The sequence below is a fragment of the Photobacterium sp. SKA34 genome, from assembly GCF_000153325.1.
In the GTDB taxonomy this organism is placed as follows: Bacteria; Pseudomonadota; Gammaproteobacteria; order Enterobacterales; family Vibrionaceae; genus Photobacterium.
In genome coordinates, this window is the sequence record NZ_CH724141.1 from 851,850 (window position 1) to 909,520 (window position 57,671).

At 37.9% G+C, this 57,671-nt stretch carries 58 protein-coding genes and 1 pseudogene (1 of these 59 only partly in view); 32 read left to right on the forward strand and 27 right to left on the reverse strand.

Going from position 1 to position 57,671, the window contains the following annotated elements:
* The 3 genes from SKA34_RS05320 to SKA34_RS05330 all read right to left on the reverse strand — a co-directional run.
* The coding region (locus SKA34_RS05320; RefSeq protein WP_006644485.1) for a hypothetical protein at window positions 1–282 on the reverse strand (282 nt) is incomplete at its 3' end.
* Window positions 283–1,098, reverse strand: coding sequence for a sugar phosphate isomerase/epimerase (locus SKA34_RS05325; RefSeq protein WP_006644486.1), 816 nt, complete (start codon window positions 1,096–1,098; stop codon window positions 283–285).
* Complete coding sequence (locus SKA34_RS05330; RefSeq protein WP_006644487.1) at window positions 1,098–1,880, reverse strand: hypothetical protein; 783 nt, start codon at window positions 1,878–1,880, stop codon at window positions 1,098–1,100. The genes SKA34_RS05325 and SKA34_RS05330 overlap by 1 nt, the downstream gene beginning before the upstream one ends.
* 418 nt (window positions 1,881–2,298) lie before the next feature.
* Here SKA34_RS05330 and SKA34_RS05335 point away from each other — a divergent pair, with 418 nt between their 5' ends.
* The 5 genes from SKA34_RS05335 to efeB all read left to right on the forward strand — a co-directional run bounded on the left by SKA34_RS05335 (window position 2,299) and on the right by efeB (window position 6,263).
* Window positions 2,299–2,853 carry an iron transporter gene (locus tag SKA34_RS05335; RefSeq protein ID WP_006644488.1) on the forward strand — a complete coding sequence of 185 codons (555 nt, stop codon included), beginning with the start codon at window positions 2,299–2,301 and terminating at the stop codon, window positions 2,851–2,853.
* Window positions 2,854–2,919: 66 nt separating this feature from the next.
* A complete protein-coding gene (locus SKA34_RS05340; RefSeq protein WP_006644489.1) occupies window positions 2,920–3,267 on the forward strand; it encodes a cupredoxin domain-containing protein in 348 nt (115 codons plus the stop codon).
* Window positions 3,267–4,109: an FTR1 family protein gene (locus SKA34_RS05345; RefSeq protein WP_006644490.1), complete on the forward strand. Its 843-nt coding sequence runs from the start codon at window positions 3,267–3,269 to the stop codon at window positions 4,107–4,109. Before SKA34_RS05340 ends, SKA34_RS05345 begins: the two co-directional genes overlap by 1 nt.
* Window positions 4,093–5,004, forward strand: a complete 912-nt coding sequence (locus SKA34_RS05350) for an EfeM/EfeO family lipoprotein (protein WP_006644491.1) — start codon at window positions 4,093–4,095, stop codon at window positions 5,002–5,004. The genes SKA34_RS05345 and SKA34_RS05350 overlap by 17 nt, the downstream gene beginning before the upstream one ends.
* Window positions 5,001–6,263 carry an iron uptake transporter deferrochelatase/peroxidase subunit gene (efeB, locus tag SKA34_RS05355; RefSeq protein ID WP_006644492.1) on the forward strand — a complete coding sequence of 421 codons (1,263 nt, stop codon included), beginning with the start codon at window positions 5,001–5,003 and terminating at the stop codon, window positions 6,261–6,263. The genes SKA34_RS05350 and efeB overlap by 4 nt, the downstream gene beginning before the upstream one ends.
* A 626-nt stretch (window positions 6,264–6,889) precedes the next feature.
* On the opposite strand, the gene SKA34_RS05360 is transcribed toward efeB, so the two are convergent.
* On the reverse strand, window positions 6,890–7,606 hold the full coding sequence (locus SKA34_RS05360; RefSeq protein ID WP_232284217.1) for an SDR family NAD(P)-dependent oxidoreductase: 717 nt from the start codon (window positions 7,604–7,606) through the stop codon (window positions 6,890–6,892).
* A 718-nt stretch (window positions 7,607–8,324) separates the two neighbouring features.
* Here SKA34_RS05360 and SKA34_RS23280 point away from each other — a divergent pair.
* From SKA34_RS23280 to SKA34_RS05370, 3 genes are all read left to right on the forward strand, one after another.
* Window positions 8,325–8,501, forward strand: a complete 177-nt coding sequence (locus tag SKA34_RS23280) for a hypothetical protein (protein WP_006644494.1) — start codon at window positions 8,325–8,327, stop codon at window positions 8,499–8,501.
* Between the two features lie 329 nt (window positions 8,502–8,830).
* On the forward strand, window positions 8,831–10,150 hold the full coding sequence (locus tag SKA34_RS05365) for an ISNCY family transposase (protein ID WP_083784328.1): 1,320 nt from the start codon (window positions 8,831–8,833) through the stop codon (window positions 10,148–10,150).
* A 66-nt stretch (window positions 10,151–10,216) separates the two neighbouring features.
* Window positions 10,217–11,998, forward strand: coding sequence for an MOSC N-terminal beta barrel domain-containing protein (locus SKA34_RS05370; protein WP_006644495.1), 1,782 nt, complete (start codon window positions 10,217–10,219; stop codon window positions 11,996–11,998).
* A 72-nt stretch (window positions 11,999–12,070) separates the two neighbouring features.
* Here the strand turns inward: SKA34_RS05370 and SKA34_RS05375 are convergent, their stop codons facing one another.
* Together SKA34_RS05375 and SKA34_RS05380 are read right to left on the reverse strand one after the other, a co-directional pair.
* Window positions 12,071–12,844: a carbohydrate deacetylase gene (locus tag SKA34_RS05375; RefSeq protein WP_006644496.1), complete on the reverse strand. Its 774-nt coding sequence runs from the start codon at window positions 12,842–12,844 to the stop codon at window positions 12,071–12,073.
* Window positions 12,845–12,885: 41 nt separating this feature from the next.
* Complete coding sequence (locus tag SKA34_RS05380) at window positions 12,886–14,211, reverse strand: 6-phospho-beta-glucosidase (RefSeq protein ID WP_006644497.1); 1,326 nt, start codon at window positions 14,209–14,211, stop codon at window positions 12,886–12,888.
* Window positions 14,212–14,332: 121 nt separating this feature from the next.
* Here SKA34_RS05380 and SKA34_RS05385 point away from each other — a divergent pair, with 121 nt between their 5' ends.
* Both SKA34_RS05385 and soxR read left to right on the forward strand, forming a co-directional pair.
* Window positions 14,333–15,217, forward strand: a complete 885-nt coding sequence (locus SKA34_RS05385; RefSeq protein ID WP_006644498.1) for a LysR substrate-binding domain-containing protein — start codon at window positions 14,333–14,335, stop codon at window positions 15,215–15,217.
* Between the two features lie 13 nt (window positions 15,218–15,230).
* Window positions 15,231–15,671 (forward strand): redox-sensitive transcriptional activator SoxR, encoded by a 441-nt coding sequence (soxR, locus tag SKA34_RS05390; RefSeq protein WP_006644499.1) that lies wholly within the window; start codon window positions 15,231–15,233, stop codon window positions 15,669–15,671.
* 82 nt (window positions 15,672–15,753) lie between these two features.
* On the opposite strand, the gene SKA34_RS05395 is transcribed toward soxR, so the two are convergent.
* From SKA34_RS05395 to SKA34_RS05430, 8 genes and pseudogenes are all read right to left on the reverse strand, one after another.
* Window positions 15,754–16,536 carry a class I SAM-dependent methyltransferase gene (locus tag SKA34_RS05395; protein WP_006644500.1) on the reverse strand — a complete coding sequence of 261 codons (783 nt, stop codon included), beginning with the start codon at window positions 16,534–16,536 and terminating at the stop codon, window positions 15,754–15,756.
* Window positions 16,533–17,996, reverse strand: a complete 1,464-nt coding sequence (locus SKA34_RS05400) for an ATP-binding cassette domain-containing protein (protein ID WP_006644501.1) — start codon at window positions 17,994–17,996, stop codon at window positions 16,533–16,535. The genes SKA34_RS05395 and SKA34_RS05400 overlap by 4 nt, the downstream gene beginning before the upstream one ends.
* Window positions 17,997–18,506: 510 nt before the next feature.
* Window positions 18,507–18,794: pseudogene (locus tag SKA34_RS05405) on the reverse strand (major facilitator superfamily transporter); the annotation flags it as partial.
* A protein-coding gene (locus tag SKA34_RS05410) for an IS3 family transposase (protein WP_086004105.1) occupies window positions 18,791–19,968 on the reverse strand; the annotation gives its coding sequence in 2 pieces (ribosomal slippage) (window positions 18,791–19,710 and window positions 19,710–19,968; 1,179 coding nt in all). The gene SKA34_RS05410 and the pseudogene SKA34_RS05405, both read right to left, overlap by 4 nt.
* A 42-nt stretch (window positions 19,969–20,010) precedes the next feature.
* A complete protein-coding gene (locus tag SKA34_RS05420) occupies window positions 20,011–21,699 on the reverse strand; it encodes a hypothetical protein (RefSeq protein ID WP_006644503.1) in 1,689 nt (562 codons plus the stop codon).
* Between the two features lie 33 nt (window positions 21,700–21,732).
* Window positions 21,733–22,362: a hypothetical protein gene (locus tag SKA34_RS22585; protein ID WP_050764778.1), complete on the reverse strand. Its 630-nt coding sequence runs from the start codon at window positions 22,360–22,362 to the stop codon at window positions 21,733–21,735.
* Between the two features lie 642 nt (window positions 22,363–23,004).
* Window positions 23,005–23,409: a hypothetical protein gene (locus tag SKA34_RS05425; RefSeq protein ID WP_006644505.1), complete on the reverse strand. Its 405-nt coding sequence runs from the start codon at window positions 23,407–23,409 to the stop codon at window positions 23,005–23,007.
* Window positions 23,406–24,770, reverse strand: coding sequence for an MFS transporter (locus tag SKA34_RS05430; protein ID WP_006644506.1), 1,365 nt, complete (start codon window positions 24,768–24,770; stop codon window positions 23,406–23,408). The genes SKA34_RS05425 and SKA34_RS05430 overlap by 4 nt, the downstream gene beginning before the upstream one ends.
* A gap of 114 nt (window positions 24,771–24,884) precedes the next feature.
* Here SKA34_RS05430 and SKA34_RS05435 point away from each other — a divergent pair, with 114 nt between their 5' ends.
* A complete protein-coding gene (locus SKA34_RS05435) occupies window positions 24,885–25,790 on the forward strand; it encodes a LysR family transcriptional regulator (protein WP_006644507.1) in 906 nt (301 codons plus the stop codon).
* A 108-nt stretch (window positions 25,791–25,898) separates the two neighbouring features.
* Here the strand turns inward: SKA34_RS05435 and SKA34_RS05440 are convergent, their stop codons facing one another.
* Window positions 25,899–26,792: a LysR family transcriptional regulator gene (locus SKA34_RS05440; RefSeq protein WP_006644508.1), complete on the reverse strand. Its 894-nt coding sequence runs from the start codon at window positions 26,790–26,792 to the stop codon at window positions 25,899–25,901.
* A gap of 93 nt (window positions 26,793–26,885) precedes the next feature.
* On the opposite strand from SKA34_RS05440, the gene SKA34_RS05445 reads away from it, so the two are divergent.
* Window positions 26,886–27,815: a DMT family transporter gene (locus tag SKA34_RS05445; protein WP_039859727.1), complete on the forward strand. Its 930-nt coding sequence runs from the start codon at window positions 26,886–26,888 to the stop codon at window positions 27,813–27,815.
* A gap of 142 nt (window positions 27,816–27,957) precedes the next feature.
* Here the strand turns inward: SKA34_RS05445 and SKA34_RS05450 are convergent, their stop codons facing one another.
* The 6 genes from SKA34_RS05450 to SKA34_RS05475 all read right to left on the reverse strand — a co-directional run bounded on the left by SKA34_RS05450 (window position 27,958) and on the right by SKA34_RS05475 (window position 35,249).
* The gene (locus SKA34_RS05450) at window positions 27,958–29,253 is read right to left on the reverse strand and encodes a hypothetical protein (protein ID WP_006644510.1); all 1,296 of its coding nucleotides are present in this window, start codon (window positions 29,251–29,253) and stop codon (window positions 27,958–27,960) included.
* 19 nt (window positions 29,254–29,272) lie between these two features.
* Window positions 29,273–30,517, reverse strand: a complete 1,245-nt coding sequence (locus SKA34_RS05455) for a magnesium transporter (protein WP_006644511.1) — start codon at window positions 30,515–30,517, stop codon at window positions 29,273–29,275.
* A gap of 757 nt (window positions 30,518–31,274) precedes the next feature.
* On the reverse strand, window positions 31,275–31,979 hold the full coding sequence (locus SKA34_RS05460) for a hypothetical protein (RefSeq protein ID WP_006644512.1): 705 nt from the start codon (window positions 31,977–31,979) through the stop codon (window positions 31,275–31,277).
* A 248-nt stretch (window positions 31,980–32,227) separates the two neighbouring features.
* Window positions 32,228–33,505 (reverse strand): amino acid permease, encoded by a 1,278-nt coding sequence (locus SKA34_RS05465; protein WP_006644513.1) that lies wholly within the window; start codon window positions 33,503–33,505, stop codon window positions 32,228–32,230.
* A gap of 46 nt (window positions 33,506–33,551) precedes the next feature.
* A complete protein-coding gene (locus SKA34_RS05470; RefSeq protein WP_369750671.1) occupies window positions 33,552–34,109 on the reverse strand; it encodes a PLP-dependent transferase in 558 nt (185 codons plus the stop codon).
* Window positions 34,072–35,249, reverse strand: a protein-coding gene (locus SKA34_RS05475; RefSeq protein ID WP_086004105.1) for an IS3 family transposase whose coding sequence is annotated in 2 segments (ribosomal slippage) — window positions 34,072–34,991 and window positions 34,991–35,249 — 1,179 coding nt in all. Because the reading frame shifts where the segments join, the coding sequence is not laid out codon by codon here. Before SKA34_RS05475 ends, SKA34_RS05470 begins: the two co-directional genes overlap by 38 nt.
* Before the next feature lie 147 nt (window positions 35,250–35,396).
* On the opposite strand from SKA34_RS05475, the gene SKA34_RS23785 reads away from it, so the two are divergent.
* The 12 genes from SKA34_RS23785 to SKA34_RS05540 all read left to right on the forward strand — a co-directional run bounded on the left by SKA34_RS23785 (window position 35,397) and on the right by SKA34_RS05540 (window position 46,399).
* Entirely contained in the window at window positions 35,397–35,519 is a 123-nt protein-coding gene (locus tag SKA34_RS23785) for a hypothetical protein (RefSeq protein ID WP_255348819.1), read from the forward strand.
* 241 nt (window positions 35,520–35,760) lie between these two features.
* The gene (gene agaR / locus SKA34_RS05485; RefSeq protein WP_006644515.1) at window positions 35,761–36,537 is read left to right on the forward strand and encodes a transcriptional repressor AgaR; all 777 of its coding nucleotides are present in this window, start codon (window positions 35,761–35,763) and stop codon (window positions 36,535–36,537) included.
* Between the two features lie 435 nt (window positions 36,538–36,972).
* Entirely contained in the window at window positions 36,973–37,749 is a 777-nt protein-coding gene (agaR, locus tag SKA34_RS05495; protein ID WP_006644517.1) for a transcriptional repressor AgaR, read from the forward strand.
* 8 nt (window positions 37,750–37,757) lie between these two features.
* Window positions 37,758–39,080 (forward strand): D-tagatose-bisphosphate aldolase, class II, non-catalytic subunit, encoded by a 1,323-nt coding sequence (locus tag SKA34_RS05500; protein ID WP_006644518.1) that lies wholly within the window; start codon window positions 37,758–37,760, stop codon window positions 39,078–39,080.
* Window positions 39,065–40,222, forward strand: coding sequence for an SIS domain-containing protein (locus SKA34_RS05505; protein WP_006644519.1), 1,158 nt, complete (start codon window positions 39,065–39,067; stop codon window positions 40,220–40,222). Before SKA34_RS05500 ends, SKA34_RS05505 begins: the two co-directional genes overlap by 16 nt.
* A gap of 20 nt (window positions 40,223–40,242) precedes the next feature.
* Window positions 40,243–40,716, forward strand: coding sequence for a PTS N-acetylgalactosamine transporter subunit IIB (gene agaV, locus SKA34_RS05510; RefSeq protein WP_006644520.1), 474 nt, complete (start codon window positions 40,243–40,245; stop codon window positions 40,714–40,716).
* Window positions 40,717–40,733: 17 nt separating this feature from the next.
* Window positions 40,734–41,510, forward strand: coding sequence for a PTS N-acetylgalactosamine transporter subunit IIC (gene agaW / locus SKA34_RS05515; protein ID WP_006644521.1), 777 nt, complete (start codon window positions 40,734–40,736; stop codon window positions 41,508–41,510).
* Entirely contained in the window at window positions 41,500–42,384 is an 885-nt protein-coding gene (gene agaE, locus SKA34_RS05520) for a PTS N-acetylgalactosamine transporter subunit IID (RefSeq protein WP_006644522.1), read from the forward strand. Before agaW ends, agaE begins: the two co-directional genes overlap by 11 nt.
* 69 nt (window positions 42,385–42,453) lie before the next feature.
* Window positions 42,454–42,894, forward strand: a complete 441-nt coding sequence (gene agaF / locus SKA34_RS05525; protein WP_006644523.1) for a PTS galactosamine/N-acetylgalactosamine transporter subunit IIA — start codon at window positions 42,454–42,456, stop codon at window positions 42,892–42,894.
* Window positions 42,884–44,089 (forward strand): N-acetylglucosamine-6-phosphate deacetylase, encoded by a 1,206-nt coding sequence (nagA, locus tag SKA34_RS05530; RefSeq protein ID WP_006644524.1) that lies wholly within the window; start codon window positions 42,884–42,886, stop codon window positions 44,087–44,089. Before agaF ends, nagA begins: the two co-directional genes overlap by 11 nt.
* A complete protein-coding gene (locus SKA34_RS05535) occupies window positions 44,080–44,934 on the forward strand; it encodes a tagatose bisphosphate family class II aldolase (protein WP_006644525.1) in 855 nt (284 codons plus the stop codon). The genes nagA and SKA34_RS05535 overlap by 10 nt, the downstream gene beginning before the upstream one ends.
* A gap of 718 nt (window positions 44,935–45,652) precedes the next feature.
* Entirely contained in the window at window positions 45,653–46,399 is a 747-nt protein-coding gene (locus SKA34_RS05540) for a hypothetical protein (protein ID WP_006644526.1), read from the forward strand.
* Window positions 46,400–46,721: 322 nt separating this feature from the next.
* Here SKA34_RS05540 and SKA34_RS05545 read toward each other — a convergent pair whose 3' ends face one another.
* The 3 genes from SKA34_RS05545 to SKA34_RS05555 all read right to left on the reverse strand — a co-directional run bounded on the left by SKA34_RS05545 (window position 46,722) and on the right by SKA34_RS05555 (window position 49,342).
* Complete coding sequence (locus SKA34_RS05545) at window positions 46,722–47,009, reverse strand: hypothetical protein (protein WP_039859729.1); 288 nt, start codon at window positions 47,007–47,009, stop codon at window positions 46,722–46,724.
* 36 nt (window positions 47,010–47,045) lie between these two features.
* Window positions 47,046–48,251, reverse strand: a complete 1,206-nt coding sequence (locus tag SKA34_RS05550) for an acetate/propionate family kinase (protein WP_006644527.1) — start codon at window positions 48,249–48,251, stop codon at window positions 47,046–47,048.
* A gap of 428 nt (window positions 48,252–48,679) precedes the next feature.
* The gene (locus SKA34_RS05555) at window positions 48,680–49,342 is read right to left on the reverse strand and encodes a CatB-related O-acetyltransferase (RefSeq protein WP_006644528.1); all 663 of its coding nucleotides are present in this window, start codon (window positions 49,340–49,342) and stop codon (window positions 48,680–48,682) included.
* A 76-nt stretch (window positions 49,343–49,418) separates the two neighbouring features.
* Here SKA34_RS05555 and SKA34_RS05560 point away from each other — a divergent pair, with 76 nt between their 5' ends.
* The 5 genes from SKA34_RS05560 to SKA34_RS05575 all read left to right on the forward strand — a co-directional run bounded on the left by SKA34_RS05560 (window position 49,419) and on the right by SKA34_RS05575 (window position 51,690).
* Window positions 49,419–49,874 carry a hypothetical protein gene (locus SKA34_RS05560; protein ID WP_006644529.1) on the forward strand — a complete coding sequence of 152 codons (456 nt, stop codon included), beginning with the start codon at window positions 49,419–49,421 and terminating at the stop codon, window positions 49,872–49,874.
* A gap of 218 nt (window positions 49,875–50,092) precedes the next feature.
* Entirely contained in the window at window positions 50,093–50,281 is a 189-nt protein-coding gene (locus SKA34_RS22795; protein WP_232284218.1) for a hypothetical protein, read from the forward strand.
* A gap of 106 nt (window positions 50,282–50,387) precedes the next feature.
* Entirely contained in the window at window positions 50,388–50,759 is a 372-nt protein-coding gene (locus SKA34_RS05565) for a DUF333 domain-containing protein (RefSeq protein WP_232284219.1), read from the forward strand.
* A gap of 270 nt (window positions 50,760–51,029) precedes the next feature.
* A complete protein-coding gene (locus SKA34_RS05570; RefSeq protein WP_006644531.1) occupies window positions 51,030–51,293 on the forward strand; it encodes a DUF333 domain-containing protein in 264 nt (87 codons plus the stop codon).
* A gap of 31 nt (window positions 51,294–51,324) precedes the next feature.
* The gene (locus SKA34_RS05575; RefSeq protein WP_006644532.1) at window positions 51,325–51,690 is read left to right on the forward strand and encodes a DUF333 domain-containing protein; all 366 of its coding nucleotides are present in this window, start codon (window positions 51,325–51,327) and stop codon (window positions 51,688–51,690) included.
* 57 nt (window positions 51,691–51,747) lie between these two features.
* Here the strand turns inward: SKA34_RS05575 and SKA34_RS05580 are convergent, their stop codons facing one another.
* Window positions 51,748–52,986: a tetratricopeptide repeat protein gene (locus tag SKA34_RS05580; RefSeq protein WP_232284220.1), complete on the reverse strand. Its 1,239-nt coding sequence runs from the start codon at window positions 52,984–52,986 to the stop codon at window positions 51,748–51,750.
* Window positions 52,987–53,125: 139 nt separating this feature from the next.
* On the reverse strand, window positions 53,126–53,611 hold the full coding sequence (locus SKA34_RS05585) for a DUF11 domain-containing protein (protein WP_006644534.1): 486 nt from the start codon (window positions 53,609–53,611) through the stop codon (window positions 53,126–53,128).
* Window positions 53,612–54,156: 545 nt separating this feature from the next.
* Here SKA34_RS05585 and SKA34_RS05590 point away from each other — a divergent pair.
* A complete protein-coding gene (locus SKA34_RS05590; protein ID WP_006644536.1) occupies window positions 54,157–54,588 on the forward strand; it encodes a hypothetical protein in 432 nt (143 codons plus the stop codon).
* Between the two features lie 376 nt (window positions 54,589–54,964).
* Complete coding sequence (locus SKA34_RS05595; protein WP_006644537.1) at window positions 54,965–55,681, forward strand: PAS domain-containing protein; 717 nt, start codon at window positions 54,965–54,967, stop codon at window positions 55,679–55,681.
* Between the two features lie 41 nt (window positions 55,682–55,722).
* Here SKA34_RS05595 and pdxH read toward each other — a convergent pair whose 3' ends face one another.
* Window positions 55,723–56,358, reverse strand: a complete 636-nt coding sequence (gene pdxH / locus SKA34_RS05600; RefSeq protein WP_006644538.1) for a pyridoxamine 5'-phosphate oxidase — start codon at window positions 56,356–56,358, stop codon at window positions 55,723–55,725.
* Between the two features lie 273 nt (window positions 56,359–56,631).
* Here pdxH and SKA34_RS05605 point away from each other — a divergent pair, with 273 nt between their 5' ends.
* Window positions 56,632–57,671, forward strand: the 5' portion of a protein-coding gene (locus tag SKA34_RS05605; RefSeq protein WP_232284221.1) for an EAL domain-containing protein. 913 nt of this gene lie beyond the right edge of the window; only the first 1,040 of its 1,953 coding nucleotides appear in the window; its start codon is at window positions 56,632–56,634; its stop codon lies beyond the right edge, outside the window.

Below are 57,671 nucleotides of genomic sequence, written 5' to 3' on the forward strand. Positions count from 1 at the left end.
AGTTTCACCAAAAAAAGCAACTGAGGCGATTGCGACTAGCGCAATGGAGCCACTAGTTAATGTTGGGTGAGCGATATTTAAAGGTAGGTAGGTTAGAGAAACAGCATAGAGCATGAAAGCTAATCCATACAGACTAAGCCCAGATACTAACGGAATGTTTCCAATGATAGACAACGGCTTACTAAGCTGTATTGGTGCGGATGTATTCGTCACCGCAACCTTAATCAAAACACTTGCTGATGCATTTGATAAAATGCCCAAAACTAAAATTAACCACTTCATCTATAAGCCTCGATAAACTTGTTGCGTTAGCTCTATTGCATTTCGTATTTGTTTAATTGATGAGTAAGAGTGGCTTGTTAGCATTTCAATTGTCATCGGCATTTCTGGCAAATAAGTTTGTATCGCTTCCGCTGCTTTTTTGTGATAAGGGTTATTTTTGTTCAATGGAGCAAGTTGTGGCTCACTAATATGAATGTGGTGAATGATAGGGGCTACTGATTTTATAATTTTAGCGGGATCTTCATTGTTGATATTCATTGCGCCGATATCAAGTTGCATTCGAATATGAGCGTGATTAACTTCTCTTACAATATCCGCAGTATCAATGCTGTTCGTCATAAAGTTAGCTTGATAACATTCAGGATTAGGCTCTAGACATATAACAACACCATAACTCTCAGCTATAGCACCCAAGCGTCTAAAGAAATCGACCGACATTTTTAGTGTTTGACTATCGTCTAAGTGAGAACGGTCTCTGTTTTTAGGTGAGCCAAAAACAAGTTTTTTCGCACCAAGAGTGCTTCCTATTCTACAAATATGAGTTAAATGCTGTAAAAGTAAGTTTTGTGTTTCACTCGTGCCAAAAACATTAAGGCCTGTAGTACCAAACAAGAGGGCTTGCATCCCAATAGGTTCGACTCCCTTACTATTCCAGTAATGCTTTACCTCTAAGATTTTTTTTTCTTCTGTTTGGCTAGGTATGTCAAAGTATTTTGGTGGTGCTATGTCGATGTAAGAAACACCATAGTCGTTTAAAACTTTAGCAACATCATTATCTTTGGCTACATCCCAAGCAATATTAGAGATTGATATCATTATTCAACCTCTTTTTTAGCTTCTGATTGAGCATAAGCTCGAATAGCTAATAGCGTTTCTTTTTTAGAGTATTGATAAGGTTGATTATTATGAAATAAATGAGAGACCTCAGTTTGAAAGTCATAACTAGCAGGCGTATCACTTAATTTATTGTCAAAGTCTAAGCCAAAACACTCTTTTGCAATATCACTAACAGATAATGGTTCAGCTGTTAAATGTAAAAGATTACAGTGATTCCTAATAGCCACTTGGATATCTGACCACAAGTTAACCATCGGGTAAAACTGGAAAACACCACCGCTATCTATAGCGTCTAAATTATTATTATTGAGGAAGTCATAAATGACATTCTTTTTAAGCCCTGGGCCAACTAGTCCAGGCAGGCGAATGATGAGATGGTTAGAAAAATTCGCCTTTACAAACTCTTCAAGCTCATACCTGTGTAGGCCGTAAGGATAAAGCCCCGATGTATCAATAGAAGTTGATTCAGTTGCTTGATTAGGGTTCTGAAATACATCAACTGTACTAATTAAGATGAACTGCTCACATTTTATGGTCGATAAATGTGAGATTAAGTCTTGTATACTTTTTTTGTCTTGCTCTGGGTGCTTGTTCGCTAACCATTTTACAGCAGGAGCTCCAGCACAAACGACAGTATCAAATGACTTGCTTCTAATCTCGGCTATATTTGTAGATCTATATAAATCATTGAAATTTTTCTGTTTTAAAAGTGTGCTACCGACAAACCCACTGTAGCCTATTAAGGCATCTTTTTTAGTCATTATATTTTTCTAGTTAACTATTTCATATAAAAGTAATTGTATCAATATAATAAGCGACAAGCGATAAGCGATAAGCGATAAGCGATAAGCGACAAGCGACAAGCGACAAGCGATAAAATCACTAACTAGGAATGGGGCATAAATGGTTTACCAATACCACTTCAACTAAACCTCAACATATAAGTTAGATACGAACCCTACAAGAATTAAGTTTTGGTTTCGTTTAACTACACAACCGTAGATATCAATCACTATAACTAACGTTACACTTATAGGGATTCATAACATAGATCATACCCCTCAAAATCATAAAACTTAGTTTGCAATTTAATTGAAAAATCACCCCCTCAAAACTATTGTAATGATAACGGTTATCATTAATATTATCGCTTGATTATCAATAATGGAAATTCTAACAATGAAAGCAGCTCACCTTTTAGTAGCAACTAGTTTTATTCTGTCTTCAACTTCTGTATTAGCCCAAGAATATCCACTTGGTCAGCCTGTACTTAAAAATGGAATGGAGATTCAAGGTGTTTACCTTCAACCTATTACCATGGACACAGAAGGCATGGAGAACATGCACAGCTTATCTGCGAAAGATTCTGATGTGCATTTAGAAGCAGATATCCATGCGGCAGAGGAAAATCCAAACGGCTTCGCTGAAGGTGACTGGATGCCTTACCTTACGATCAAATACTCTGTAGACAAACTAGGTGATGATAAACCCGCCCAAACAGGTGAATTTATGCCTATGGTTGCAAGTGACGGACCTCACTACGGTAAAAACATCAAGCTAGACGGTAATGGTAAATACAAAGTTACTTTCACAATCTACCCACCGTCATACAACAAAAAAGCCATGTTCGGACGACATATTGATAAAGAAACAGGGGTAGCTCCATGGTTTAAACCTTTTGACGTTTCATGGGAATTTAACTACGCAGGTGTTGGTAGAAAAGGTAGTTACTAAGATTAATTAATCTTATAGGGGGGCTTAAAGCTCCCTTTTTTCACATTTAACAGACTGATATTCATTATGAAAAGAAATCCCACATTTATTATTTTATTGCTTTTTTTAACTCTGCCCTTATCTGCTTTCGCAGCAGAGAAATTCACCGTTGAATTGACAATAAACAATGGGGTATTCACTCCTGAAGTGCTCAACGTACCAACAAAGAAAATCATACGTATTAAGGTGTCAAATATAGGTGATCAACCCGCCGAGTTTGAAAGCACCCAACTACGAAAAGAAAAAGTATTAGCACCAGGAGCAAGCTCTGTCGTTGTTATTGCACCATTAAGGGAAGGTACCTATACCTTTTTTGATGACTTTCATCTCGATCTTCCAAAAGGCAAAATAGTTGCTAGTGAGCAGGTAGAATAATGGGACAAGTTACCTTTGTTATCTGGCGTGAAAGTATAGAAGCGCTTCTTCTTATCAGCATTATTTATGCTTGGCTCAAACAACATACAGATAGCCGACATGGACTGAAATATTTATGGGGCGGTGTTGTCATAGGTTGCGTAACTTCCGTTATGCTCGCTTTGTTGATTTATGGCGTATTTAACGTTCTAGACGATACAGGCCAATCTTTATTTATGATCATTATGGAAATTGCAGCCTGTCTGTTAATAGTCCAAATGGTTTATTGGATGAATAGCCACGGTAAATCATTAAAATCAGACATAGAGTCAGGCTTAGCAGCACAAACCCAAAAGAAAAGTTGGTGGGGAGTGACTTTCATTGTCGCGATTGCAATCGCACGAGAAGGAAGTGAAGTAGTTGTCTTTTTATCTAGTTTTATCATGACATTAAACAAAAACAATGCTGTTGATTTCTTCATTTCAGTATTCGGTGGCATTGTCGTTGCTGCATTCACTATGTATGTATTTTCACTATTCAAACGTTATATTCCGTGGCGCATCTTTTTCAATATAACAGGAATTATATTGCTTTTTTTAGCCGTGTCATTACTGCTAAAAGGTATGGAAGAAGGGTTGAATCTATTAATTGAATTCGATTATTCCGTTCCAGATTTCCTGTATTTACCTGCATGGGATACCACAAATATTATTGATGATTCAGGCTTGTTTGGAAGTTTACTGTCCTCCTTCTTCGCCTATCGTTCTCAGCCAATTTGGCTAAGTATTATTACCTTCATCATTTTTTGGCTCTCAATGGCATGGCTTTTCTTACGTGGAGGAAAGCATGCACAACAGAACTAGAACACTGATCAATACCCTTTGTCTATCTCTTCTTTTGGCCTCAAGTTTCCCCCTTGAGGCCAAAGCATTACGCTCACCAGTCCAAACTGGTGATGAGATAATCATTGCAAAAGGAGATATACCAACACCGGCTAAATATAAACCAGCCACGGAAGCCTTTATTGTTTACGCCACTGACAATATTGAACAAGTCATTGAACTACTTAATCATTTAAAAAAGTCTTTAGTGGAAAATAATATAAAAGAAGCCCAAGGTTATTACGTAAAAGCACATCAACATTACGAAATGATACGCCCTGTTGTTGACCTATTTGGAAATACAGATCGTATTATAAATTCGCGTGCAGATTATTTTTTACAAGGTGTAAATGACTATCGTTTTAAAGGCTTTCATCTCGTTGAGTATATGCTCTTCAAAGCTAAGAATAAGTCTGCAGCATCAGACGCTGTTGATGAATTAGTCATGTATGTCAAAGATCTCAAACAACGTGTTGAGCAAGAACACATTGAAATACCTAAGTTAGTTCAATCATCTGCAGACTATATTGAAATGATCATCGAAGTAAAACTCAATGGACAAGAAAATATATACAGCCATTCAGATCTCGCAGATATTGCAGCAAATATGGCGGGGTCAGAAAAAATTATTGAAGAGCTTAAACCATTTATTTCGCCTGAAACGTTAAAGCCAATACTTAAAAACTACCAGCAGATCGATCAGCTCATTGGTCGCTACGTAACAGATCAAGGAAGTTTTAAGCCATATGGTCAACTAACCAACCATGATAAGAAGAAGCTTTACTCGCTGTTATCAGATCAAGCTTATTTACTGGCAACATTAAGATCTACCCTAAACGTAGATGTTTACTACAAATATCAGGCGGAAACACCATGAGCGATAAGAAAACATCATCAACATTTACATTCTCTCGCCGCCGTGTATTGAAAACACTTGCGGTAGGTAGCGCGGCTCTTTCAATGCCGACGGTGGCAGCGAACGCATCAAAATCTTCTCATAATTACAGTAAAACGATTAACTACAAAGGCGACCATCAAGCAGGATTGATCACTAAAGAGCAAAAAGATGCCTCTTTTATTGCCTTTGACGTCACAATTGAAACGCTAGACGGGCTCGAAACAGTGCTAAAAACCCTAACGGAACGCATTGCTTATTTAACTCAAGATCATGTGTTACCTGCCAATACAGATGATAAGTTGCCTCCTCATGAATCTGGGATCTTGGGACGTTCACTCAAACCCGACTCCCTTACCATTACTGTTGCGCTAGGAGACTCATTATTTGACAAACGCTTTGGTCTTGCCCCCTTTAAACCTAAGCATTTACAAACAATGACAAGCTTTCCAAATGATCGACTAGAGCCTAATTGGTGTGGAGGAGATATCACACTGCAAATCTGTGCTGATAGCCCTGAAAGTGTCATTTATGCCGTTAGAGACATCATTCAACATACCAATAAGTACCTTTCTCCACGATGGAAAATGGATGGCTTTTTACCTTCACGAGACATAGATAATAAGTCTACGGCAATTAACTTATTTGGCTTTAAAGATGGAACAGGTAATGCGTCAGCTAGTGATGAAAAACTCATGAACGAGCTCGTTTGGGTTACCGACACAGATAAAGCGCAATCATGGTGTGTAGGAGGCTCCTACCAAGCCATACGTTTGATCCGATTTAATCTTGAATTTTGGGATAGAACACCATTAGAAGATCAAGAAAATAATTTTGGTCGTCATAAGATTAGCGGTGCTCCAATAGGCATGAAGCATGAGAAAGACTCGCCAGAATTTGATAAAGATCCGCATGGTGATCGCATTTTATTTGATTCTCACATGCGTCGTGCTGAACCACGAAACCCCGAACGCCATACAGCAAAGCTTAGAAGACGGAGTTACAGCTACTCATTAGGGCTTAGTAACACAGGAGCACTAGATATGGGATTGATCTTTGTTTCATACCAAAAAAACTTGAAAACAGGCTTTATTGATACCCAAAAAAGACTTAATGGAGAGCCATTAGAACGATACATCAAACCTTTTGGCGGCGGTTATTATTTTGTATTACCGGGTCTAAACAATGATCAAAGCTATATGGGTGACAACTTAATACAATTAGCTAAAAAACCGACATAAAGCCCCTGTTTAACATGCTGTAGATATAAGATCACTTTATATCTACAGCTATATCGTTAACTGCATTCCTTTATAGATACTCATACTCACCTGAATTCTTGATTCCTTTCTTAAAACATCATTCTACATTTTTAGACGCCGAGCATAATTTAAGGAAAAAGCAAATTATCACCATTAATTAGATATTATCGTTCTCATATCACACTTATTTATCACTAAATAGTTACTATGCTGCTCGACACATTATCGCCTAAATTCCTTTCATCAATATGGATTATTGAAAGAAGTAATTAAGACCCTTGCTGCTGGTGCTATTTCATCTGCTCTTCTTTCAGCCTTTCTATTTGAGAGCAACGAGTGAAGCTGGATATTTGCTGATGAACGCATTATTAAAGGAAAAGGCAAACATATTTCTTTCGACCATCGCAAGTGTGGCTAAAGGCAAGTTTTAACTAATTCGCCCATCATTTAAAAGCCGATCGTAAGATCGGCTTTTATTGTCAACATAGATATGGCGAGAAAAAATTAAAACATAATAGATACCATCTATTGACGCAATTCACACTTAATTGATATCTAGTAAATTCTTTCATTATTACAGCTTGAAAACGGCAGGTATAATAGTATTACTGGCAGGTATAACCACCGTCAATTGGCACTAATGAACCTGTCATAAAACTATTATCATCAGATAATAAATAACACGCTAGCTTAGCGATTTCATCAGGTCGTGCGATACGCTTGATTGGCTGTGCTTCTTCCAACATGTTCATGACTTCTTTATCACTTAGACCTGTTGCTGACATAAATGACCTTTTGGCCTTCTCAAGCAAGGGGGTATCTATAGTTCCAGGACAGATACAGTTTATCTTTATATTAAATTCGGCATAGTCAATGGCGGTACTTTTAGTCAGTTGTGCAATTGCACCTTTTGTTAAACCATAAGCTGCACTTAGTCCTTTACCTACAAAACTTTGATCAGAACCCATCAATAATATATTACCTTGACGATGTTCTTTCATTAAGGGAATAACGGTTTTAAGCGTATAAAAAGTACCTTTAATATTTACTGATATTATCTTATCGAGTTCTTCTAAAGACGTTTGCTCAATGTTAGATACTAAATGCATTCCAGCATTAGAAAATAAAGCATCAATCTTTTTTTCTTTAAAGTAAATATCATTAATTACTTTTTGTAGCTTTTCATAATCAGTGATATCACAGTGAATAAAATGGCTATTATTTGAATCAGGTGTATTAATATCAATATTATAAACAATTGCTCCACGATCTATTAAGAGCTCAACCGTAGATTTTCCAATGCCTGTTGAGCCGCCTGTCACTATGGCCACTTTATTCAAGAACTGCATTATTGATTTATCCTTCTATCCGTAAATTAAAGAGTTAAAGCCTTTACGAAAAAGTGAGAAAACGCACTTTATCTAAATGAAATTAAAGCTTCACTATCTAGCACTAAGCCATCAGATGCATATTACTCCTGTAAAGACTTTCAATTTTTAAGGAAGTGTAAAATCTTGCAACTTTGTTTTCTTTTTTAGACACCTAACACGAGAGTAAGAAGCGAAACCTTAACAACTACAGAAGATATCTCCTATTCAGTAAAAGCTTAACTTTTATCATAAATAATAACATATTAAAAAATTGCCATTTATACTTAACTCACTAATTTCGGGACAAAACAGGTTCTCTATCAGACAAATCAAGGCATCGAAAAATAGGCAGAAGCTAAGTTTTACAACTTCATTTATTACATAAGTGGGAGTAAAAAACCTTATCTATTTATTAAGCATAATTTCTAACAATAAACTTTAGATTATTGACAAGGAAAGAGACTTATTTAATAATTTTCTATCGCTTATCCTTCTTATATCATTAAGTTATAAACTATCTTTACAAAAATAGACAAATAACGCCAATAACTTTTTTAAAACAACTATTTTAATATTTATGTTTGCATTTTTAGAGTAAAAACAAACTAACATTATTAAAATTATCTATTATATTAAATGATAATCGCTTTAATTTAATGAGGTAAAAACTATGAGTAATGATGAATTACTTCCACTCTATGTTGTTATTTCTTTGGTGTTATTCCTATTTTTCATCATATTTTTATATATTCAACTTTCTATTAAAGCGAAAAAAGACGGTGTGATTGGAGACTATTGTATAAATCAAAAAAAAGATAAGGCTGCTGGTAGGTCAGAACAGAACTAAAAAGAGAACAGATTATCTGTTTTTTTATTTACAGTACTGTCATTTTTACTCAATTAATACCTAAAAGCAGACGATTTAAAAGCAATCACATACACGCTGACATTTCACTAACATTTTCACCCTATTATTCATCAAATAAATGTCGTGTTCTTAATTGTGGTGCCCTGTGAATCAAATACTCTCCCAGATTAATATTTTTCCAATTAAATCAACCCAAAAGTGTCAGCCCTACTTTAAAATGTCACATTCCTCCAACTTAGAAATGTCACATTAGGTGTATGATTCTTCCTATGGAAGAATCAGCCTACGGTGCTGGAATGTTACTCACGATGAGCACAAAAGAGCTTCAGAAACTCGAAACAATACAAAACGTTTGTGATAAGCGTATTAGACAAATTGATGCTTCTAAAATCCTGAACTTAAGCCGTAGGCATATTCAAAGATTGGTTAATCAATACCGACAGTTCGGGGCTAATGGTTTAATTTCAAAAAAGCGAACTAAGCCAAGTAATCGTCAATTCAATGCATCATTGAAAAAACAAGTTATTGATTTAATTCAGACTCATTACTTCGATTTTGGTCCTACGCTAGCCGCAGAAAAATTAGCTGAAATTCATGATATTAGACTCTCTACTGAAACCATCAGAAAATGGATGGTTTCGGTAAAACTTTGGAAACCAAAGGTTAAGAAAAGACGTAAGATTTATCAACCGAGAGCGAGAAGAGATTGTATAGGCGAACTTATTCAGCTTGATGGTTCCCCCCACGACTGGTTCGAAGGCCGAGCCGATAAATGTACATTGCTTGTTTTTATTGATGACGCAACAAGCGCCATCATGCATTTATATTTTTGTGATTCTGAGTCGACGTTTTCATATATGGCTGCGACTAAGCAGTATATACAACAGCATGGTAAGCCTGTCGCGCTCTACACGGATAAACACGGTGTTTTCCGTGTTAACCATGCTAGCAACGAAGACCGCAATAAACTGACTCAATATGGTCGCGCACTAAAAGAATTAAACATTGAGCTAATTTGTGCCAATACTCCACAAGCTAAAGGGCGCGTAGAACGCGCTAATTTAACGCTTCAAGACCGTCTAGTTAAAGAGATGAGGCTAGCAGGGATTAATGGGATAGAAGAAGCAAACGAGTGGTTATCAGGTTTTATAGATAACTATAACAGGCGCTTTGCTAAACCAGCTAAACGTCAATTGAATGTGCACAGACCTATCTACGAAACCCCGAAAGAGTTATACGATATTTTCTCCTGGCAAACTTCGCGAAAAGTAACTAAATCACTAACGCTACAGTATGACAAAGTCATGTATTTACTTGAAAAAAATTCAGAAAATGAAAACCTTGTGGGTAGAAATATCATGATACATGATTACCCTGACGGTCAAATAGATATTAAGCATTTAGGTCAATCATTAGGTTACAGTATTTTTGATAAATTGGAGCGAATAAATCAGGGAGAGATAGTTGAAAATAAGCGTTTAGACGCTGTTTTGAGATTAGCGATGGTAGAGCAAGAACGATTGGAATCAGAAGGTTTAAGAGAGCGTAGTCGTTCAGATACACCAAGACGACAAGAACAACGTAGACAGTCGCGAATAAATCCCGTGATGTATGACCAAGCGAAATAACAAATTTCTGTCACTTAGAAAAAGTGACATTTCTAACTTGGAGAACCGTGTGACATTTCTAAATGGTTGCAACAAAAATCAACCCAAAAGATCTCCCTATCTCAAGCTTATGTTAAATCTGCGGGCATTAATCTTGATCGACGCTTTATGATCGCGCTCACTGACGGTTCAATGATCACCTCTCGTCGTTATCCTCAGCTACTACTTATCACTACAACTATTGAGTCTAACGGTTTACTTTTCAATTACCCTAATAAAACTCCACTCTCTTTGAGCTTTGAACAATTAGCACTTCTGGCGACTTCCACCGCGGTATGGAATGATAATTGTGAAGCTTACACAACATCGAACGATGCTGATCAATGGGTTAGTGAAATCATTGGGCAACCAGCACAACTGCTTTATAACGGTGTCGAAAGCCAGCGTATGGGAGGCAAAGCGCAAGTTAAAGTCAGTTTTGCTGATAACTTTCCAGTCATGATTGTCTCTGAAGCATCACTAAATGAGCTCAATGATCGCACTCAGGAAATCCATTCAATGGATAAGTTTCGTGCCAATTTAGTCGTGTCTGGAGTTAACGCATTTGCTGAAGATAGCTGGAAAAGAATACGTATTGGTGAAGTAGAACTTGAAATTAAGGCTCCTTGTAGCCGCTGTGTATTAGTAAACTATGATCCTAATTCCTCAAAAAAAGCAGATAATAATGAACCCCTTGCAACACTCATGACCTTTCGTTCAGATAAAGTCATTCCAACCAATGTGAATTTTGGTATGAATGCCATCGTGGTAAAAGAAGGTATTGTTCGTCAAGGGGATCAGGTTGAAGTATTAGAGCATCGCACTCCAGAAACATACCCTGACCAACGTGTTGCCCTGACCTGCGTTAAGCGTGAAATCATCGCAAAAGATTTTGTTTCTTTTTCTTTTAAGGCACAAAAAGACACAGCTTTAGCACCTTACTTGCCAGGACAGTACCTCCCTATTCGTATTGCGATTAACGGCAATGTCGTTGAACGTTGTTATACACTGTCTTCATCACCACTAGAGCAAGAATACACTATTTCAGTTAAACGAATTGAGCAAGGAACAGTGTCAAACTGGCTACACGATAATTTACAAGTCGGTGATACGATATGGAGTGAAAAACCATCAGGTCAGTTTTACCTTGAGCCACACAAACAACAAAATACCCTGCTGCTCTCTGCTGGTAGTGGTGTTACGCCGATGATGTCGATGCTACGCAGCTTAATTTCTGAAAGAAATACTCAAGGACTAACTTTCTATCATTACTGCAAAACACAAGCAGATATTCCTTTTGCTGATGAGCTTGCTGAAATACAACGCCATCACCCAGAAATTAGTATTCATATCTGTTTAACTCAAGATAATGATACATCTCATGCCTATCATGGACGTATTTGCGCGGAGCACTTTGCAAACATTGACGTAAAAGATAACTGCCATGTTTATGTATGCGGCAGCAGTGGTTTTAACCAAATAGCGCAAGAGCTATTTAGCAATCAAGGCTTACCAACCGATCGCTTTCATCAAGAGCAATTCAATAAAGCATTGACCAAGCCAGAACAAGAACAATCACTCAACATCCAATATAAGCAGCAACAATTTACTGGTAACAACCAAACTAGCTTGTTAGATCAAATTGAAGCGGCAGAGCTACCAATAAAAAGTGGTTGTCGTGCCGGTTTATGTGGACGCTGTAAAGTAAAAGTGACTGAAGGGAATGTATTACAACAAGACAGCGCAGCATTGAGCGAAGAAGAAAAACAACAAGGTGTAATACTAGCCTGTTGTTCAATCCCAACATCGAATATCACGATTGAGCAATAAATAAGTCGCCGTGATAGTTACCCATTAAAACGGTAACTATCACGGTACTTAACATCGCTCATCACTTATTAACTATAATGCGGAGAAATTCGTCGGCGTGATCTTATGCTGTTTTAACCAGAGCTTAAATTGAGGATCGGTCAGAATTTGTAATTCTTCAAAGCGCTTATCACTATAACTTGATATTGATTTTAATAGTGGATCGTCGGCTAAACCAGGATGGCACATAAACTCGACGCATTTATGAGTAAATTGTGCCTGGTATTCAAGTAAATAACCTTTTAGCCGTGATAGTGATACCCCCTCATCAAAAAAGCCCATATCAAAGATATCTGGTGTTGCGACCTTTAAATCCTTCATTCCTTCCGTCATCACATCAATACGTCTTGCTGGCAAACCTATATCATTTAAAAAACGGATAAAGGCATGTTTAATCGATGGGATAGTTGCTGCAAAATGGTGAGTATCAATATGGCTTGGCTCTAAACCCAATGCCAACGCAAAAGCATATTGCGCATGCATTTCCTGATAAGCTTGCTCTTGATCTATCTCCGATGGTTGGCGAGAGAACAGCTCAGGCTTTTTAAGAAAATAGCCATTGTTGTCAACTAAACTCCTTACCTTTTCAGGTTCGAGCACAGGTTTACCCGACGTTAATGTAATATGTAATCCAACATCAGCATCACCACATTCACCTTTTTTCATTCTGGCAATGGCATCTAACGTCCCTGGTTGGTTAACCATTAATGTTGTCGATTTAACAATGCCAGCCTGTAAACACTGAATTATCGCTTGGTTAACCCCCTCAGTTACCCCAAAATCATCAGCATTCATAATTAATTTCATATATCAATCCTCTACAGATACTTAAACAATACGACTAACGATTAATGCAGGTGAGAAAACTGAGGCATATATGCTCGATTCGCTTCAATCGTTTCAGCTAATGCCTGCTCTAATACATGTCCTGTTGGTACGATAGGGTTTAAAATCAATCCACGAATAGCCGCATTCATATCCCCTTCTACTGCCGCTTTAACCGTTAAAGTCTCAAACTCTTTCATTAACTGAATTAAGCGCAGAGTATCGGTCGGCAGAGGCGCAACATTAAAAGGAATAGGGCCAGCACTGGTGATCATCGCACTCACTTCAACAGCACAGTCATCAGGAAGACCTGAAATTGCCCCATTATTACGAGTATTAACATGCATAATTGAACGCTTGTCATTATGAATAGCATTCATTAGTTCACACGCAGCTTCTGAATAATACTGACCACCACGTTGCTCTAACTCTTTGGGTTTTACATCAAGGTGAGGATCGCGATAAATATCAAATAATGTCTTCTCTATCAATTTTACAACTTCAGCACGGCAACCTTGATCTTGGTGTTGCAACTCTTTCACTTCTTCATCCAACATATCTTGGCTTTGATAATAGTAACGAAGATAAGCACAAGGGATCATACCTAGCGAGCGAACCAAATTTGCAGGCCAAGCGAACGGTGGAATATTCTGTGGCACCATACTGTCGTTACCCGCTAATACAGCCTCTAGTACTTCAGAAAGTTTATCTTGCCCTTGATGTAATATTTGGGTTGCCCAAACGAGGTGATTTAAACCTGCAATTTGGATCATCAAATCTTGTTCTTTACAGCCTAAGATTGCTGCCGCCCCTTTTTGCATCGTTACTGGCACATTACACAGTCCTACCGTTTTAACATTCGTATGCTTCAAAATAGCCTCTGTCACCATACCCGATGGGTTAGTGAAATTTAGAAGCCATGCATCAGGACATAGTGCTTCAATATCCCGACAGATATCGAGAGCAATCGGGATAGTACGGCAAGCATTAGCAAAGCCACCAAGCCCATTGGTTTCTTGCCCAATCATGCCGTATTTAAGTGCAATTTTTTCATCTCTTATCCGCCCTTCAAGTCCACCAGCTCGAAATTGAGAACAAATAAAGTCAGCATCTTTCAATGCTAATTGTCGATCCTGTGTTAAATGAATTGTCATATCGACACCTGCACTATCCACCATTCTTTTCGCTAACGCTGCAATGATTTGCGCTTTTTCCCATCCATCTTCAATATCAACAAGCCATAAATCTGAAATCTGCATTTCATCTTTACGGACTAATAAGCCTTCTATAAGTTCTGGGGTATAACTAGAGCCTGCACCAATCACAACAATTTTTAATGGATTGTTCATTCTCTTTTCCTTTAGCAAAACATCACAGTTTAGATAAATTCATTAAAAACCGTTTCAATAGCCTTAACAAACGAAGAGTTATCGCCTATAAATGAGTTTTACTCATGCATGAGGAGGGTAAATGGATAAACAACAAATTCTAATGGCAAATATGCATGTGTTTAATATTGCAGCCAGAGAGCTCAGTTTTACCAAAGCGGCATCATATTTAACAATGTCTCAAAGTGCGGTAAGCCATCGAATCAAAAATTTAGAACAACAACTCGGTTTTAAATTATTTATTCGGCGCACTCGCAAACTCGAACTGACTCCTGAAGGTACACGGCTAAAGATGGCTGTATCACAGTCATTCGATGCTATTTACAGTGAGCTTAATGACATCAAACACAATGAACTAAGTGGTGAGTTATTTATTGGTACCTCAAATAATTTTGCTGCATCATGGCTTATACCTCGTTTAACGTCTTTTCAAAAGCGCTACCCCAACCTTGATGTCCGTATTCAAGTCAAAGACTCTATTCATGACTTTAGGTATGAGCCTATCGACTTAGCGATTTATTACATCAAGCCTAATCATCCTGACTTACATACCGAATTAGTATTTAATGAATACTTAATCCCTGTTTGTAGCCCTCAATATGCACAACAGTTAGGATTAATTGAGAAAGGTATTGAGGGTTTAGAAGAAGCAACATTTATACACCGAACACAATCGAAAGCTTGGCCCAGATGGCTAACAGCAAACAATAGTGATATTGATTGTTACCAAAAAACCTATAGTTTTAATCAAAGTAATTTGTATATAACAGCGGCAATAAACTCATTAGGCATTGCTATTGGACGTCAACAGTTAATAGAAAAACCATTAGCATCAGGGCAACTAGTGACTCCTTTTTCGGCTATACCATCAGATTTAAACTACTATATTGCCTGTATGAAAGGGATGGAAAAACGGCCTAAGTACCTTGCCTTTAAAAACTGGCTACAAGAACAAATAGATATCTGATGTGGAGAATCAAATGGAATTGAGTGTAGGACAAGTTGCAAAACGCGCAGGAGTCAGTGTTTCGGCTTTACATTTTTACGAACAAAAAGAACTCATTCTTAGTTATAGAACCGCGAGCAACCAGCGCCGTTATAAGCGATCTGTACTGCGCCGTATTGCCGTAATAAAAGCAGCACAAAATGTCGGTTTAACATTACAAGAAATAAAGCAAGCCTTGGCTCATATTCCCTTAAACGAAAATGTAAAAAAAGAGCAGTGGGAACAACTTTCTACACTTTGGCATCAAAAGCTTGAAGATAAAATGCATGAGTTAAAACAACTACAAAACCAGTTAGGTAGCTGTATTCAATGTGGCTGTTTATCAATGGAAAGTTGTGCGCTATATAACAATAATGATGTTAACGGCGTCACATCGCCAGGCGCTAAGTTAATCACACCAAAGAATAATAACTAGATTCAGCTTTTCTTTTTATCGCACTTTAATCTTCTTAAGAGCCCAATAACAAATTGGGCTCTTTGGTTTACAAAATCAATGATTAAGGTTTGATCGCTTTAGTTGCGATTAATGTGTCCATATATTTTTCAATAATAAACCGTGGTGTCGGGTGTTCATCCTCATAGAACCCTGCGAGTAAAAAGCCGGCTTCCATTTGAAGACCAATTTGCTGTGACAAGGTATGACCAAAAATTATTGCCTCACCTTGATCTAGTTTTTGTTGATATTTCTCATTCGATAAACTCTCAATATCGGAATAAGGCAAAATGAAATTCGGCTTTATCAATCCTTGTTTCTCCAATATTTCCGAACGTTCAAAAATAAACAATACTGGGTTATAAAAACTCGCCAATAATATACCGCCAGACACTAGAACACGATAACACTCGGTCCATAGACGCGTTAAATCAGGGATATATAGGTTTGAAATCGGCGAAACTATATAATCAAAGGTGTTATCCTCCAACATATTTAAGTCTGTCATATCAGCCTGAATCGTCCTCAACATTAAACCATCTCTTTTAGCAACAAACTCATCTTTTGCGAGTTGTTCTAAAGAAATATCAACCACGGTTACGTCAGCACCAGCGGCTGCTAATACAGGTGCTTGCTGCCCACCTGCAGAGGCTAAACAAAGGATTTTCTTACCTTGGATATCTTTAGGTAGCCAATCGCTAGGAAGCGGTTTTTTCGTAATATGTACCGACCAAGCCCCTGCTTGGGCTTGCTTAATAACCTTCGTATCGACAGGCAACGTCCATCTACTGCCACTTTTCGCTAAGTTATCCCAGACAGCACAGTTGTACTTGATAATATCTCTCAAAATTCTTCTCCTGACACATAAACTTCTTTATTATTCGATTCAATAAACTGCTTATTTTTAATTTCAATTAAGCGCTGGCACCGAACCTTGCTAATAAACACTTCATCATGCGAAATAAGCAAAAGCGTACCGGGATAGCTTGCGAGAACACTACTGACATGCTCTTTTGTTTCTATATCTAAATTATTTGTTATTTCATCTAAAATCAGTAACTTCGGGTTTAATATTGAAATAATACAAAGCGATAGTCTGGCTTTTTCACCACCAGATAAGTGATTGACGGTCTTAAATACCTCTTCGTTATTTTTAAATAAAAACTCGTTAAGTTTATGTCTAACCTCTTGCACACTCCATTCAGGTTTTATTTCTTTTACACTATCAAACACACTCAATTTATTATTTATATTTTCATAATGCTGATCTAAATATCCAATATCATTAGCATCAATTAAGTGCCAAAAACCTTGAATATCAATATTATTTTCACCAAGCAGTGCTTTAATAAATGAAGATTTTCCTGTCCCATTTTTACCTTTTAAGGCAACCCGCTCTCCTGACATTATTCGAAAGTTTATATTTTCTAAAATTGGTGCTTGTTCACCTTTATATTTAAGATGGCCGTCAGAAATAGATACAATATCCCCCTTAACCTGATCATACTGGTTAATATCAAAATGAGGATGTATATCTTCTATAAAATTTATATTTTTCAGCTTATCTCTAAGTGCAGTTTGACTTTGTGTAATGACGGCTTTCTTTTGGTTTGCTGTAGTATTACTTCGGTTCATTGCAGCCTTACTAACAACCGTTGGCCATTTCCGGTTATCAATCTGTTTTTGCCCTTTGGCTTTACTATTTGCCGCTCGCTTTTGCTCTTTCATTCGCTTCTGGTGTGTTAATTTCTTTTCTTTCTCGAGTTGGTTTATCTCACTGATTATTTGATGACTTTTATAACGTTTCTCTTGTTGATAATCACTATAACGACCATTAAAAACCGCTATCTCCTCAGAAGCAATATCCCATATGGTATATGTGACTTTATCAATTAATTCAATATCATGAGTTACTATAATCAATGCGCCATAAAAATATTTGAGCATATTAATTAAGCTCTTACGATTATCTTCATCAAGATTATTCGTCGGCTCATCGAGAATTAAAATATCAGGATATTTTGATAACGCCTGAGACAAGCGTTTATTAAAGCGTTGTCCACCACTGAGTTTTACGTTGTGTGTATCCAATTGGCTAACATAACCAATCACTGCATCATTTGAAATATCAATAAAACCTTCACTCGGTGAAAGCTTACCAATAATGGAGTTAAGTAAACTTGTCTTTCCACTCCCATTGCGACCGATAATCGCAATACGATCGCCTTCATTCACCTGAGTAGTAAAATTATTGAATAGTACTTTTGAATTATTAGATAATCCTAAATTATTAAATCGAATATGCATATAGCCTCCTAGAGACAGGGCATAATTCAGCTTAACTTAGGTGATATGACAATTTTTCTGTACGTAGTAAAAGTATAGATAATTGAAATACGAGATTTTATAGATTACTAAGCTAAGCCTACTAACCCTGTGTTCAGTATTAAATGATTATGTTATTTAAAATGAATACAGGCGTTATTTGTTCACTTGGCTTAGCTTCCTATTTAGATGCGGGGAATTTACTTTTTTAAGATAATGGATCTTTTTTTTGATTACAACATAAAAATTCAACTCTTAAAATAAATAGTATTTTATCAAAGACTAAACATGAGCATAAAATTGTACATTATTCAGTACTTTTAAAAAGCTAGATATGTATTTATCTTAATTAATAAATGTAGAGATGTAGTAAAACAGTGATTGACAAATAACGCAAAAAAAACGAGCTGTGACTAGTACTACTAAGCCACAGCTCGTTTAAAAAGTAATTAAACAATCATTAATTATTAGTCACTTACACTCATTTAAATGCTAATTAGCTGCCTGTGATTCAATGGCATGATGCTCATCTGCAGACTTTAGCATTTTACGGATAATTGCCGAACATATCAGTGCAACCACAATCATTACCACAGCAAGGATTGTCAACAATTGGAAATAGTTACCATATAGGTTTTGTACCACTTGCTGAGTGACTTGTTGTCCTTTTTCTAGTGCCACACTCGTTGAAACAACGGCACCTAAAATACCACTCAGTGCTTGAGCGATATAAAAAAGGCTCACTGAGAAATTTTCAATAGCTTTAGGTGTAGTGGTCAACTAAAATTGGCCACGGTTTTAGAGTTTTCCCAATATAATCGTTCTGATTCGTTGGGAGTTAGGCCGCCATTATATTGATGCGGCCTGAGTTGACAGTAATACCCGATAATGTAGCGGATGATCTCTTGTTGAGCTTCAGCAAAACTACGATAACCCACTGTTGGCACCCATTCGGTCTTTAAGCTTCTAAAGAAACGCTCCATTGGTGCATTATCCCAGCAATTTCCTCGGCGAGATAAACTCTGTTTTATCTTAAAACGCCACAGTAATTGACGGTACTTTCGACTTGTATAGTGGCTACCTTGATCGCTGTGGAACATGACGCCTTTCGGCTTACCACGCGACTCATAAGCCATTGAAAGAGCTTTGCCTGTCAGACTGGAATCAGGTGATAAAGACATCGACCAACCAATCACTTTGCGGGCAAAAAGATCAATAACAACCGCTAAATACATCCAGCGATTTCCTGTCCAAATATACGTAACATCACCAACCCAAACTTCATTTGGGGCGGTAACAGCAAACTGTCGGCCCAAGTGATTTGGAACCTCAACATGTTCTTGAGAAGCCTTTCTGTATCGATGCTTTGGCTGTTGGCAACTGACTAAACCAAGCTCTCTCATGAGTTTTGTTGCTCGGTATCGGCTCAGTTTTAAACCCTGATTTGTGACTATATCTGCAATAGTCCTCGCTCCCGCAGAGGCGTTGCTTGCTGCGTGGGCCTCACTAACTAAGCTGCGAAGTTTGACTGTTTCCGCCCTAATCGCTGTTGGACGCTTTAGCCAATAGTTATAACTACTTCGATGAACATTGAAGACTTCGCATAATGTTTTTACGCTATAGCTCTGCTTGAGTTTCTTGATCATCAAGAATTGTTCAGTGAGTCCGACATCAACAGAGCCGTGGCTTTTTTTAATATTTCATTATGCTCTTCAAGACGAGCTAACTTCTTTTTTAATTCCCGAATTTCTATTTGCTCAGGGGTCATAGGCGAAGCTTTTGGCGTTTTGCCTTGTCGTTCTTGTTTAAGCTGACGAACCCATTTATCCATCGTGGATTTACCCACATTCATGGCTTGGGCGGCTTCTGCCACTGAGTAATTTTGATCAATCACTAACTGTGAAGCCTCGAGCTTGAATTCTGCGCTGAATAGTCGTCTTGTACGATTTGTCATAGTGTCACCTGTTAACGTATGAAGTGATGATATCACCTCTAACTAAGTGACCAAATTCACTATGCCACTACAAGCATCATAACTTGGCGCTTCACCGGTTATGGGGAAGTAATATTCATCAAAGTTATTACCATCAATTGTATGGTAGAAATCCAACGTCATATATCGTAATAAATGCGCAGGTAAAGGCTCTGAAAATAGCGTGGTAGTTCCCACCTCACCAGAAGCAAAATGACCCGTTGAGTTATGTTGATTATGAACAATCGCCAAATACCTTTGAAAATCTCCAATTTGAGTAAGAAGCCACTCCTCACCATTACTGTCAGCCACACTCATGGCTTCAGAAAGACGAGTTTTCACAACGCTTTTAGCCAGTGGTAACGCAGAAGCAAGATTAGTCGTATCAAGACCTGAAACGTTTAATGCTGATGCAATCAAAGGAGCATGCTTTTCCAGATCAAAGCTGCCAGGGAAAATATAACTATAAAAGCTATTTACATGATTAGCTTGCCATTCACTCTCTAGCGCAGATCTAATTAAGCCATCGAGCTTAGCTAATCGAGCAGAATGTACATAGAGATTTGAATTGTTATTACTCTCATACCAACTTGCAATATGCTGTAATGATGAATGAGGTGACAATTGTTGCCCAGCAAGATAACTTGATGACCAAGCAGCGCAAGCATTCCCCGAGCCGCACTCTTCCACTATCTCTTTACTTGAATCAAATAACCATCGCATTACAAGCGCTCTGTCTGTTTCAGCTTTTTTAAGTATGCGTTGTTTCTCTGAAAAGCTGATAATCTGGCGCTCTAACCAAGCTTCCTCATGTAAGTTATTCCAACCATTGAGAATTAATTGATCCAAAGATTGAAGAAAGAACCGTTTAATGGCGTCTCTCGTTGGCATCACCATTCGAGAAATAACGTCATCTTTTGAGGGATCAAAATGCTTCCTCTCTTCAGGAATCCAAGAATATTGTGTACATCCAACAAAATTCGGATCCCCCGCAAGCATGCCGATACGAGAACATGTCTCGTAGCCAGCTTGAATAATAAAATACTTATTATTCCGTTCCCTTTCCGTCGCAGGGCGACCAAAAAGACTACGAGACATCTCATCAATAGCAACCGCTTCTGCTTGCTGTATAAAGTAACTGTGTGCCTGCTCAACTGATCCAGAGCCAAACAAACGATCAATCGCACTAAGTCCCTCTGCTCGCATATGAGCCTGAAGCTTTGTGCCTACATCGGCTAATTGCTGGTTCGCGGTTTCAACAATTTTTATCTTGGCATTTAATACCCTTCGATATAGCTGACGCACAGTTAGATGATCGAGACCTTCAATGTTGCCATTTATTAAACTCTCTAACTTAGCAATCACTAAATTTAATTGATTTTGCTGGCAATGCTGGAGGTTAGCTAACCTTCTATTAGCTTTACGAATAGAAGGAGTTACACTCGGATAAGAATTGTTTAGTTCTTGTTCGGGATACAAAGCTTCCAATGCATCGATTTCTGTTCGACAAGCATTCGATAACTCTGAACTAAAGAGCTTTGTCTCACTATCGGTAGTGGCAAGCAGGGTTAGAAAAGATTTATCTAACTCACTTTCCACCGCATTAATTAAAGTGGTTACTATTTGACTTTGCGCTTTTACCCCCTCTTGATAATAAAGTTGGTATTTAAGCGCAACATCAGTGGCATATCCAATAGCGACTGCTTCCAGCATGCTTTGCTGACCGGATGATAAATCAGCCCAGTGTTATTTATCTTTTTTATCTTGCTGAGAAATAATATCTTCATGAACGGTATAACTATAATGATCACCAGCAGCCACACGGTTCCAACGAGCGGTTAAAATCATTCGATCTATTTCACGCTCAGGGATCTTTAATACACCAAACCAATCGATAAGCCCCATCACACTTACAAATCGGTCGTAAGATGTTTTTGTTTCATCATCAAAAGTTTGGGCTACATCATTCGCCCATAAACCAATAGCAACGGTATCACCTACAGGCCCCAACACCTCAAATACGCCACTGAGAGCGCCAAGAGTTGAGCGCCCTAATGTCGAGAGTAGACTTGCCGTTTCTTCAGCGCCAAGCAACGTAGCACCAGCCGGCCCAGATTCAAGTAGTAAAGACGTCTCAGGAAAAACGTCCTGAGTTTCAATAAGAGAAGGACGCACATCAGTAGAATGATCAGGGACAGATAGAAATAAGTCATCAGGTGTTAAATTCTCACTGAAACCACGATAGTTAGACTTACGAAGTTCATGAAAAACATCCCTTTCTAATACATTATATTCTTCACCTATATTGCAAACTTCAAATGCATTAATACAGGGAGAAATAAAGGCATAAGCGAGCGCCCACTTTTTTAATTTCATATTAATTACCATGAATAAATTGGCGTTATTCACTATTAAAAGAAACAACATATCCTCAGTAGCCAATAAGCATCTGATAATTTGATAGTGTTTGGTATTTCAACCATAAATTTAAAAAATAAAAATTCAACTTAATAGTGAAAAGGAGTTTTAAGACTGGATGTCAGAATTTCATATAACAATATACAACATATTATTTATAATCTTCCATTCTTAAAAAATATGAAACCATTCTATACATGTATAAAAAAATAGACAATGAACAATGCATTATTTTGCATCTAAAATAATTATTTCATAAGTAACCATACAATAAATGTAATTATTTATAAGTGGAATAAAAAATTTATATAAACAATACTAAGTTAATTATTATTTATAAATTCAAATGAGCATTATTAGCAATTGCTCCAATATTATTGTCATAATTAGAATAAATACTCATTCATAATTTCTTTTAATTATAATTAAATTAAACTATATTATTTAACATTATTTAACCAATGGATAAGATGAAAGAATAACATTTAGCAATAGTTATATTTTTAGATATTTAAAGAACACCATTTATAACTACCAAAATAAGAGTTAATTAATGAATAAATTAGTTAACTCTATTTAAAAGTTATTATCTATGACAAATCATCGTTCAGATATTGGCGTTTCGTGTAAGTACAACCAACGCAGTTGTTCATTTGATGTATCAATTATTACCGTTGAAATTCGTCTTTTATACAGGTGACACTCGTGGTGGCTTTCACAATAGCGAATCGTAACAATCCCGTTATCATCAAAAATAGGAACAACATCTTCAATTATTATTTCTAGTTTAGGTCGCTTTCCAAGAGAACTGGTGAACAATTGTTTTACTTCAGGGAGTCCAATTACCCTCCCTTGCTGAGTAACCATTGTAAACTCTTGATCAAAAGAAGAAATTAGTTCCCCCATCACATCAAGTCCTTTTCCATTTCTATCCGTAAAAACTTGCTGTATCCATTTATGAAGCGTGTGTATATTTTCTGATGCAAGCATGATTGCTTTATTCATAGTGTTACCTTTTGTCTTTTTACAATAAATATAAGTGTTAAAATACCAATTAAAACAGCGATCAAATATGTAAGATGGTAAGCATCAATACTTTTAAAATGTGCACTCATACAAAACAAATTAAATAACATAGTAAAAAAAGCATCACCTACACAGAATGAAATCTGTCGGTTAATATTCCAAATAACACTACCTTTAAGCATCTGATGTTCATCAAAGTCCATCAATGCTGTGGTCTGAGCACAGTTTGCCCCTAAACCACCACCCAACCCCATTAATATGTATGCCAACATGATTACATATATTGGTGATCCTAAATGGACCCACAATAAAGTCGCAACACCAGCAGTATGTATAAGTAAACTAATAACAAACAGTTTTTTAGGCCCAATATGATTGTAAGTTTTTCCACAAGCTATAATGGCAATAAATGCACCAATACCGTACAAAATCATAAACATACCAGTCTTATCTGCACTAAAATGTAAAACGCCTTGTAAAAAGAAAATATTAAGTAGATTAATGCCGGTAAATACGCCTGGAATGGCGTAATAAATAATAATCGATAATGTCAGGTTATTATTTTTGAATAAACTTAAATTAATTATTGGATTGTGGTGGTTTTTATCATGTTCGATATAAATACCCACCAATATTAAAGCAGCAACAATAGCAAACGTTCCAATGACTTCTGCTTTTATCCCATATTGGCTATTCGAATAAATTGACATACCAACTAATAATGCAATCAAAGCAGTACTGACTAGAAATAGTCCCTTAATATCAGGTCGCTCACTGTCTGCTTTATTATCATTATGAACCCAATACCATGCCAGTATAGATACGATGATTGAGAGTGGCGCACTGCTGAAAAACACCCAATGCCAAGATAAATGTTCAACGATCAGCCCCCCTATCGTAGGTGATATGGCCGGCGCAATTAATGCGACCATCATAATAAAAGTTGATACCTTAGCCCGTTGTTTTTGTTGGAAAAGACTAAATGTTAATGACTGACCGACTGGAATCATTAACCCTCCTCCAACACCTTGTATAAATCGCCAACCTATCAATTGATATAAACTCGTTGATAAACCACAGAAAAATACTGAGCATCCAAACAAGGCCATAGAAAAACTTAAAACGTTTCTAGAACTATATCGACTGGCTAACCAAGTACTCATAGGAATAACTAACGTCATTCCGAGAATGTACGAATTTGCAACCCATGCGACATTTGCAGTACCAGTATTGAAGGTATTCGCAATTGAGGGAAGCGCAATAGCTGACATAAAAATATTGATACAGTCGAGGAAAAAGCCAATTAAAAAAACTGATGCTATTTTGTAGCGATAACTCACATCGATACCTTTCTTCTTGAAGTTATGTATACCAATAGATTAAATAACTCACTAAATGTAATAAATAGCCTAAAATTCACAACATTAGTGATTTATTTCGAACAATGAGGTGGTATGGATCTGCTTAAATCAATAGAAACTTTTCAGCTAGTTGTTGAACATAAAAGCTTTTCAGGAGCAGCCCATGCTATGAATTTGGTTCCATCTGCTGTTAGTCGACAGGTTAGTGAATTAGAAAAATGGTTAGGTGTACGTTTGTTACAACGAACAACGCGCAGTATAGGTTTAACCACTGAAGGGCGAGCATACTTAGCAAAAATGGCGTTGATAAGTCAAAACGTTGAAGAATTAAAAGGCGTGACACCAGCAACAGCAACACTTAAAGGAGAATTACGGATAACAGCACCGTTGATTCTTGGTAAGTATATTTTACCGCCCATATTATCACTGTTCAGAAAACAACATCCAGAGGTGAAACTTTCCCTTTTTCTAACGAACAGAAATGTAAACCTGATCGAAGAAGGTTATGACTTAGCGCTTCGAGTTGGTGAATTAGTTGATTCAGAGTTAATTGCACGCTCATTGGGGGAATACAAAATAAAAACCGTTGCCACTCCAAATTATATTCAATGCAATGGCGAGGTACTTATACCTCAAGATCTTAAGCAACATACATGTTTGATTAATAGCGCTAGACAAACACCAAGGCGCTGGACTTATCAGATGAACGACAAAGTCATTCAAATAAAAGTAAATGGTGAAATAGAGTCGAATGATTCTGACGTTTTACGAGAGTTCTGTTTACAAGATCAAGGGATACTTCAGTTACCAGATTTCCAAACAAACCATCTAGTTAAAAAGGGAAAGTTGATTGAAATACTTTCACAATATAGTCCACCGCCACAACAGATCTCTCTACTATTTACACGTAATAGACTCATGGGGCCTGCACAACGATCTTTGATTGATTTTTTAGTAAGCCAATTTGATAAGAGTCCTATTGAAGAACCAATCCGATAATGCTCGTAACTAAAGTGACAGCACTATCTTGCAAAAATTATTGTCGATGTCGCGCCTTATTTAAAAATATTGATAAGTGAATATTGCGAATATTTACAATAGTTTAAATTAATTATCTTGAAAATGCTTCATAACAAAATCAATCAGTAGGCGTACTCTCATAGGAATATGTTCTCGGTCGCGATAGAGCATAAACATTGTTCGAGCTTCACTGCTCCATGCTGGTAGAACGCGCTTTATTTCACCGTTTGCTATCATGGGATACGCTAAGTAACTTGGAACGTAGCCTATACCTATTCCTGTTTTGATGGCTTCAAGCATCATAAAACCTTCGTCGACCTCAAGCCTTACGTTCTCTTTAGGAGAATAATCATATTTTTCACCACTCTCATGATTAATCATTTCCCATACTCTAATAGGACGACAAATGATCAGTGGATGATCGTGTAATTCCTCTGGATTCGATAATGTAGAAACATCGTAATCAGGATGAGAACAGAATATAAAGTGGATATCTTTTATCGGCTTAGCAATCCAATCTTCATCTGAAAGGGTTCCAACCCTAAATGCCATATCAATACCTTCAGCCTCGACATCAATGTTGGCACCAGAAAAATTCAGTTCCAGCTGAATTTCAGGGTATTGAATTAAAAAGTCATAAAATATTTTTCTCAGGTATTTTGAGCCAGCATTAATGGGTGCAGAAATACGAATTTTACCTTGGGGATAATATTTATCTCGATGGAGTTCTTGATCAATATCGTGCAATTCATCAAACAAAATGGCTGAACGCTGAAAATACTGCTCACCAGTACTGGTCAACGTTACTCGATGCGCATCTCTATTTAGTAATCGAAGCTGTAGATCGTCCTCTAACTGACGAATACGACGACTTAACGTCGATAGTGGCATACCTAACGAGGTTGCTGCAGCTTTGAAACTACCATGACGTGCTACTACACAAAAACAACGTAGATCATCTAACGAATATCTAGATTTCATTATTGGTATTTACTGTCCTAATTTTGCTTATTTATCCAATTATTGAAATCTATACACTAGCTACAACATTTAAACAAACAAAAAGGTGTAACGATGAAAGCAACTTCACCTATAAAACCCATCATACTTATTGTTATATGCACTTTCTTTTGGGGCAGTAGTCTTCCTATGGGTAAAGAGGCCCTAGGCGAAATGCAACCACTCTCTATCGTTTTCTGGCGCTTCTTTATCGCTGCTTTAGGCTTGGCTGCTTACCTTTTATTAACACATATACGTATGCCGAACTTGGATATAAAAAAATGGCTTTGGATCATAATTGTTAGTGCTATCGGAATAGGTGGACTCAATTTTTGTGTTTTCACAGGATTAACATTAACAAATGCTGCGAATGGCTCTCTCATTATGGCGCTTAGCCCTCTATTCACTTCGCTCATTGTTTGTATTGTTTCACGCACACTCCCTTCTCGTGCGCAATTTCTAAGCCTATTTATCAGCTTATTTGGTGTATTAATTGTTTTAACAAATGGACACCTCGATAGGCTTTTATCTATGAGCTTTAATCATGGTGATAAACTCATCTTTATCGGTATGTTGGCATGGAGTATGTACACCTATGTTAGTGGCGGTATTAATCGCTGGATACCAGTACTCCCTTATACTTTTATTGGTATGTCAACAGGGACAATAGTGATTGGTGCTATGTGCGCTACTTCAGCAGGGCCAAACCCATTTATTGAATTATGGGGCAGCTCAGCAACAGGCATCTTTGAGGTATTATACATTGGCTTATTTGGTACTTTTGCCGGATACCTAATGTGGTTAAATGGTATTAGTAAGCTTGGGCCAGCAAAAGCAGTACTCTTTTTTAATTTAGTGCCTATTTTTTCGGTAATAACCGCGTCTTTACTGGGTCAGAAAGTCACTGAATTACAAGTTGTTGGTATAATTGTTGTTATAACAGGCCTACTCCTACCTCGACTTCCACAGTTCAAAAAACAACCTAATATGTGTACTAAGTCTTAACTAGTGCATACTCATTAAATAAAAAAGAGTCGCTAAGTAAGATTTAAAATAAAACTAACTTGGCGACTCTCTTTAGACTCTTGAAAGACTCACGATTCTGAATGCCTTATTAACCTCGTAATAGGTTCTCAACTTCTAAGTCTCAGTTATTTTTTGCAACCTCCACCCAACGAGGATTTACCTCATTAGTAGACCGGAATGATTTTGTGATAGTACTTCTATTTGATTGCTTTATTTCAATTTTAATCAGTAAGTCTCTATTATCATGTATTACTGAACGCTGGCTTTCCCCTTCTTGGTTCAGAACTCTAAAATGTTTCGCTTTGCGATATTTTTCCAAGCAATTGAGAGATAGGTGAGTTTCGGTATACATGGAAACTGCAGCTCTGTTAGCTTTCTTTTTAAAGACAATGCTATCTGTTCGCTGCAAACACAATTTAGATGGCTCAAAAGAGCTCATACCTTCAATATGATAAGACTGTGCACGCGTTTTGCGTTTTCCCACTGCTCGACGATGTTTTGCACGAATCAGTTTATACCTTTGGTAAAAGTTAAACTTTTTAAGTTGCTTTTTGATCTTCGTTTTAAGTAACTCCTTAGCAACATCACGGCCGCCATAGAGCAAGCAAATCAGTAAAAGAATACTTAATGTTAAATGATCACTTAACTTCATCAAGTGATCCTTGAACGTCAATACTACTGACATCGCGAGCATACTACTTAACGCTATGGTCAATAAATGGTTTAGCGAAGCGTTACGATGAGATTGCAAATATTCATGCTGGCAAACCGACCAATTAGAAGCAAACTCCTCGATCTCATCGTGATAACCCGAACCATGATATGCCTTCTTTCTTTGTTCAATCGGACGCCAACCAGAAATACGATTACGTTCAATTAACAACCGGTCAAGACACGGCAAAACAAGCTGTAATGCTGATTCGGCACCACTCTCTTTTAACCTTTCGTAAAGTTTTAAGATCTCTTGGCACGCGATGACCAATAAGCGCTTTTGCAATAAACGAGCAGGTTCACAACGCACAAAGAGCAGTGCAAATTGGTGATTAATATGTTCAACCTGCCAACATAGTGATGCTGCATTTGGGTAATGTTGCTCACAAGAAACCGATAAACATGAAGCTCGGACTGCCCTATGAAAAGTATTTAGCCATTCTAATAGTTGATATTCTATCTCAGAGCACCATTGACTAATCTCCATTGCAATCGTCTTTAAGTTAGCTTCTACTTCAAGCAAGCCGTCAGCACTATGATAGATATGTATCGTACGATATAGATCTTTTTTAATGCCCTCTTCAAAGTCATTGCTTGAATAACGCTGGCCATCCATATAAATCTTAATATCAACAGACCCAGACGCTCCATTCTCTAACATCTGGGAGACCACCAGCGCATTATTTTTTTTCCATTCAATATTCATGTTTACCCCTAATGTCTTTTCAAGATAAACCGAGTAATCGAGTGGTACAGAAGAAATAAATCAATAACCCACTGATATCAACAATGGTCGTGATAGCCGGGCTGGCAACAACAGCAGGATCGAGATCAAAGCGCTTACTGATTAACGGCAGCATCGCACCAATGACAGTAGACGATAAAATTTGAAAAAAAAGTGCTAAACCAATGGCACTGCCTAACATTGTCAGCGTTATTCCCGTTGGCAGCTCAATACCTTGAGACAGAAAGAAGACTTTACCTAACGTTAGAACAGCCAACACACTGCCCATCACAATGGCAATACGGGTCTCTTTCCACAAAACATAAAGCCAATCTCGAAGTTTAATATTTCCCAACGCGAGAGAGCGCACCATTACAGAGGCTGATTGTGTTCCTGAGTTACCACCAGAGTCAGCAATCATTGGCATGTAAAGCGCCAGTACGGTAATCGCTTCAATGGTATCTTCGTAGCTATGTATTACCATGCCAGATAACAGGCCTAATACAGCAAGACCAACAACCCATACAATACGTTTGCTTACATGTTCCATCACAGAGAGGTTCATATAATCACTGGAATGACTATCTTGTTGTATTCCCATTAATCGCTCCAGATCCTCTGTTTGCTCATCGGTAATGATATCAATGGCAGATTTTGCCGATAACAAACCAACTGGAACTCCCATCCCATTAAGGATTGGAAGCACATCAAAACGACTCTTTTTCAGTAGTGCTACAGCATGCTCTTGCGAAGCACTGAAATGACAGCAAATCGCACTCTGGACGATATCTAACAACGTACTGTGAGGGCGTGCCGATATTAGTTCATCTAATTTAACTAAACCGACAAAACGATCATGATGATCTGTAATAGCTATACAGCTAAACTCAACAGATTGACGACGCAAAGCTTGTTGTGTTTGCTCTACAGTTAAGTGTTGTGGAAATACAATCATTGCCGCTGAATGAGTGGCATGAATAACGGGATGCTTTGCTTTCACAAACCATTCAATATCTTGCTTATACTCAAAACCATTAAGAGAAATAAGCATATTAAGTGACTTTTCTGATATTTGCTTAATAAAACACAGTGTTTGCTGAATATACTCCGCACTAAATAATGCGTTTAAATTAGCGATATTTTTTTCTTCAACCCAGCGTAAAAAAAGAGATATATCAACGGGTGTTGTGCTATTCGCTATATTTATAGATTGTTGATAAACGAAATTACTTATTGTATTGGTCATGTTAATGCACCTTTCAATTAAATATAACAATCTCTTGCTTCTAAAAAGCAATAGATAAATACGAAATATTCAGGTGATTACTAACGCGGTAACATACTATTTTTGTTGATAAAAATAGAATATTAAAAAAGGCGAGAAGGATAAAGAGGAGGGAAAAAATAATAAAGCCTAATCCAAGTTACTTCAAAAATATCCTCGCGATTGTGTTAGTAATCCACCTTCGACTGTCGTTGTCCATGATGTTCTCCTTTGTTTAAAGACTGGAGCATAGTAGATAGCTTACTCTTTTTAGTCAACAGTAAGAGTATATAAATTCACATATCAGATGTTTCAATGTATTTCACCCTAGTTTATATAAGGAAAAAGAATACAATAATAATTTAGTGTTCCGTTCGTATGTTTTCTTTATCTAATATAAACACTCAACAAGAGAAAATGCCCCTGTTTAACTATATTTTACTTTTACTATAAATCTATAAGCATAACTATAAGATATTTTTAACCTCAGTATTTCCTCACTTATTACAACTCAATTAAGGTAAATACAACTTGATTAAGAGCAATTTTTTATTAATAATAAACTGTGATTTGATTCAATAATTTCTTTTCTGGTAAGAATAAAAGTAAGTAAAGGTAAAAAGATATCTAACCTATGACAAGGTTCATTTATAGCGTCTACTTAATTAAGGTTAATAATAAAAGGCTTGCTAGAATCTAGCAAGCCTTTATAAAGTATAATTAATTTAAATTCTATAGATTAATATGACTTTTCACATATGTATTTATCAGCATAAAATCCTGACTGATTAAGATCATTGAAAGATGTATATGTTGAGCAAATAATAGGTTCTTTTGGGTCCCTATAAACATATCCTAATTCAAGTAATTCACTATCATTAGTAATATCTTCATCATAATCAGTTTTATTAAGATCTTTTCGAGAAAAAGTTTTCATTTCGTTATAAAAAACATCACCGTTATCAAAAAAGATATCTTTTGATTTTGAAAGAACTAAATAAAAATCTTTAATTTCTTCAAAATTATTATTGTATACCTTTATTCCATTATTAAAGTTTCTTTCCTTTGTAGAACAAGTATCACTTTTAAAAGTAATTCCATACGAATTATTTTTTATATCTAAAATGTCATGTCTTGATTTATTTTTTAATAAGAAGTGACAATGTACTTTAACCATTCGTGTACCTTCTTCAGTATTCTCGTAGTAAGTAATCATAGGATCATAGATTTTATCAGGAGTGATATTATCTCCATCAATAAAATTCTCACTGTCAAAAATATGAAATTGATCATCTATCACCTTAATTGAAACATAAGGTTTTACTGGATGAAAGTCATCATCAATACCATTCGTTAAATCAAAAGATGGTGATCCCGCTTGAGCCAGTGATGGTATGGCAATAAATAAAAGAGTCGTCAGTAACGTTGATTTTTTATTAAACATTTTATTTCCTAGTTTATTTTGTTAAATATATAGCTTATGGTTTAAAACAAGCTCCTTATTTATAAGAAAAAAGGGAAAAATAATTTGATTTAAAATCAATAGCTCATGTTATTTCATGAAAAAATTTAAACTCTGTGATATAAGTTAATTTTCGCCACTTTCTACCCGTAACAATAAAATAAGTAAACACAAAAAAGCACAAACTATGGCAACCTTAATGTATAGCGTCTAATTAAGATTAATAATCATTAAATAAAACCAGAGAACATTGCAAAAATACCGGTAAAAATTACAAACCAATTGATAAACCCACCTTTACAATGATTTAACTTAGGAACTTTGTAAAATGAATATTGAGGTAAGAAGAATACAATAAAGACACTTACAGGTACCATAAAGTACTTTATAATATTAATGATATCTAGATTTTCTATAGTTGGAATTAATGTTATTACAAAAACCACACTGACAGAAATAAGACGCATTGCAAGTCCATTAGCAAAGTCATCCCCACATTTAAATATATTCTTAGCCATCCCTATAAGGCTTTCTCTTGTAGCTATAAACGTTCCAAGAAAGGCTTTCATTGCGGCAAAGAAAATAATCACCTGAGAACAAATAGCAAGCCAAGGAGCATCAAACTTTCTTGCTAAGATTGATAGTGAAGTTAAATTTTCAACTCTAGCCAATTTAATTTCAGATGGCGTAAGTGTGAAAATACAACTCAGAGAGAAAAATACTACTGTTGATATGATAATTATCAAGGATATAATTAGGATATTATCAATTTTTTTAAATGCATGCTCACCATGAGACTGTTTGTAATGAGCCACTAAACTTGAAACTATCGGAGTAAAACTAAATGCAAAAATAAGAACAGGTAAGTTATTAAAAGTAGATTTAAAGATTTCAGGAATAAAATTTGTATTTGCTTCTGAAGATAGAAATGCTGTATTCCAATGAGGAATAGACATAACACCAAAAAATATTAATGAAATTATAAATGGGAATACTATAAAGCCAACGACTTTAACTATTGTTTCAGTCTTACCCAATGAAATGAGTGACATCACAGTAAGGATACCACAGACAGTAAGATTTCTATTTAAAGGATCAAACTCCAACTGTGTTTTGAAAAAATCCAAAAATGTATTACTCATTGTAATGGCATAAACAGCTAACGAAGGAATCATTATTAGAAAGTAAGCTACAGTCAAATATTTTACGGCTTTATTCCCTAAAAGCTCATTTGTTGTATCAATAAGATTACTTTTTGAGGTTTTTGAAACGGTACCTTCAGCTATATATTGGGCAAGAACTCTATACGTGAAATAGGTTACAGGAAATGCAAGTGCGATTAATATAACCATTGACCATATACCTGCACTACCAAGACTTATCGGCCAAAAAAGTGATCCGCTTCCAACAGCACATCCATAAATAGCTAATATCCATAACACATCAGTTTTAAAACTATTTCCAATTGTATTTGACTTAAGGTTTGACGTAAGGGTACTGGAAGACATATAACTCTCCATTGTTAAATATTTTGTCTTAATTATTATTTTTCTTCTATTGTGTTTTTTTTAAGGATGCGTCTAAATCATTAATTAAACATTGGCTATCTTCGAGCCCAATAGAGATTCTTATTAAAGAAGAGTCACCTCTAGTAAATAAGCGTGATTTCAATGAATCAACCGAATAATATGCAATAAGACTTGTCGTCCCTCCATAACTAGCACCTATTTTGAACTTCGTGAAAGTATCAAAGAATGCACCTATTTGGCTTTCATCTTTTAAAGTGAAGGAGAATACTGAACCGTAATTATCAAAATATTTATTATAAAGCGTATTATCTTCTGATGATGGTAAAGCTGGATGCAAAACAGAAGCAACTGATTCGTGATTATCTAACCACTGGGCAATAGCTTTTGCTGAATTGGATTGCTTCTCCTGTCGCAATTCATAAGTTTCAAGTCCCCTCAAGGCAAGGAAACAATCATCAGGGCTAACATACATACCCATTATATCTTGTAGGCTTCTCAGCTTTTTATGTAATTTAATTTCATTTGTACTAACACTACTGTAGTGGTCAACTAAAATTGGCCACGGTTTTAGAGTTTTCCCAATATAATCGTTCTGATTCGTTGGGAGTTAGGCCGCCATTATATTGATGCGGCCTGAGTTGACAGTAATACCCGATAATGTAGCGGATGATCTCTTGTTGAGCTTCAGCAAAACTACGATAACCCACTGTTGGCACCCATTCGGTCTTTAAGCTTCTAAAGAAACGCTCCATTGGTGCATTATCCCAGCAATTTCCTCGGCGAGATAAACTCTGTTTTATCTTAAAACGCCACAGTAATTGACGGTACTTTCGACTTGTATAGTGGCTACCTTGATCGCTGTGGAACATGACGCCTTTCGGCTTACCACGCGACTCATAAGCCATTGAAAGAGCTTTGCCTGTCAGACTGGAATCAGGTGATAAAGACATCGACCAACCAATCACTTTGCGGGCAAAAAGATCAATAACAACCGCTAAATACATCCAGCGATTTCCTGTCCAAATATACGTAACATCACCAACCCAAACTTCATTTGGGGCGGTAACAGCAAACTGTCGGCCCAAGTGATTTGGAACCTCAACATGTTCTTGAGAAGCCTTTCTGTATCGATGCTTTGGCTGTTGGCAACTGACTAAACCAAGCTCTCTCATGAGTTTTGTTGCTCGGTATCGGCTCAGTTTTAAACCCTGATTTGTGACTATATCTGCAATAGTCCTCGCTCCCGCAGAGGCGTTGCTTGCTGCGTGGGCCTCACTAACTAAGCTGCGAAGTTTGACTGTTTCCGCCCTAATCGCTGTTGGACGCTTTAGCCAATAGTTATAACTACTTCGATGAACATTGAAGACTTCGCATAATGTTTTTACGCTATAGCTCTGCTTGAGTTTCTTGATCATCAAGAATTGTTCAGTGAGTCCGACATCAACAGAGCCGTGGCTTTTTTTAATATTTCATTATGCTCTTCAAGACGAGCTAACTTCTTTTTTAATTCCCGAATTTCTATTTGCTCAGGGGTCATAGGCGAAGCTTTTGGCGTTTTGCCTTGTCGTTCTTGTTTAAGCTGACGAACCCATTTATCCATCGTGGATTTACCCACATTCATGGCTTGGGCGGCTTCTGCCACTGAGTAATTTTGATCAATCACTAACTGTGAAGCCTCGAGCTTGAATTCTGCGCTGAATAGTCGTCTTGTACGATTTGTCATAGTGTCACCTGTTAACGTATGAAGTGATGATATCACCTCTAACTAAGTGACCAAATTCACTATGCCACTACACTATTAAGTTAACGTAACACCTTTAGGTACAGGGAAGATTCAATTGAGTTACTCTTTCTACTTAAAGGATTGCTAATGAGAAAGAGTTTACTTCTTGTAACAGCGTTACTGGTTGTTAGTCCCCTCTCTTTTTCAAAAGCCATGGCTGGAACCGTAACAATAGATAAAGATATTACGGGGTTTACAAGATCGCTTTAAATTCAGCGGGCAAACTTTCACCAAACGAGGAAATAAGGACTCTCTTAAAATAGAAAGTCAAACGAGAGAATACGCAGGTTGAACTCACGTGTTAACATGATATTAATACCGATTCATTTTCAACAAACAGGCGTACAATTACTTTTGCTATTCTGGCACTTATGAGTATGTTTGGTTCTACCTTGCCGGAACTTTTATTATTAAAACGTGATATGTTGTTAATCAATACCGAGAGCTCACTGTGACCACCACTGCCCAAAGACGTGAAAAAATCTTTCACTACATTCAAATTCACCAAAAAGGTGAAGTTACATATTTTTCTGAACTTTACGATGTTTCAGAGGTGACGATTCGCAATGACCTAAACCACTTGGAAAAGAAAGGCTGCGTGACTCGTTGTTATGGCGGAGCCTTACTCAACAACAAGTTTGCCTTCGAACGCCCACTGAATGATAAAAAACAGCTCAATTGTGATATCAAAGAGAAACTCGGCGAATACGCCGCATCTTTGGTACAAAGCGGCGATAAAATTATTATTGATTCTGGCTCAACCACAGAGCAAATCACCCACTACCTCAACCCTAAACATAACCTTGTTGTTATGACTAACGGTATTAATATCGCCTATCACCTCGCTAATCAAGAGAACATCGAAGTTATGGTCAGCGGAGGTGTAATGCGGCATAACTCCTATTCATTACATGGCACTGGTGGGGAAGAATTCTTAGCCGGCTTTCGCTTCAACAAGCTATTCTTAGGGGTTGATGGTTTTGATAAAATTGCCGGCATTACCACTCCTCATCAAGGCGAAGCTAATATTAACCGTAAAATGGTCGAAGCGGCACAAACCGTTATTGCGGTAACTGACTCCTCTAAGTTTAATCGCCAAAGTTTTTGCTTAATTGCCCGCCCTGAGCAATTGAATATCTTAATTACCGATAGTGGTATTCCCCAAGATTACGTCGAGCAACTGACCGAAATGGGCGTTGATGTCCATATTGTTTATGCTATTGCCTAATACATGTTACTAAATTAACTGCAAAAACAAGCCTCTACCAGCATATTAATACCTTCTTTCACTCACTAAGAGCAGTTCAATTAGGACTGTTCTTTTTCTCTCTACGTTTTCGAAAATTACCGCAAGTTTGATTTTTGTGATCTTCGTCGATTTGGTTATCGAAACCCTTCTACTTCTAAGGATTTCATTTCGCTTTCACTGTTTCTCTTCATAATCCCGATGCAAAACTGGTTCTCAACACAAAAAACCCTCTTCAAAGTGAAAGAAAAGCTTTCACTTTCACCCAAGTGAAAGACCAAAACCAAACAAATCGAAAGAAAACCCTTTGTGATCCACCTTTCATTTTTATCCATTATTTACTGCTTTAATCCACACCAAAAGAAATCGAAACACTTCACTCCTTGAATTGAAATGTAACGAAAGGGGAATAGGTAAATGACCAGTGCAGAGAGAAGACAGCAAATCATGGCGCACATTCGCAACAATGGCTCAGGCAAAGTAGATGAGTTTACTCAGCAATACGACGTCTCAGCAGTCACGATTCGTCATGATCTCAACTTACTGGAAAAGGAAGGTTGTGTATTCCGTTGTTACGGTGGTGCGACATTAAACCCGAACTTTGCTTTCGAACAACCTTTACACCGTAAGGGTCAACTTAATCGCAGTGCCAAACAATACATTGCTGAAGCTGCGGCAAAGCTCGTTAACGATGGCGACACCATCATTTTAGATTCAGGCACCACCATAGGTCTGATGCCAAAGTACCTCAATAACAAACAGCATTTGGTGGTTATGACGAATGCGCTCAACACCGCTTATCAGTTGAGCAATAACAACAACGTTGATCTACACGTAGTTGGCGGCAATTTACGTCGCACATCATGTTCATTGACTGGCCATCAAGGTGAAGAGCAAGTTCGTGCTTATCTGTTCGACAAACTGTTTCTAGGTGTCGACGGATTTGATCTGCAAGCGGGTATTACCACGCCTGACAATCATGAGGCACAAATGAACCGCGCTATGTGCGACGTCGCTCGTCAAGTGATTGCCGTCGCAGACTCAAGCAAGTTCGGACGCAAGAGTTTTTGCATGATCCGAGCGGCACACCAAATCGATATTTTGGTTACAGACAGCAATATTCCACATGCTATTCACCAAGCCTTAACTGACTTGGGTGTCACCGTCATTCTTGCAGACCGAACTATAAATTAGGATTGAAAATGAAAGCGTTACTTTCTCTTATCGAGCGACACAAACAAGGAAATGCTACTGGTATTTACTCAGTTTGTTCTGCGCACCCACTTGTACTTGAAGCTGCAATTAAGCAAGCGGCACAAGACGATCAGCTTGTTTTAATTGAAGCCACATCAAACCAAGTGAATCAGTTTGGTGGCTACACAGGTATGTCACCAAAAGACTTCGCCGAACATGTGTTTGCCTTGGCTGAACATTTGAAATTCCCTGTTGAGAATATTGTTTTAGGTGGCGACCACTTAGGTCCTAACTGCTGGCAACATTTACCAGCTAACCAAGCAATGGAATATTCTGAGCAGATGATCAATGACTATGTCTTGGCAGGTTTTAAGAAAATCCACCTAGATTGCTCAATGTCATGTGCTGACGATAAAACCCTGCTAAGTGAAGCCATCATGGCAGAGCGCGCTGCCAAATTATGTTTGGTTGCAGAAAATGCATGGAAGATCGCAGGCGGTGAAGCACCTGTTTATGTTGTGGGGACTGAAGTCCCAACCCCTGGCGGTGCGCTCGAATCTTTAGAAGAAGAAGGGATTGAAGTCACTAAACCTCAAGAGGCCATCACGACACTTGAGGCTCACCATCAAGCGTTTAGCGATATGGGTCTTGGTTATGTGTGGCCTCGCATTATCGGTCTTGTTGTTCAGCCAGGTGTGGAATTTGACCATCACAGTGTACACCACTACGACAGTATTGCCGCGCAATCACTGAGCAACCTAATCAAGAGTCAGCCAAATCTTGTGTTTGAAGCGCACTCTACCGATTACCAAAACCCTGTGGCTTACCATGAATTAGTTCGCGACCATTTTGCCATCTTAAAGGTCGGCCCTGCTCTAACATTTGCTCTGCGTGAAGCTCTTTATGGCCTAGACCGCGCGGAAAAAGAGTGGTTAGGCACACATAATGCGTCTCATCTACGTGAAACCATTGAACAAGTGATGCATGAGCAACCAAACTACTGGCGCTCACACTATGCCAGTAAAGGGCATCAACAATTCTTAGACTGCAGCTACAGCTTAAGCGATCGCATTCGTTACTACTGGACTCATCCAGAAGTGCAAGCAGCGCAACAAGTAATGTTCGACAACTTAAATGTTAAACCGCTGCCTATGACTCTCCTTAGCCAATATTTACCAAATCAAGCTAAGGCTATTTCTCAACACCAAATACCAAATCAACCCGCTGAAATTGTGATGCACAAGATTATGGAAGTAACGCAAGTTTACTCTGAAGCTTGTTACACAAATACAGCGGTATCTAAGGAGACTATCAAATGCGATCATTTTTAGGCTATGAACTGCCGTGGTTAGAAGAACACAACGGTGTTCACACTGCACAAGAGATCAGCCACCAACCACGTTTATGGCGTGCACTATCTGACATTTTAGAACAACAATATGATGCTGTGAGTGCTTTTCTGAACCCGCTTCTTGCGCGTTCAGATCTACGTATCATTCTAACTGGTGCAGGTACCTCTGCATTCGTTGGTGATGCAGCAGCACCATTTATTAATGAAGGTCTTGGCTTCCGTGTTGAATCAATTCCAACCACGGACTTGGTGTCAAATCCAACAAAATACCTTGATCCAAGCCGTCCAACATTACTGGTCTCTTACGCTCGTTCAGGTAATAGCCCTGAGAGCGTGGCAGCCGTTGCCTTGGTTGATCAACTAGTACCTGATTGCCACCACTTATTTTTGACTTGTAACGCAGATGGCGCGCTGTCTGGTTATGCACAAACAGCAAACAACGCTTACTGCATGCTAATGCCAGAAGGCTCAAACGATAAAAGCTTTGCCATGACGTCAAGCTTTAGCTGCATGTTGATGTCAACACTGACGCTACTGGGCGGTCAAACGCCAGTTGAATGGAACAGGCAAATCGAATCCACTGCAGCACTTTGTGAAGGCAAACTAGAACAATGGCAAGCAGCAGTTAAAGAGTTAGCAAGACAACCTTTCCAACGCCTAATAGTTCTGGGAAGCGGCGGTTTTGCCGGTCTAGCACGTGAAGCATCACTTAAGTCCCTTGAGCTAAGTGCAGGTCAAGTGATGACGGCTTACGATTCATCTCTTGGTTTCCGCCATGGTCCTAAATTTACCATCGACCAAAGTGCACTAGTGATTCAATTGCTTTCAAGTGAAACCTACACGCGCCAATACGACATGGATCTGTTCAATGAAATCCGTCGTGATAAACAAGCGCTGGCACACATCGCAATCTCTGAACTGCCATTAAATGAAGAAGCGGTATTTGAGCTTGGTCAGCTTGACCTTGGCGACCAATGGCTGTGCTTCCCGTACCTCATTTTCTGCCAAATGTTGGCATTTGAAAAATCAATTCAACTCGGTTTGGGCCCAGATAATCCTTGTCCATCTGGTGAAGTAAATCGAGTGGTGCAAGGCGTCACTATCTACCCATACAACCAATAATAATTTTAAAGGAGATCATCATGCCAAATATCGTTTTAAGTCGTATCGACGAGCGTCTAGTTCACGGCCAAGTAGGTGTGCAGTGGGTAGGTTTTGCTTATGCCAACATTATCGTTGTGGTTAACGACGAAGTCTCTGAAGACACGATTCAACAAAACTTGATGGAAATGGTTCTTGCTGACGGCATCGCGATTCGTTTCTGGACAGTGCAAAAGACAATCGAAACCATCCACAAAGCATCAGATCGTCAACGCATTTTACTGGTTTGCCGCACGCCAAAAGACTTCCGTCAATTGGTTGAAGGTGGTGTGCCAATTAGCAATATCAACGTCGGTAACATGCACTACGCAGAAGATAAAAACCAAATAGCTAAAACAGTCTCAGTCGGTGCTGATGATGTGGCGGAATTTGGACGACTAAAAGCACTAGGCGTGACGTGCACTATTCAAGGTGTGCCAACTGAAAGTGGAACTGACCTCTTTACTCTTATCTAAACATAAGGACATCAATCATGGAAATAGGACTCTTACAGGCATTGATGCTCGGCATCCTAGCCTTCTTTGCTGGCCTAGATTTATTTAATGGTCTTACACACTTCCACCGTCCAGTAGTACTTGGTCCGCTAGTTGGTTTGATTTTAGGCGACTTGCAAACCGGTATTCTAGTGGGTGGTACGCTAGAACTGATTTGGATGGGTCTAGCGCCACTAGCGGGGGCTCAGCCACCAAACGTAATCATCGGTACTATCGTTGGTACGGCTTTCGCTATCACCACAAAAGTAGATCCTAACGTCGCGGTTGGTGTCGCTGTTCCTTTCGCTGTTGCTGTACAAATGGGTATCACTCTACTGTTCTCGGGTATGTCAGCAGTTATGTCTAAGTGTGATGAATTTGCACAAAACGCCGATACCGATGGTATCGAACGCGTGAACTACTTAGCACTTGCTGTTCTAGGTTCTTTCTACTTCCTATGTGCATTCTTACCAGTTTACCTAGGCGCTGATCACGCAGGAAAAATTGTTGAAATACTACCTAAAGACCTAATTGATGGTCTAGGCGTAGCTGGCGGCATTATGCCAGCTATCGGTTTCGCGGTACTGATGAAGATCATGATGAAGAACGCTTACATCCCTTACTTCATCCTAGGTTTTGTTGCTGCAGCATGGCTACAACTCCCAATCCTTGCGATTGCGGCCGCTGCAACAGCAATGGCAATTATCGACTTTATGCGCAAAACAGAAACGACTCCTGTAACTGCACCAGCTGAGGACTTTGAAGATGGAATCTAATGTAAGCAACGAACTGGACCTTAGTAAACATAACGCTGACGTGCAACCAGCTCCTGGTGTGAATTCAGATGAGTACGAAAACAAAGAGATTGGCGCAGATCTAACCAAAGCGGACATTAACCGCATGGCATGGCGCTCACTACTGCTCCAAGCATCATTCAACTACGAACGTATGCAGGCTTCTGGTTGGCTATACGGCCTATTACCTGCGCTGAAAAAGATTCACACCAATAAAGCTGACTTAGCAAAATCAATGCAAGGTCACATGGGTTTCTTCAACACACACCCATTCTTAGTGACATTTGTTATGGGCATTGTGTTGGCAATGGAACGTTCTAAACAGAACATCAACAGTATCCAAAGTACAAAGATTGCCGTTGGTGCACCAATGGGCGGCATCGGTGATGCGATGTTCTGGCTAACCCTTCTCCCTATCTGTGGTGGTATCGGTGCTGACCTTGCCCTGCAAGGCTCAATCATGGGTGCAGTGTTCTTTATCGTGCTGTTTAACGTGGTGCACTTCGCTCTGCGCTTTGGTCTTGCACACTATGCATACCGAATGGGGGTAGCGGCAATTCCGGTGATTAAAGCCAACACCAAGAAAGTAGGTCACGCGGCTTCAATGGTGGGTATGACGGTAATCGGTGCTCTAGTTGCAACTTACGTTCGCTTATCAACAACCGCTGAAATCAACGCAGGTGACGCAGTAGTCAAACTACAAGCAGACGTTATCGACAAACTGATGCCTTCGTTCCTACCACTGGTTTACACCTTAGGTATGTACGCACTAGTTAAACGTGGTTGGAGCCCACTAAAACTTATCGGTATTACAGTAGCACTAGGCATTGTGGGTCGCTTCATGGGCTTCCTATAACCCCAACGCTCGCCAAATCTTAAAAATAAAAAACGGGGCTGATACGTCAGCCCCAAGAAGGACTCACAAATGATTGCTGTTATTTTATCTGGTCACGGTGGTTTTGCTTCAGGCGTCGCAAAAGCGATTTTTCAGGTCATCGGTGAACAGCCACAATTCAAATTTATCGACTTCCCAGAAGAGGCTACAACTCTTCAATTTGAAGCACAAATGCGTAAAGCGATCGCAGAAATTGATTCTGGTGAAGGTATTGTATTTCTGACAGATCTATTAGGTGGTACGCCTTTTCGTACAGCATCTCTACTAAGCCAAGAGCGCGACGATATCGAAGTTGTGACAGGCACGAACCTACAAATGGCAGCAGAAATGTTGCTAGAGCGCGACGAACTTAAGCTTATCGAATTCCGCGACCAAGCGGTGAAATGTGGCCACCGCGGGATCACTTCACTCGCGGCTGAAATGTCAGCTAAAGAAACACACCAGGAAGAGGTTGAAGAGGATGGTATCTAATCAACTATCACCAACTCATCAAAGCTATCGTGCTCAGCGCGTGTTGCACGGGGATACTTGGCTTAACAATGCGTTAGTGACGATCAGTGACAATGGCACTATCACCGCTATCGAGCCATTTAACCACCAGCAGCATAGTGACTTTATCGATTTAGGTGAAGTGAGTCTGATGCCGGGCATGATTGATACTCATGTCCATGGCGCGCAAGGCTGCGATGTGATGGATGCCTGTCACGCTAGTTTAAATACCATGTCGCAATACTTTGCCAGCCTTGGCGTCACCGGATTTGTGGCAACCACCGTAACAGCACCCGTTACAAAAATTCGATCAGCCCTTCAGCAAGTGGCTATGAGCATGAAGCAAGGTGTTGACGGTGCAGAAATCCTAGGTGCCTATTTAGAGGGGCCTTACTTTACTGAAAAAAACAAAGGTGCCCACCCTAACGCTTGGTTTCGTGACTTATCCGTTGAAGAGCTAGATAACTGGATCTCTTACGCTGATAACCACCTAATTACGGTTGCTCTAGCGCCTGAAAAAGCGGGAGCAATCGAAGCGATTCGATACTTACGTCAGCAAGGTATCAAAGTCATGCTTGGGCATACCGATGCTAGCTATGACCAAGTTCAACAAGCATTAGACGCTGGCGCGAATGGCATTGTGCATTGCTACAACGGCATGCGTGGTCTTCATCATCGCGACCCTGGTGTAGTTGGTGCAGGTCTGCTGCATTTCAACAGCTATGTCGAGATGATTGCTGACGGTCACCATGTTCATCCTGCGGCTATTGATGTCGCCCATCGCTGTTGTGGCAACCGCCTCACGCTTATCACTGATGCAATGAGTGCGACAGGGATGCCAAATGGTGAATACGTTCTCGGTGAATACACCGTGAATATGAAAGATGGCGTGGTCACCACCGATGCGGGCGGTTTAGCTGGCAGCACTCTCACGATGCCTCACGCAGTACGAAACATTCAACAGTGGCTCGACTTGCCACTGGAGCAAGCATGGCTGATGGCGTCTTTAACCCCAGCAAAATCCTTAGGCTTGCAAGACCAATTAGGCAGCTTAGAAGTTGGCAAACGCGCTTCTATGGTTGCAATTACATCTGATTTATCAATTTTTAAGACTTGGGTTGATGGACGCCTTATCTTTAAGGCGCAACAACCAAGTCAGGAGGCTCTATGTATCTAATTTCTTCTCGTGAAATGCTAAAACGTGCTCAAAAAGGCGGTTACGCGGTTCCTGCATTTAATATCCACAACCTAGAGACTGTTCAAGTTATCGTTGAAACAGCATCGAAAATGGGCTCTCCTGTAATTTTGGCTGGCACGCCAGGCACTTACGATTACGCTGGTACTGATTACCTGATCAATATTTGTAAGTCAGCAGCCCAAAAACATAAAATCCCTTTGGTGCTTCATCTTGATCACCATGAAGATCAGCAAGATATCTACAATAAAGTGAATCAAGGCATCCGCTCAGTCATGATTGATGGTTCACACTATGCCTTTGACCAAAACATCGAAATCGTACGTTCAGTGGTTGATTACTGTAACCGTTTTGATGCCAGCGTTGAGGCTGAGCTGGGGCGTCTAGGCGGTCAGGAAGATGATCTTATCGTCGACAGCGCTGATGCACTAATGACAAACCCTGCATCAGCAGCTGAGTTTGTTCGCCGCACAGGTATTGACTCGCTAGCGGTGGCTATCGGTACTGCACATGGCCTATACAAAGCAGAGCCTAAATTGGATTTTGAGCGTCTAGATAAAATCCGTTCAGTCGTAGATATCCCATTGGTACTTCACGGCGCATCCGGTGTGCCAGATGAGATGGTTCGTCGCTGTATCGACCTTGGTATTTGCAAAGTAAACGTCGCAACTGAGCTGAAAATCGCTTTCTCGGATGCGGTAAAACACTACTTCGGCGATCACCCTGACGCAAATGACCCACGTAAGTACATCATTCCAGGTAAAGCAGCAATGAAAGAAGTGGTGATGAGTAAGATCCGTGTGTGTGGAAGTGAAGGCCGTATCTAGGTCGTTTCATTAAGCGCTTTTATAACCTTCAATCTGTCTTTCCTAAAAGCTGCAGGTTAACTTCCCCCAACTTATAGTCGGTGTTATTTAAGGGAGCCTATAAAGGCTTCCTTTTTTATCTCAGTTTATCGACTAACGTACTCATTCTAATCAATAAGCAATTTTTATAAAGTAACTTATTATCAAAAAAATCGTTCCCTCGAATTTATTCACATAGTTATACTTAATAAATATAATCTATGACATCCTTATTTAGTGGTTACAACATTAAAGAGAAAAGTGACAATCTTTAGGGGGTATGTTGCTGTGTATAGTAAATATTACAGATATACAAAATTAAAAAAACAAGACCACCTAAAGTATCATTTACTCCCCCAGATTTTTCAGATACAACATATAAATTTATTTATATCGCTAATTTTAAACTTAAATTTTCTGATCGAAGATTACTGAAAATACTATTAACCTACCCAACAACTCAAACATATTAACAGATAAGTTATTACAGCAAACACTGATTTTAAATAAAAGTCAAAAATTAAAGAGGTCTTAAATTTTGATAATAGTGATCATACTCATTAAGTTTAAATAGTTTATTTCATGTTATTTCTATCACATTTTTTAAAATTCATTATAAGCAAAATAATGTTTTTATTTTACCCAAAGCACTTTTGTGCAACTATATGCATACATACGTTATCTTATATTTGGTGCTCACATGAAAAAAATAGCTATAGCTCTCACTGTTATTGCCTCTATTTCTTTAACTGGCTGTCAAGCAACAAAGCAAGCACAACAAGACAGTCTAAATAGTAACATCGTTGATATTAATGACCGCATGATTAACATGACACGTGGCGTGGTTTTAACGTTTGATCCTGTGAAAGTAAAACCAGAACAACTTAAAAATCAGTCAGCTCAAGTGGTTGGCTCTGGATTAGTAGCTGGAGGACTTGGCGGTGCATTAATAAGCGGATCGAGAGATGGCTTAGCTATCGGACTTGGTACAGCATTGATTGGTGGCCTAACATTATTGGCAGATGGATTATCTGAGCCAGATTTAGTAGATGCTTATCGCTATACAGTACAATCTCAAAAAACAGGCGATCTATTGGAAGTTTATCAAGTCGATACCGCACCTATAATTGAAGGTTCTTCTGTATTTGTTCGCGCTTATCAATCTGGGCGCTTAACCGTTCGCTTGGACACAACACAAGGTCAAGTTTTCCAACGTGCCAACGATACTAACTTTGCCGGAAAAGGACGATTAACAGCACAAGAGCGTAAAGAAAAGCTTGAAGATGTGGCATTTGAGAGAACATTACGAAATGATAAAACTGATGAAGTCTTACAAGAACAGTATCGAAAAGCATTAAAAATCAAAACAGAAAAACTTAGCGAAACTATTGATGCAAAAAATAAAGCTTTACGTAATAGTAAAACGACAAACATCAATATTCAGTAAATATAAAAGTAGTATGAAATTCGATACTATCACAAAGATTATTAATGACTACTGATAACAAACTTTCGGAGTTTAGAAAAGCTAAGATAGCTTACAAAGTCTTTAATCTAGAGCTTTTTATAAGTGTCTCATATATCTTTGTTACAACAAATATAAGCAAGGAATTTGAAGGATTAATTTCAGAGTATTTAATAAATTAATTTTTCTTAATTTTCTTACTATAACTTTTATAGTAATAGTTTAGCTTATTCAATAAAGAGAGACTGACAATTTTTTCTCTCTTTATATTGAAGAACATCATAAAAAAGAATATTGCAATACTTTAATTTTTTTCAGATAAATGAGTGAATATTTCAGTATCCACTATGCCGCCTGATATTGATAACGGCTTAAAGCTTACCAAAGCTTGTAACAAGTTCTTAACTTGCATATTTTGTTGAAACGCTAAAATTGAGCCAAATAATTGCTGATCTGGTTGAAGATAGCTTTTGAGGGATTTATGACATCTTCTTGTAATAATCAGAAGAACGAAAAAACGGCTCTTTACTAAAGCAAAGAGCCGTTTTCCCGTTCCGCATACTTTGGCGTTCCAAACCAGAGTATTATCCAAGCCGTTCCACTCGGAGATCTAATGCGTTATTCCCACTTAAGCGTGTAATAGCGCCATTGATTCATTTGCAATTACCCACTCTTCATTGGTTGGAATAACCATAGCAAGTGGTGTATTTGGCTTGCTGATAATGCCTTGCGCACCAAAACGTGCAGCTGTGTTACCTTCTACATCTTCTTGGTAACCAAAGATCTTCATTAGACGAAGGATTTCACTACGAATTTGCATAGCATTTTCACCAATACCACCAGTAAAAATAATGCCATCAAGTTCGTCTAGTGCAACCATATAAGATGCAATGTATTTAGCTACGCGATAAGTAAATAATTCGAATGCTAGCTTAGCACCATGAAAGTGAGGATGACTTTCATCTTCCATTGCTTCAAGAATACCACGGCAGTCGCTAGTAAAGCCTGAAACACCAAGGAAACCAGAGTTGTTAATAAGCTCTTTCTCAAGACGCTCTTCACTCCAACCTTTCTTCAATAAGTACTCAAGAACACTTGGGTCGATATCACCACAACGTGTACCCATCATTAGGCCAGCTAGTGGAGTGAAGCCCATTGACGTATCAATACTTTCACCATTTTTAACAACACATACTGATGCGCCGTTACCTAAGTGAACTGAAATAAAGCTTGATTCATCAGCAGGCTTATTAACTACTTTTGCAGCTTCGCGCGTTACGTAGAAGTGGCTTGTACCGTGGAAGCCGTAACGACGAATGTTATATTCTTTACTTACTTCTTGAGAAATAGCATAAGTATATGCTTTTTCTGGCATTGTTTGGTGGAATGCAGTGTCAAAAATTGCATACTGAGACAGTGTTGGGAATGCTTTGCTTGCTGCTCGCATACCGATAACGTGTGCAGGGTTATGTAGCGGTGCTAAATCACTTAGTGATTCGATGTCAGCGATAACTTTTTCATCGATCTTAACAGTACGATCAAATAAGTTACCACCTTGAACAACACGGTGACCAACAGCGACGATATTTTCTTTTAGACCTAGCTCTTCAACTAGATCAACAATACGGTCAATAGATTGTTGGTGGTGATTTTCTAAACCGTCAAGTTTGTACTCATGTTTTTCACCATTAACTTTCCAGCTAACTACTGCTTCAGGGAGGCCGAAGCACTCACCAAGGCCGCTTAACGTAGCTTCACCGTTGACAGTATCAATTAAAGCAAATTTAAGTGAAGAACTACCAGAATTGATTACAAGAACTAAAGAATTGCTCATGGTTATCTCATCATTATTTTTAAGGGCAAATTTCGGATATCACTATCCACCTTGAAGCTAGCTCACTGAAAATGTCGGAAAAGGAATCTATCAACAAGCTTGCTCAACCATCTTACTCAATTTTATTTGAATGTCTCAACTTTTGTTTTAAAAAAAACTCAAAAATTGAATTTTTACTGGTTTAGATCAATTTTTTAACTAAAAAACGATTTTTTCAGCATAATAATTCATCCAAATTTCAAATTTAGTTGATCATTTATCGTAGAGTTAAGCATAAAATACGAATTTTTAGCATTGAATAATTGTAAATCAATGTAATATTTTCAACTTAGGCTAAATTCAATGACAAAAAGGCATATAGGAAGGGAGTATTTCAAAAAGCGAATGCTTTCATAAAATAACTAAAAATAAGTTTATAATTTACATTATTATTTTACATTGGCTAAATAATATTGATAAAGCTCATTGACTTGAGCACTACACATCAACGGCATTGCTGCTTTTAATGCAGATTTAGGCCAATTCCACCACTGCATCTCTAGCAACAAGGCGATCTGCTGCTCAGTAAATCGTTTTTTAACACATCGCGATGGGTTACCCACCACAACAGAATAGGGTTCAACATCTTTTGTTACAACGGCACGAGTACCAATTACGGCACCATCAGCTATTTTGACTCCAGGTAAAATAACGCATTCAGCACCGAACCAAACATCGTTACCAACAACAGTATCGCCTGCTCGTTGGATCTCTGTTTTTACGCCATCTCCAAATTCTTGGAAATCAAATGGGAATGTTGAGATCCAATCATGTCGGTGTCCTTGATTACCCGACAGCATAAATACAACTCCTGTGGCAATAGAGCAATAACGACCAATAATTAAATGATCGACATCCCCAAAAAGACCTGACTGCCAAACTTCACTAGTGGACTTATCACCAAGTAGGTAATGAACACATTGATCTTCAAAATGATGCTGATGGTAATAGCCAGAATAATAACTGTAATCTCCAACTTTAATATTAGGATTAGTGATATATCGGTTAATTTCATACCCCCCTAACCAAGAGGGAAAAATAGAGGATTCCATATCAAACCTTCTTTATGTTTATTAGTGTAAAAAGCGTATTATTAATGATGTATTAACCTTTTGGGATATAACCACAATGATTGCTCAACTCTATAACGCTTATTTAGGTGAACTTTATGGCATTGTTTTTTTCAAGACCTTTGCTGAAAAGTATAGTGACGATAGCCATAACAACAAATGGCAAACATTAATAAAGGTTGAAGAACTAACGGCTCAATGTTTAAAAGATGGACTGGAAACATTAGGACACCCTTGCTCTGATTACGATCAAGATATGGAAACGAAAGGTCTTGCTGATGCTAATAAGTGGCTTGCATTACCTTGGCAAAAGTTAGTAGATACGATGGTTCCATGGGTTGCTCCCTTCCAGCAGCGCTACCAACAACAGGCAGATGAGGCCACAGAACATCGCGCTTTATTTACGTTAGTCGCTGATCATGAAAATGCGATTTATAATTATTTGCTGGCAGAGCAACAAGGGGATAACAATGCCCTTGATATATTGACCACATTTATTAATAAATACGCCTAATTATTTTATTAGAGTAAGATTTATCTTCATTCTTGCTCTAATAACCTACTGATAAAAATAAATTATTTTCAACTCATATACTTTTTTCACAGCCAGATAACCAGACCCTTTCATTCCCCTGACATTTGAACAACGTTTTTAATTGACAATACATAAAACACATTCAGTTGCTGAATGCTCGCTATTAAACGAGGCTATTGTTTAATAAGGATTAGATATTGAAAAGAAAGTACTCCTACTTTCTATACTTACAGCAACATCATTCGTTGGCTGTAAATCATTACCTATTCGATCCTATGCAAACATGGCAAACCCAGCAGCAACGTATAGTGTTAATTATGAAGAATATAGACGGAAGCGATACTGGATTATGTCGCTTCCATGACGAAAGCCTATGTGATGCATAGGCATTCCAGCGTGGTAACTGTAAAAGTGAGGCTAAAGCTCCCATCGTTTACAGTTCAACACAATAATTGATTGTACAATCTCTCTATTATTAATATCGGAAGGTTAATGATGAAAAAATTACTACTTGTTGTAGGTTTACTGCTTTCAGGCTCTGTTTTTGCGTTTGGTAATCCAGCATCAGATTTTTGTGTACAACATGGTGGTCATGTTGATATTCGTACCCCATTAGGTGGCGATGGTGAAAAAGGTTACTGTGTCTTTAACGACGGTAGCTCATGTGAAGAATACGCATTCATGAAAGGTCAATGTAAGCCATCAGGTAAAACACACAAACAAAAATTGATTGACCACTGTGTTAAAAAAGGTGGGTTTGCAACAGGTGATGTATGTAAGTTCGCTAAATGGAATACGACATGTAATCTAGAAGACTTCTATAATCACAAATGTAACCGAAAAAATGGCAACCGCCTTTACTAATTAGTCTCTTCCCCCTGACTAATGACTAAATTAACGGCTTAACATTTTGTTAAGCCGTTTTTTTATAACTTTTTTAACTCCTTAGTTAGCAGCCAAACCACCACACATTTATAAAATCAGTCACAATTTAATAGTTCTTTAGCTATTGAAAGTATTCTTTTGTCATTTCCCTGACATTCGAACAGTGTTTTAAATACACAATACGCCAAAATCATTCATCATGTGAATAGATATACGAAACGAAGCCATCGTTTAAATAAGGATTAGATTATGAAAAAGACATTATTGCTACTTTCTCTTATTGCTTCAGCCTCATTGGTTGGTTGTAAAACACTACCAACTCAACCAACTGCAAACATGGCAAATCCAGCAGCAACATACTGTGTTGAACATGGTGGCAATTATCAAATTACAACGAATAAAGATGGAAGCCAAGCTGGCGTCTGTCATTTCAAGAACGGTAGCCAGTGTGATGGATGGGAATATCTACGTGGTGAGTGTAAACCCGCTGCTAAAAAACCAATTTTGTACTAATTTCGGTCATTATTAAAAAGAGAAAATTAACATGAAAAAGTTTTTATTAGTGATTGGACTATTAATTTCAACGGCCGCTTGTGCTCACGGTCCGCACGGTAATCCTGCTTCTATCTATTGCGAACACCATGGTGGTCAATCAGTTATTGTTGATGGCCAAGGTTACTGCCGTCTACCTAGCGGCCAAATGTGTGATGAGTGGGCTTACAAAGAAGGCAAGTGTTCACAGCATAAACAAGACAAGAAACAAAAATGGGTGAACTATTGTGTAAAACACAAAGGTACCGCTATTGGTAACAAGTGTCACTTTAATAAACAAGGTACACAATGTAGCTTAAAATCCTTTTACAACGGCACCTGTAAAAAGCATCACCATAAACATCCAAAAGTATACTAATCATCTGATTAAAATACTAAGTGAAGACAGCTCAACATTTTTTGAGCTGTTTTCGTTTTACTTCTTTATATCATCGCAAGCTTTCGATGCCGTTTGAAGCATCACATCTGACGATGATGGGCCCCATGATGTTGTCCAATCATCTAGCCCCATTGCAGGCTTTTCCTCTTCATCATCAGTTTCTATAGCATCAGCCTCTGTCTGCGATATTGCTATATCTTCTTTTATTGATGTTTCATGATTATCATTCATGGCATCTTGAGTCTCACCCAGTAATTCAATATCAGCGAGGGTTGGACGATACCCTTTACGACCATAGCAATCGTCTAATAAAGTAATAACCGAGTGAGGGATAACGGGCTGATTCTTTATTATTTTATAGACTTCCTTTGCAATATTTTGAACATTTAGGATAGATTCAATACCAATAAAAGGCGCGGCTTTATCTCTTGCTACTCTTGCTTTTTTATAACCGCCAGCATATGCCATTGAAAACCAAATATAAGCAATTGCAGCATTATTTGCACATTCGCCTAAATGCATTTTACCTACTAAATATTGTGCTTCTGGATGATTATGTTCCGCCGCGCGCTCTAACCAGTATTTGACACCTTCCACACTCCTTTCAACACCCAACCCGACTTTATAACAAAATGCAGTTTTCATTAAACCATCAAGATCATTGTGTTTCGCCGCTTGTATCCGCCAATAAAAGGCTTGTTCGGGTAAGTAATGATCGGTTTCTTCAACGACATACCAATCAGAAAGAAACAGTAAAGCAGGAAGAAAACCTTCAATAGCTGCTTGCTTGATATAATCAATACCCAAAGTTGGATCAGTCTCTCCCCCTTTGCCTTGGATCAGTAACACCCCAAAACGAAACAATGATTCAGGTGATTTTTGCTTTGCATCAATAAGCGCTTGCCAGTAATTAGCTTTGAGCATTGCTTGTTGATCCAAAGGATCACGACGATACAGACGTGCCAAGGCATATTGCGCCATTTCATTATCTTGCGCTGCCGCTTTTTCATACCACTCAATTGCCACAATAGGATTCGTCACTTCACATTCTTTTGCTAAAGATAACTGACTCGATATATGCCCTGTACTGGCTTTATAAATTTTTTCTTCTCTTTCAGCCTGTTTGGCCTTCTCTAACACTTGTTTATATTTAATGTCTTTTAATATTCGCTGGTGTTTTTCTTGCTGCTGCATATTTCTGGTAGAAAAGTAACGTGAAATCAACCAGCCTAAAACGATAATAGGAATAATAAACAGCCAAGTAACATCAAACATAATCATTAACTCAGGTCGCGAACGCATATGAGTGATTATCGGCTAAGGCATAATAAACTAAAGTAATTGTCTATAAGCATTAGACCTTGATCATTGTTCCAGTATTTTCATTGCCAATATTGCGATATAAACAAGTACTTCAATTGTTTATTTTTACTCGGTACACCACTAAACCTGATTCACCACCTGAGAGACCACCCTTCAAAGACCAAAGAATATCGCCTTTATAGCCGGCACTATTAGTGCCATTAGGTGTTGCTATTTTGCAGCTCAATGAAGAAGGGAGTAATAATGCGTCACAGGTAACTGCTTGCTGAGCACTGGTAAATTCTGGCGTGCTATCATGCAGTACCATATTTAGAATATCGCCAACGCCAGTATTCGTAAATTCGATACGGTATTCTAAAATATCCCCTGGATTTGCTACCGTACTACTTACACTTGCCGGTGTATTTTGGGTAATATTTTGCACCGTTTTCGTCAATGTTAAATGGCCACTTTCAAAGGAACGACTCGAAATATTAGCAACACTGCCATCTTCAGCAGAATAAGCGAAAGGAAGATACGATAGGAATATACTTGAAAATATGAATAGAGGAGCAATCACTCTTACAATGCGTCGCATAATAAAACCCACCAAGACTATAAATCAATAGGTTAAAGTTATTTTCTTTCATTTTATTTTTATTATGAAAATACACTCAGCCACGTTGAGTATATTTAATTAACATTATTGAGATATCTCATTTATGAGATATCGCCTTCGCATTTAAGAACAATCTTAGGATCATGAATGGCTTTACCTAGACGGATCACCCAATAAATCATTGCCTAAATTTATTATTCTTTCAGATTAAGATGCAGTTAAATAAAAATGATCAATGTCGGGTTATTCCATGATCATGCTTCCATACGTGAAAAATTCACTGAATTTATATTTATAAAATAGGTATCGAAAAGTCACTGATTTTCTTTATTTTTGTCTGATTATTCACAAGATCATCCTTGATCATCTTTCCAGTCCATTTGACACTGACCGTTATCTCAAAACACATGATCATCGTTCCGTTATAAAAACAAAGAGTTAAATCATTTATGGCACGAAAGAGACTGTTGTGTATATTGTTGTTATCAAACGAGGTAGCTAAATAAAACAATAGGGGCACTGATATGAACGAATTAAAGCATATTCAACACTTTATTGCTGAACACCATTTACTGACAGTATGCGCTAGTTTTAACGATCATATTTGGAGTGCTAACTGCTACTATGTTTTCGATAGTGACAACATGGTGTTGTATGTCATGACGTCTCCAGAGACACGTCATGGAAGCCTGATGCTAAAGAACCACCACATTGCTGGTACAATAGCGCCTGAGCCAAGTGACATTAGCGATATTCAAGGTATACAGTTTTCTGGTCAGATTGATTTAATCGCTCCCAGTAATGAACAACAAGCATTAGCGCTTTATTATTCAAAATTTCCCATAGCTAAAAATATGCCATCTTCAATCTGGCAAATAGTATTAGATGAAATAAAAATGACAGATAATCGTATCAAATTTGGGTTTAAACTTAACTGGCAAAGACATCAGCTTTAAATATGCCAAAATGTTAGAAAGTAAATAGTTTTGATAGTTAATTTTTTGTCAATAGGTGATTTCCCCCCTATTTTGTTCATAAAAGCTTAGTTATAGTTAGCTTGTTCGTTATTTAAGGTGATTTCATCTAGAAAACGAGCATTATCCAAAAGGATAAATCAGAGAAAACGAAAATGTACCCTCACTTCGTTTTTCTGATTATCTCTTCTACACGTCGTACAGAATTATGCTCCTAGAGCCAATTCTTGTTTTGCCGGCCTTAATGGCCGGCTTTTTTTATATTTATGTCTAATATATAAGCATCTTATTACTTATACATTTACAAATACGATAAAGTGATTAAAATGTCTTCGCTGACTGTATTTTTAAGCAAAATATGAATAATAAAAACGCCTCATTTTCACCCCAAATTTTTGATCAGTTGCCCGGTTGCTGGGGCTGTAAAGATATAAATTCAACATTCGTTTATGTAAATTCTGAATATGGAAGAATGGTTGGATTTGATAATCATTTAGATTGTATAGGTAAAAACGATTATCAACTGCCTATAACAACAGCAGATTACGCAGATAAGTATGTTGAACAAGATAAAATTGTAATAGAAACAGAGAGAACCATCCGTGTTCTTGATATTCACCCTTATCATGATGGTAAATGGCGCGCTCACCTTTTTACCAAAACACCATGGCGAGACCACAATAATCAAGTTATTGGAACTATTTTCTCAGGCATTGAATTAACAGACACTGCTGTATTAGAAGTTGGGCATTGGTTATGCCGTGCAATAGGGATAACTCAACAGCAAAAAAATTCTTCAATGCCAAGAATTAGCATTAAAAAGGAAGACATTGGATTAAATACTCGTGAATCTGAAGTGTTATTTCTTCTGTTGCACGGGAAGAAACCGCAATATATAGCTAACACATTAGGTGTTTCTGTAAAAACAATTGAGAATTATGTTTTGAGATTACGAGAGAAATTTAATGCCAATTCTAAAGGTGAGCTTTTAGATTTGGCATTAGAATTAGGCTATGGATCAAACATTCCAGAAAGTATGTTGAGAACCCAATTATCTATTGTTTTGAAAGATTAAATAATCCATACAATAAAAGGGTAGTAACCTGCTCTTTATTGTTATGGTGCTAATCGATCAATTGTCCATTCTTCACTATGATCGTGATATAAAAAACGATCATGTAAACGATGTTCACCACCTTGCCAAAACTCAATCGAATTGAATTTAACGCGAAAGCCTCCCCAAAAGGTAGGGACTGGTACCTCACCTGCTAGAAACTTTTGTTTCAATTCAAAATATTTCCCTTCCAATGCTTGTCTTGCTGTTAAGCGTTGGCTTTGCTTACTCGCCCATGCAGCAACTTGACTTTCTTTTGGACGAGAAGAAAAATAGGTTAGCACTTCACGCTTTGATAACGCTTCAACATGGCCGGTAATATGCACTTGTCTTTCCATCATATGCCAAGGGAAATGTAAGCTGATTTTATTATTAATGGCAAGTTGCTGAGCTTTACGACTACCAAGGTTAGTATAAAAAACAAATCCATGTTCATCAAAATGTTTAAGTAAAACGATACGTTGAAAAGGTTGACCAGATTCATCAACTGTAGCAACTGTCATTGCAGTAGGATCCGGTAGTTGTACCTCTACAGCTTGCTTTAACCATCGTTCAAATAAGACTAGTGGATCACTCGGTAAATCATCTCGTCGTAGCCCTCCTTTAGCATACTCCCTACGAATATCTGACAATTCCATCTTTATCTCCATTAAGTATAAATGATTTATTCTTTACAATATTGCGACTTCCTTTTAGAAGCAAACACTATTTTCTTATGCATATTAGCCTTGTTTACAAAAACAAATAGACACATCTATCGAATTTCAACAATAAATAACAAAGAGTACAGTTGCATGATGCGAGTTTTGATAAATTAGACTATTACAAAATCAATAATGTAGTCAGCATAATATATCTCTCTTTTATTTACTGTTTATGTTGGACTAGTACTCTACCTTGGTGCTCAGATTATGACACTCTTTAAACGACAAATAATAAGTATTACAACACTCATGTGCTCTTTACTTAGCATTTCTGCAGGTACGCAGTTATATAATGGCTATCATGTAATTAGTGATCAGCATATAACAACAGCACATGAAGATATAAATCGTGCGCTTACTACATTACCAGACAAATTATCAATTCTTGATAGTTTAATAATTTCTCGACAGCAAGAAGTTCAACTTATTGATACCCTTAATTATTTATTCCCAGCACAACAATATAACCACATATCATTGTTATTTTCCGATTCAACACCTTTAATACGAATAGATAATAACCGTGATATAAATAATGTTCCACAATGGTTTCAATCATTAATCAATATCCCAGAACATATTGAAAAAAGAATAATAAATAATGACAATTTTGATGTCGGTATCTTAGAGTTGAGCGCTTCATCTCGCTGGGCATATACAAAATATTGGCAATTATTTAGCAACACTCTTATTTCTCATTTATTACTCATGCTTATTGGTGGCTGTGCGATTTACTTTATTAGTACAAAGCATTTCACATCGTTACGCAAGTTAACAAACCGTGCGTATAACATAGATAACCTCAATCAAGCACCTCTAGCATTGCCTGATGAATCCGATATTAAAACAATTGTAAAAGCATTTAATAAGCTTAGTTATCAGTTAGATGTAAACTTTAAAAGCCAAGCAAACGAAGCTGTAAAACTACGAGAACAAGCTTACCTTGATCCTATCTCTGGATTAGGCAATCGTAGTTTCTTTATCCATCAAATTAGCTCTTGGTTAGATGAGTCACATAAAGGCGGATTAGCGCTAATACAAACAACATTAATTAGTGATTTTTATGAGAAGGAAGGCTATCAAGCGGGTGATAAACTTATAAAGCAAATCGCAGCACGTTTAAATGATGTGATTAGTTATAATTACACCACTATAGCACGCTTATCTCGTGATGAATTTGCCATTCTTATCCCTAACTTATCTTCTGAAAAGTTAGAATTACTCGGAAAAATGGTACTTGAAATATT

What these genes read in the sequence shown, in the direction of transcription:
- SKA34_RS05440 (WP_006644508.1), bottom strand. Translation starts at nt 26,792, where the DNA reads ATGAAATCTAGATATTCGTTAGATGATCTACGTTGTTTTTGTGTAGTA.
- SKA34_RS05445 (WP_039859727.1), top strand. Translation starts at nt 26,886, where the DNA reads ATGAAAGCAACTTCACCTATAAAACCCATCATACTTATTGTTATATGC.
- SKA34_RS05535 (WP_006644525.1), top strand. Translation starts at nt 44,080, where the DNA reads ATGTATCTAATTTCTTCTCGTGAAATGCTAAAACGTGCTCAAAAAGGC.
- SKA34_RS05420 (WP_006644503.1), bottom strand. Translation starts at nt 21,699, where the DNA reads ATGCTGGAAGCAGTCGCTATTGGATATGCCACTGATGTTGCGCTTAAA.
- SKA34_RS05465 (WP_006644513.1), bottom strand. Translation starts at nt 33,505, where the DNA reads ATGTCTTCCAGTACCCTTACGTCAAACCTTAAGTCAAATACAATTGGA.
- SKA34_RS23280 (WP_006644494.1), top strand. Translation starts at nt 8,325, where the DNA reads ATGAGTAATGATGAATTACTTCCACTCTATGTTGTTATTTCTTTGGTG.
- SKA34_RS05400 (WP_006644501.1), bottom strand. Translation starts at nt 17,996, where the DNA reads ATGCATATTCGATTTAATAATTTAGGATTATCTAATAATTCAAAAGTA.
- agaW (WP_006644521.1), top strand. Translation starts at nt 40,734, where the DNA reads ATGGAAATAGGACTCTTACAGGCATTGATGCTCGGCATCCTAGCCTTC.
- SKA34_RS05595 (WP_006644537.1), top strand. Translation starts at nt 54,965, where the DNA reads ATGAATAATAAAAACGCCTCATTTTCACCCCAAATTTTTGATCAGTTG.
- SKA34_RS05330 (WP_006644487.1), bottom strand. Translation starts at nt 1,880, where the DNA reads ATGACTAAAAAAGATGCCTTAATAGGCTACAGTGGGTTTGTCGGTAGC.
- SKA34_RS05455 (WP_006644511.1), bottom strand. Translation starts at nt 30,517, where the DNA reads ATGACCAATACAATAAGTAATTTCGTTTATCAACAATCTATAAATATA.
- nagA (WP_006644524.1), top strand. Translation starts at nt 42,884, where the DNA reads ATGGTATCTAATCAACTATCACCAACTCATCAAAGCTATCGTGCTCAG.
- agaF (WP_006644523.1), top strand. Translation starts at nt 42,454, where the DNA reads ATGATTGCTGTTATTTTATCTGGTCACGGTGGTTTTGCTTCAGGCGTC.
- SKA34_RS05460 (WP_006644512.1), bottom strand. Translation starts at nt 31,979, where the DNA reads ATGTTTAATAAAAAATCAACGTTACTGACGACTCTTTTATTTATTGCC.
- SKA34_RS05345 (WP_006644490.1), top strand. Translation starts at nt 3,267, where the DNA reads ATGGGACAAGTTACCTTTGTTATCTGGCGTGAAAGTATAGAAGCGCTT.
- SKA34_RS05425 (WP_006644505.1), bottom strand. Translation starts at nt 23,409, where the DNA reads ATGAATAAAGCAATCATGCTTGCATCAGAAAATATACACACGCTTCAT.
- SKA34_RS05450 (WP_006644510.1), bottom strand. Translation starts at nt 29,253, where the DNA reads ATGAATATTGAATGGAAAAAAAATAATGCGCTGGTGGTCTCCCAGATG.
- SKA34_RS05590 (WP_006644536.1), top strand. Translation starts at nt 54,157, where the DNA reads ATGAACGAATTAAAGCATATTCAACACTTTATTGCTGAACACCATTTA.
- pdxH (WP_006644538.1), bottom strand. Translation starts at nt 56,358, where the DNA reads ATGGAATTGTCAGATATTCGTAGGGAGTATGCTAAAGGAGGGCTACGA.
- SKA34_RS05385 (WP_006644498.1), top strand. Translation starts at nt 14,333, where the DNA reads ATGGATAAACAACAAATTCTAATGGCAAATATGCATGTGTTTAATATT.
- SKA34_RS05340 (WP_006644489.1), top strand. Translation starts at nt 2,920, where the DNA reads ATGAAAAGAAATCCCACATTTATTATTTTATTGCTTTTTTTAACTCTG.
- SKA34_RS05505 (WP_006644519.1), top strand. Translation starts at nt 39,065, where the DNA reads ATGCGATCATTTTTAGGCTATGAACTGCCGTGGTTAGAAGAACACAAC.
- efeB (WP_006644492.1), top strand. Translation starts at nt 5,001, where the DNA reads ATGAGCGATAAGAAAACATCATCAACATTTACATTCTCTCGCCGCCGT.
- SKA34_RS05550 (WP_006644527.1), bottom strand. Translation starts at nt 48,251, where the DNA reads ATGAGCAATTCTTTAGTTCTTGTAATCAATTCTGGTAGTTCTTCACTT.
- SKA34_RS05365 (WP_083784328.1), top strand. Translation starts at nt 8,831, where the DNA reads ATGAGCACAAAAGAGCTTCAGAAACTCGAAACAATACAAAACGTTTGT.
- SKA34_RS05540 (WP_006644526.1), top strand. Translation starts at nt 45,653, where the DNA reads ATGAAAAAAATAGCTATAGCTCTCACTGTTATTGCCTCTATTTCTTTA.
- SKA34_RS05555 (WP_006644528.1), bottom strand. Translation starts at nt 49,342, where the DNA reads ATGGAATCCTCTATTTTTCCCTCTTGGTTAGGGGGGTATGAAATTAAC.
- agaE (WP_006644522.1), top strand. Translation starts at nt 41,500, where the DNA reads ATGGAATCTAATGTAAGCAACGAACTGGACCTTAGTAAACATAACGCT.
- SKA34_RS05380 (WP_006644497.1), bottom strand. Translation starts at nt 14,211, where the DNA reads ATGAACAATCCATTAAAAATTGTTGTGATTGGTGCAGGCTCTAGTTAT.
- SKA34_RS05580 (WP_232284220.1), bottom strand. Translation starts at nt 52,986, where the DNA reads ATGTTTGATGTTACTTGGCTGTTTATTATTCCTATTATCGTTTTAGGC.
- agaR (WP_006644517.1), top strand. Translation starts at nt 36,973, where the DNA reads ATGACCAGTGCAGAGAGAAGACAGCAAATCATGGCGCACATTCGCAAC.
- SKA34_RS05375 (WP_006644496.1), bottom strand. Translation starts at nt 12,844, where the DNA reads ATGAAATTAATTATGAATGCTGATGATTTTGGGGTAACTGAGGGGGTT.
- SKA34_RS05560 (WP_006644529.1), top strand. Translation starts at nt 49,419, where the DNA reads ATGATTGCTCAACTCTATAACGCTTATTTAGGTGAACTTTATGGCATT.
- SKA34_RS05500 (WP_006644518.1), top strand. Translation starts at nt 37,758, where the DNA reads ATGAAAGCGTTACTTTCTCTTATCGAGCGACACAAACAAGGAAATGCT.
- SKA34_RS05325 (WP_006644486.1), bottom strand. Translation starts at nt 1,098, where the DNA reads ATGATATCAATCTCTAATATTGCTTGGGATGTAGCCAAAGATAATGAT.
- SKA34_RS05335 (WP_006644488.1), top strand. Translation starts at nt 2,299, where the DNA reads ATGAAAGCAGCTCACCTTTTAGTAGCAACTAGTTTTATTCTGTCTTCA.
- agaV (WP_006644520.1), top strand. Translation starts at nt 40,243, where the DNA reads ATGCCAAATATCGTTTTAAGTCGTATCGACGAGCGTCTAGTTCACGGC.
- SKA34_RS05350 (WP_006644491.1), top strand. Translation starts at nt 4,093, where the DNA reads ATGCACAACAGAACTAGAACACTGATCAATACCCTTTGTCTATCTCTT.
- SKA34_RS05585 (WP_006644534.1), bottom strand. Translation starts at nt 53,611, where the DNA reads ATGCGACGCATTGTAAGAGTGATTGCTCCTCTATTCATATTTTCAAGT.
- SKA34_RS05565 (WP_232284219.1), top strand. Translation starts at nt 50,388, where the DNA reads ATGATGAAAAAATTACTACTTGTTGTAGGTTTACTGCTTTCAGGCTCT.
- SKA34_RS23785 (WP_255348819.1), top strand. Translation starts at nt 35,397, where the DNA reads ATGAGAAAGAGTTTACTTCTTGTAACAGCGTTACTGGTTGTTAGTCCC.
- SKA34_RS05570 (WP_006644531.1), top strand. Translation starts at nt 51,030, where the DNA reads ATGAAAAAGACATTATTGCTACTTTCTCTTATTGCTTCAGCCTCATTG.
- soxR (WP_006644499.1), top strand. Translation starts at nt 15,231, where the DNA reads ATGGAATTGAGTGTAGGACAAGTTGCAAAACGCGCAGGAGTCAGTGTT.
- SKA34_RS05575 (WP_006644532.1), top strand. Translation starts at nt 51,325, where the DNA reads ATGAAAAAGTTTTTATTAGTGATTGGACTATTAATTTCAACGGCCGCT.
- SKA34_RS22585 (WP_050764778.1), bottom strand. Translation starts at nt 22,362, where the DNA reads ATGAAATTAAAAAAGTGGGCGCTCGCTTATGCCTTTATTTCTCCCTGT.
- SKA34_RS05435 (WP_006644507.1), top strand. Translation starts at nt 24,885, where the DNA reads ATGGATCTGCTTAAATCAATAGAAACTTTTCAGCTAGTTGTTGAACAT.